A 50,740-nucleotide genomic window follows, 5' to 3' on the forward strand; every position below is an offset into this window, starting at 1 on the left:
TTTATTCCTCCAAGTTGTATATGTTATCTGAAACAATATCATCGTACAAAATATTAAAAATTTCTTTAGAACATAATGAATCTAATTTTACTATATTTGAATAATTATTCCCATAAGAATTTAAAGAGGTTCCCATTTGATAACCAATAATTGATTTAGCTGTTTTTGAAAATATAAAACGGTCATGAAAAGATTCTTTTGCTTTAATAAAATTTAAATTTTTTAAATTCAATCCCCTAAATGCATCCCTTGCATTTTCACTTAATTCTCTTTTAAACTTATTAAATGTAATACCATTTGTTTCACAAAAAACAATATTTTTAACATTATCAGTCTTACATAAAAGTGTAACAATATTTATTAAACCTGAAATGCCTCCATTATCATCGCTAATCGCATATGGGTCATATATCCAAATTTCTCCTGAAAGACTCATTAGTTCTTCAAATATTGATAATGCTTTTAAACGTTCATTTTTTCTTAAAAATTTACATAAATTTTTTTCTAATTTCTTATTCTTTTTAATACTTGATGATTCAATATTTAAATATGCTGAAATAGAATCTAGGGAGGCATTATCACTTATTACAAATGAATCTTCAATTCCTTTTGTAATATTAATTTTCTTTTTAGTGCCTAGTAACTCTTTTTGCATCGTGTTAGTTATAGTTCTAATATTCATGCCGATTGAACGAATAATATTATATTTAGCTTTATAAATTAAATGATTTTCAAAAAATATTTCAATTTCATAGTTATTCCAATCACCTTGTGAGTATATTTCATAACCATTAGTCACATCTTCAAAAATATAAGATTCCAAAATTATATCATTCAATTTAAATTTAACAATTGCAGTTCCTTTAACATCTTCTCCTTTTAGAGTCAAATAAGGAAATGTTTCAGAGTTATGACTTTCGCTAAATATTTTCACTGGAGAAAAAATGATCAAGTTTCCGCTCCCAGAAGCAGTTATTGGATAATTACAATATTCTTTAACAAAATTAAATAATATTTCAAATTCATCATCAGACACATTTAATTTATTATTTTCCACTATGGAATTATCTGTTTGATTAACAAATTCTTTATAAAATGTACTATAATTTCCATAGGGATTCTTCTCATGGTTGCAATCAAGGAAACCTTCAATTACAAAATCTGATTTAAAATCAGTAAAATCTTTATTTTCATCATTAAATTCTTTAAAAACAATTTTATTGCCTGAAATATTTATAAATTCTTCTAATATTCTATTTTCAATATGTTTTTCCATTTTTTCATGACACAATGTTAGAATTTTATCGTCATTCCAATAAACTTCTTGAATTATCAATTTTATCCCTCAAATATTTGTAAATAAATTTGAACACATATTAAAATTAAATTCACAATACTCACTCCAGTCATTATCCAAGTTAGGTTTTTCGTTGTTTTATTTTGATTAAAACTTTCTTTATTTAATCTAGATGATGATTCTTCAGATGTTTTAACAAAATTATATAATCTTGCGTTGCTGATTATTTGTGAAGTTTCTGCTGGTGAACACCAATTAGGTTTAGATTTTATGTCTAGTAGACCATACATTCCGTATTGTTTTTTTGTAATGTTTTCTTTAAACTTACACATTTTTCTAAGATTATTTAATTGTTTACAATAATCATATGCTGGACAAAATCTAATTTCCCAAATGTTGCCTTTAAAATTTTGTTTGTAAATTGCTTTTTTAACACACTCTTCACAGCAATAATATTGTTTATCATCATTAACATAGTGTGCATATTCATCAATTTCATTACCGCAAATACTACAGTTATCGTTAATTCTTTTCATATATATTCTCCATATTAGTAAGATTTATCATACAATTTTCATTTTGGCAATGTTTAATAAATTCATTGAAAGTGGGGTGATGTTTCAATGTTTCAGTATTTCCAATAACTATTAATTTTCTTTTTGCACGAGTTAAAGCAACATTTATTCGCTGGTCATTAATAAATCCCGTTTCATTATCAACATTGCTCCTAACAGGGGATAAAATTATTATTTCCTTTTCTTTTCCTTGAAACCCATCTACTGTATTTACTTCAACATCAATCATTTTTTTAATCAAATCAACTTGATCATTATAAAGGGATATAATTCCAACATTCTCTTTATCAATGGTTAATTTCAGATATTTGTCTGCAATTTCAGATGCAATTTTAGCTTCCAAGGCATTAAATGTCGAGGTACTGTTCTCATATTGTTTTTCTTTATTATTTTCCAATGATTTTGTATCTAAAAACACTAAAGGACTTTCTATGTCGCACTTCCCAAATCTTTCATCTATTTTTATATTTTTATAATTCTTGTCACATTTTAATCTATTGTTATAGAATTTCTTGTTTGGAAATTTCATCAAAGTTTCATTCATCCTATGTTGAATATTCAAGAATTGTTTTTGACTAGGAAAATTATTAATAAGTTTTTTAAATAAAGTCTCTTCTAATTCAACACATTTACTTTTAACTGTGGGTGGCAATTGCTTATGATCACCTGCTAAAATAAATTTATCAGCTTTTGATATGGGCAATAATACTTTAGGGATAGTTGTTTGTGATGCTTCATCAATAACTGCAACACCAAAGGAAACATTATTAAGAACATCTAATGTAGAGGATGAGTTAGTGGTTAGAACTATTTCGCTTTCAGATATGATTTCTGATTCAATTTCTTGTTTTAATAGATTATTTTTAGCATATAATTGATTAATTAGAAATTTGTCATAATTTGGCTTATTAGTTAATTTTTTTATTTTCTTGAGGTTTTTTGAAATCTCTTTATATTTTGGATGATTTTTAAATTTAAAGTTCAAAGTTGCTTTTCTAACCTTATAATTAATTTTATGCTCATTACCGATTCTTGTTATATTTAATTTTGTTGGCATTAATCTTTCAACAATATTATCAACAGCTGCATTACTATCAGCAGTTACTAATACTTTATGATTTTTGGCTTCTTGGCGAATTAATTCAACCAAGGTTGTAGTTTTTCCAGTTCCAAATGGTCCATGGATTAAAAAGAAATCTTCACTTTTTAAACTTCTAATCACGGCTCTTTTTTGTGATTTATTGAGATGTTTGTCATAAAAATTAATGTATTTTATTCTTTTTTTATTTGGAGGATTTAAATTATTTAATGCATATTGAAGAGCCATAAATACATTGGGGTTTTGTTTATATAAATTTAAATTTTCAATCATTTTCATATATTCACTATCCCTGACAAATAAATCAATTCTTGCTTTATCAGGTATTCCCCATTCTAAAATTTTTTCGTTATCAAATACAACTAAAATAGAGTTTGATCTTTTTTCATAAACTTTGCCCTTTAAAATTTTTTCAGGATGATTTTCGTCACTCACTAAAACGGTATCTAATTCATTTATGTCTGTGTTTATTCTTTCATCTTTTTTGAATTTTACAGTGATTGGGAATTTATGTATTCTACGTCCAGAAATATTTCTAATTGTATTTTCACCATTTGATTCATGATTTTGAAGTAACTCAATGAGTTTTTTCTGCATTTCTTTTTCTTCAAAATTTCTCTCATGCATAATAAGATTAATTAATTTATTTTTATATTCTTCTGGCAATGATATCACTTAAAAATTTGGTTAATAGTATATTATTTTAAATACTATTTAAACTATAAGAGAGAGCATTTGCAAAGTATTATTGTGGTGATACATTGACTCAAAATAAAATAGACATTGAAAACTATGAATTAATAATACCTTTTTCTTTAATTTCATACCCTCCGATTGTGGTTGATATAGAATTATGTGAATTTGACATTAACAATTTAAACCTTAAATTAACAAAAAATAACAACAAATATTATTTGAATGTATCAAATTTTGATGATAAGTCTGAAATATGTGATTTTATAGAGAATTTTGAATTTTTTATAAAATATTATACATTAGGAAGGGAATACTGTGCTATTGAGTATGATGAGAATGAAATATATCCTAAAGGAATTAGTATGGAATTAAAAGAGGTACAAATAAAAGAAACTTCTGATCGTTTTGAAAAAGAATTAGAGAAAACTTTAACCGGTAAATATGAATTAACTGAAGATTTAAAATTAGCATTGGATATATATTCAAAACACACACAATATAACAAAAAAAGCCAATATTTAGATTTAATTACTATATTGGAAATATTAAAGCCCACTTATCCAGTTTCAGATAAATCTTTAAAAGCTATTGGTGAAATTAAAAAGGATATGAAATCAATTCGAAAGAATTTTAAAAATGGGTCTGAAGAGTTTAAGGAATTTGATAGATATTTCCATGACTTAAAGTTTTGGGAGGATAAGTCTATTAATAGTTCATTACAAAAATTTGCAAATGGGCATCAAGAAGATTTTAAGGAATTTAAAGATATTGATGATAAACTTAAAAGGGCATATGCTATACGTAGCAATATTACTCATAATGGATTTATTGATGATGACTTTGAGAAATATTATAATTTTTTAAGGAAATTTGTTGGGAAATTATTAAAAATAATGATTGATGAATCTAGAAGAGATTAAATTTATTGTTTTATCATATCAAATGAGTAAATAACATTTAATATTGTAGAAGTGATTAATCCAATGTGGAAAAAGAAATACCATAAATTATATTTTCAGGATACCCGAGATATTAAATCACAAGCTGAAGCTTCAATTTTAAAAGAGGATAATTTTCCTAAACTTCTTTTTAAATACATGAAAGCAGAACATGCAATAAATTCTCTCGAAGATGATTTCATAAAAGTTTCAGACCCCTTCCATGTCAACGATCCATTTGAAGGGGAAATGCTTTTTGATTATGAAATGATATCTCAACAATATAAGGATGATTTGCTCATTCGACAGCGGGAGGATCCGAATTTGAACTTCTCTGATGAAGACAAAAACTTAATTGTCAACAGCGAAAATCCTCAAAATTCATTCATGGATATTGTTTATAATAATGATTCGGGCAGGGGTGAGGGCTTAACAATGGAGGAATTCAAATTAGAGTTTGTGGAGACTTTTGACGAGTTTGCCCAGTATAGTGTAAAAAATTATAATCATGAACTGAAAAAACAGATGCTTTTTGTTTGCTTATCCGAATCGAATAATATTATTCCAATGTGGGCACATTATGCAGGCAATCACACAGGAGTATGTATTGGATATGACCTTACGGATTTTGAGTTGGGTTCTGAAGAAACATGTCATCCTATTTTATATGTTCAGGGCTCTGATTTTACAGAGGAAATCAATAACATTGATAATGCTGAGCGAAACAAATTGAAAGTTTTGGAAGAGCCGTTTTTGAAAAAGTCACATGACTGGAGTTATGAGAAGGAATGGCGGATACTAATTGATAAAATGAAATTAAGGCAAGCATTAAAATTAGGATTTTCATCTGTTATGGATAGACGTGAGGATTTATGCTTTATTAAATTTCCAAAACCTGTCTGTGTATTTTTGGGGTTGAATATTTCGGCTGATTGTAAACAAGAAATTATAAAAATTTGTAAAGAACGTGGAATAACAATTTATAAAATGATTAAAGATTCAAGCAGGTATAATTTAAGTCATATGGAAATTTAAATTGTTTAATTCGAATACATTGCCTTACACAATTCCTTGAAGGTAATTAAATGATTCTATTAGATTTAAATTTCGGATTATTTAAGTGAAGTATTTATCTCATCCATTTGTTTAATCAACTCTACTTTCAAGCATTGTCATGCCTTTTCCACATCTAGATATAGCTTTTCATATAGTTGACCAGATCATCTTTAAACTCATTATCATCCAATGCAAATTCGATTGAGGTCTTAAGCCATTCGAGTCTGTTTCCAATGTCATAGGTTTTGCCTTCAAATGCGACTCCATAAATTGAATCCAGTTTTTGAAGGGCATCGGTAAGCTGAATTTCACCGCCAACTCCATGCTCTGTCTCATCAATCTTGTCAAAAATATCTGGTGTCAGCACATACCTGCCCATTATTGCAAGGTTGGATGGTGCCTTATCCATTGGTGGTTTTTCAACCAGTTCTTCGATTTTGTAGATGTCCTTTTCAGCTTCGATTCCTTTAATGATTCCATATCTTTCAACTTTTTCTGGTGGAACCTCTTCAAGAGAGATTGCAGATGCATTGTACTTATTGTAAACACCTATTAACTGTTTGGTACATGGGGTGGGACCTTTAGTGATCGAATCACCTAAAAGAACAGCGAAAGGTTCTCCTCAAATATGTCTTTGGCCGCATTTGATTGCATCGCCCAATCCGTTTTGCTCTTTTTGTCTGACACAACAGATGTCTGCCAAGTCAGTAATTTTTCTGATTTCCTTAAGGTCATGGTCTTTTCCTGCCTTTTGAAGGTTGTATTCAAGTTCATAGTACTTGTCGAAATGGTCTTCAATGGATCTTTTGTGTCTTCCTGTGACTATGATGATGTCATTGATTCCTGAAGCCACTGCCTCTTCGACAACATACTGGATGGTTGGCTTGTCATAGACCGGTAACATTTCCTTTGGTTGAGCTTTAGTTGCGGGAAGGAACATGGTTCCTAATCCTGCGGCGGGAATAATTGCTTTCATGTATTTATATTGTATTTGGCTATGGATAAATTATGTGGAAAATCTTGGTTTTGATTTTGTGTTATAAAGACACGGCGGATGATTTTTTAACATTTTATGGTGGTTCCCATTTGCTCACAAATTTAGTTTTTTTTAGACACAAGTTAGTTTAGGTTTATTCTTTTTTAGTAACAATATTTTTAGTCACAAGTTAATTTAGGGTTATACTTTTTTAGTAACAATTCTTTCATGAACATTGGTTTTGCAGAATATTTTGAATGAAAATATACGTTGGATGATTTTTGAATAAGTTTTTATTAAGAGATTATTAAGACTTATCCCTTTTTAGTAACAAGGTTTAGATAAGTTTTTATTAAGTTTTTATTTAGTTATTATTTACACTTATCCCTTTTTAGTAACAATGTTTTTTCAGAAATACGTATATTTCTGCTTAAAAAAGAATATGGAGACTAAACTCCACTATCGTATTACATAATCAATCTTGCTTAATGTATGGCTCATCCATGACGGAATTGTTAGTTAAAGATAATTTGAAGAATATTTTTGATAGTTAGTAAAATCAACCCACAACCGACTGATATAATCAGCAGTTACCTGAAATGGAGATTTCAATATCCTATCAGTTTCTTCTTTTAAAAACCAACACTGCCAGGGACAATAAAAGCAACACAAGAGGATTGCCTGTCTCATGACTTCCATTCACTTTGGCGAATCTAGTCTTTTTAAAGGATGCGTTTGTGTGATTTTGTGTAAGGTTCTCTTTGATGTTTGTCTGATTTGTAGTGTTTTGGGAAGTGCTGTCTGATCCATTTCCTGTTGAGTTTTGAGTCAGGTTGTTTTGAAGAGTTATGTTTCTGAAATATATCTTGTATGCGAAGTAATTCTGATACTCGTTGATGTTGGATATGAAGTTTCTGAAACTATAAACCATTTCAGTGGTGTCGTTGACTTTCAAAACACCATCATTGGGCACCTTGACAGTTGCAGATTTCTCGATGATTTTTTCATATAATGTCTGATTGAACTTACTGAACTGCTTGTTGTCGGTGAATTTCCAAATCATATGCTGGGTGGCAATGACGTCACGCTGTGACTCCTCATAGAAATATACAAAGAATGTTTTTATGTTATTGTCGACATCCTCGTCATGGACATAGAACTTATCGCCCTTTTCAGCTGAATGCTCACCCCATTCAATACAATATCCCTTGTACCCGTCGCTGAAGCTGATATTGGAATCTCCGCTTTCAAGAGCTTCAGTCATAGGCTCATCTGATAGGTACTGAGTAGGATTGTCCACAACAGTCGTGTTGTTCCCGGCCATGACCGGGAAAATTGTTATTACCAGTATGGCAAAAATGAGAATTAATTTCATTTTCATGGTGATATGTATTTTGGGTATTATATAACTTATTTTCCATTTGGAAAATTCTAAAACAGGGTTAGTGGGTTAAATTTAACTAATTATAGGGGATTTTATGTTTATTGATGAAAATGAGTGTTTTAGTTAATAAGGTTATAATTAGTGTGGAATAGAATTAAAACAATCTTACATAAAATCAATTTAAAAATCAAATAACGTTGTTTGTTTTGGCTCAATATATCTTATTACTTCAGTATCAATTAGATTATCACTTTCTTTTAGGTGTCCAAGCAATAATGGTGATTTCTCATCATGCAACTTAATAACATTCTTAGGAATATCAGGTTTTCGATTTGCGTAGCAATATTTACACTCACTTAAACAGGAATTATATGCTCCAATATCTCTTGAAGGAATACAATGACAGTTTTCTCTAATTCCACTAGCTTTAACATTTTTATAGACCACACCATGTGCCTGTTCCAATATTTCACGAGTTGTGCAACCTGCAGCATGTATACCATATTTTTCATAGCTTTCATTTGTTGCACAGGTTTGCGTATAAAGATTATACTTCTCGGATATCTCACCAATCCCTTTCAATAGCCTCACTTTATCATCATCAGTGAGTGGAATTATTTCAGGCATATTCTCTTCAACTTTTTTGTACATGTCCACAAAGCTGAATATGCATCTGTAAACCAAAGAGGCAATAGCTTCAGCCATATACTCAAAAGTTTCCAGATGTTTTTCAACTGTATATTTTTCAGTAAGCAGTATAGGGTCATATCTCCAGAGAATCTTATTCCTACCGACAATATCAGATAGTCTTTCCAACGTTTTAATAGATTGATTTATTGTTGGAACTTTAGGTTCTATATCCTTGCCGTATGCAGTAATCGTGTAGTTGCACAGAATATTGTATTTTTCATCAATACCTCCTATATGTTCCAGTATAGGTTGGTAGTTTTTGGAGCAAAACAGCAAGCACTCCACATCTTCAGGCCTTAAACTTAACTTATACACATTCTCTCTTGCAAAGGGATTTCTTGAATATGCATATCCTTCACTAAGCCTGTTCAGTAGCCATGGAGTGTAGTAGTTCACTATGTCTGTTCTTCCGCCAACATTTATTATCATTTTATCACTTACTATTTTTGGTGATTATCACATTTTTTATTTGTGTTTTGGCCAGACTTATGGAGTCAGTTCTTACAAATAAATTTTGTTCAAGACAACATGATTATTTCTGAATAGCAATAGCTATTCCTATTTATTGTCTGAATATCCGTTAAATTTTAGCTTTTTGAACGAAATTGCAAAACTTTAATTACAGAAGAAAATAATACTATTATCTGTAGTGAGAGAAAAGTAGTAGATAATTTCTATACTATTTGCATAACAATATTTACATCCGTGAAGACATGTGTTATATGCTCCAATATCCCTTCCAAATAAACAATTACATTCACGAATTGTGTATTTTCCTTTAGGGATTTTTAAATTATTTCCAATAGCTCTCTCAAGCACTTTTTGTGTCATACATCCGCTTGAGTCAAATCCGAATTTATCAAGAAGTGTTCCCTCAACACAGGTTTTCATCTGAATGTCATATTCAGCAGCTATTTTTGAAAATTCCTCACCAATAAAAAGCATTTCATCACGTGTAACTTCACGAACTTCAGGAAAATTTCTTAAAACCTTTTGATATAAGTCAATAAAGCTTATTGTGCAGTCTTTTGTATATCCTTCAAGTTCACTGGCCATCCTGGCAAACATTTCCACATGAAAATCCAAATCATATTTATCTGAAATAAAAATCGGATCATATCTCCAGGATACTTTACCCTCACCCAAATAACTGGACAATTCTTTAAATGATTTTATTACTTTTTTAAAACTTGGAACATTTACTTCAATATCTCTTCCATAAGGTGTTATTGTTACAAACCAGAACTGTGAGTATTTATCAAGCTGTTCAATATTGTCAAGTAATGGTTTTGGATTTTTTGTACAAAAGCAAAGACAGTCGATTATTTTAGAATCAAGTGAATATCTGTAAATATCATCATTATATGGGTTTTTAGTACAAACTGATCCTTCTTCAATTCTGTTTAAAAACCATTTACTAAAAAAAGCGGGAATATCGGTTCTTGAACCAGTATTAATTAACATAAAAAAGAAAAAAAAGTTAAGAGATTTTATAAATCTCTTCCGAAAATGTGTACTGCTGCAGTACCACCGGTACCTCCAATGTTGTGGGTCATACCGATTTCTGCACCGTCTACTTGACGTTTACCCGCTTCCCCTCTAAGTTGCCATACGACTTCAGCAGCTTGAGCAATACCGGTTGCACCTAATGGGTGTCCACGTGCTTTAAGACCACCAGAAGTGTTGATTGGGAAATCACCATCAATTTCTGTTTGTCCTTCTTCAATAGCAATTCCACCTTTACCTTTTTCAGCAAATCCTAAGTCTTCTACTGCTAAAAGTCCGTTGATTGAGAAACAATCGTGAACTTCAGTTAAGTCTATGTCTTTTTGAGTTACTCCTGCCATTTCGTAAGCTTTTCTAGATGCGACTTTGGTAGATTCGATTGTGGTTAAATCTTTTCTGTCGTGTAAAGTCATTGTTCCGGAAGCCTGTGCGGAAGCTTTAATGTAGACTGGAGTGTCAGTGTATTTTTTAGCATCTTCAGCTGGAACCATTACTACTGCTGCTGCTCCGTCAGAAACTGGAGAACAGTCAAATAAGGTTAATGGGTCAGCTACCATAGTTGCGTTTAATACTTTATCAACGTTAATTTCAAATGGGAATTGTGCATTTGGGTTTTTAGCTGCGTTTTTGTGGTTTACTACGGAAAATTGTGCTAATTGTTCACGAGTGGTTCCGTATTCGTACATGTGTCTTTTAGCAATCATTGCGTATAAGGATGGGAAAGTAGCTCCTTGTTGTGCTTCCCATTCTTTATCGGATGCTGTAGCAATAGCTGGGGTAGCGTCAACTACATCAGTCATTTTTTCTACACCTGCAGAAATTACAACATCATGATAACCGGATGCAACTGCCATAATACCTTGTCTAAGTGCTAAACCACCGGATGCACAAGCTGCTTCAACTCTGGTAGTTGGAATTGGGTTAAGACCAACGTGATCTGAAATAAGAGCTGCAATGTGTTCTTGTTCTACGAAAAGTCCGGAGGACATGTTTCCAACAAACATTGCTTCAATGTCTGCACCGTCAATATCAGCGTCAACTAAAGCTTTTACTCCTGCTTCAGCAATTAAATCTCTGAATGATGAATCCCATAATTCACCGAATTTTGTTTGTGAAACTCCAATAATAGCAACATCTCTCATATTTTAAGCCCCCTTACATTTTAATTTTACCTTTATATTTAGCATATACTGCATAATCAACATAGGTTTTATTGCTGATAATATCTTCAGTTTTTGGAGCTAAGTCTCTTCTTTGTTCAATTTCATCTTTAACAGTAAGTGTGAAACCGTCACTTCCTGCACCTGAACCGTATGAAACAACAAATATTTTGTCTCCAGGTTCAGCAACATCTAAAATGTTGGATAATGCTAATGGAACTGCTCCGGAGTATGTGTTTCCAATATTAGGAGTGAGTAATCCTTGTTGGATTTGCTCGGTTGTGAATCCTAATTGTTTACCTGCTCTTAAGTAGAATTTACCGTTAGGCTGGTGGAAACAAGCATAATCATAATCTTCAGGTTTTGAGTCAGTTTCTTCAAATAACATTTTTGCAGCACCTAATACATGCTTGAAGTAAGCTGGTTCTCCTGTGAAACGTCCACCGTGAGATGGGTAGTCTTCACCTTCTCTTCTGTAGAAGTCAGGAGTATCAGTGGTGTAACTGCAGGTATGTTCAATATCAGCTAAGGTATTTTTCTCACCGATAATGTAAGCAGCACCACCAGCAGATGCAGTGTATTCTAAAGCATCTCCAGGAGCACCTTGTGATGTATCAGCACCAATAGCTAAAGCGTATTCAACCATACCGGAGTCTACAAGACCCATGGACATTTGAATACCAGCAGTACCTGCTTTACATGCAAATTCTAAATCTGCAGCAGTTAATTTTGGTGTTGCGCAAACTGCTTCAGCAACAATGGAAGCAGTTGGTTTTACTGCATACGGATGGGATTCAGAACCCACGTAAACAGCACCAATATCTTTTGGATCAATTTGAGCTCTTGCAAGAGCATATCTAGCAGCGGTTACTGCAATGGTTGCAGTATCTTCATCAGGAGAAGGTACAGATTTTTCGTTAACGACTAATCCTCTTGATAAAGCAACAGGGTCATCTCCCCATACTTTAGCAATTTCTTCTACTTTAATTCTATATGAGGGAACATGTGCCCCATATCCTACTATTCCTACCATAAAATCACCTTAAAATAATAATATTAAAGAAATTAGTAAATTAATTTAATCATACATATTTTATCATTATTATTATATAAAATTAACTAAAAATGTAATAAATTTAAACAAAATAAGAATCTATAAAAAAAAGTAATTTTCATTAAAAGGTGCAGTTGCCGGGATTCGAACCCGGGTTGTAGGCTTGGAAGGCCCAAGTAATAACCAGACTATACCACAACTGCATAAAAAATGCGGCGTCCGGGATTTGAACCCGGGTCTCTAACGTGGCAGGCTAGAGTCTTAACCAGGCTGGACTAACACCGCATATGACAGTCAACACTATTACTTATGTTTTAATGGTATATATACTTTACTATTTTTTCCCAATAATTTGATTAATAATCATTTTATCTTCAGAATCAACTGTCCTGATTAATAAGATTACACTAAAGTACACTACAACTGAAACAACCATAGCAACCCATAAATTCAAATTAAGCACATATAATACTCCTGCAAGTACACATGAAGCAAATATAATCTTTAATATATCAAATACAAAGTGCTTATCCGGAAGCTGGCCGATTTTCTTAACCATATACATTTCCAAAATCAATATTAGAATTTCACTTAACACTGTTGCAAATGCTGCACCATGAACAGAATATTTAGGAATCAATATGAAATTTAAACAAACATTGAACACTGCAGCTATTGAATAGATTTTTGTAACTGAGTATTCCTTGTGCGAAGCATTTAGTATTAATGAACATGCACCATTTATAAAAAGGAAACATACGGTCCAGATTAATATCTGTAAAACTCCACCTGCTTCCATAAATTCTGATCCGTAAATTGCAATCAAGTCATAGCCGTAAAATGTGGTAAATACAGCTATTGGAAGAGTTACAAGTGTCAAATATTTCATTGACTTTATAAAACTCATGTTTAATAAATCTTTTTCTCCAACAAAGAGTTTACTCATAACAGGGAAAACTGCTGCAGTATATATTGAATAGAAAAGATTTAAAACATTAATTAGCTTGTATGCTGAGTTATACAAACCGGTAGCATAGGTTGATGAAAACTGAGTAATCATAACTACATCAATTGAATAGTAAATAATGTAGAATATACCGGTTAGTGCAAATGGAATACCTGCTTTTATCAATTTTTTGTAGAATTGGAAGTCAAATGTAAGCTTTGGCTTCATAATATGCTTTCTCATTGCATAGTATGCATAAAACATTCCAGCTAAATTAGCAAAGATATATGCAAAGGTAATTCCAAGTAATCCCCAGTCGGTAAGTACAACAAGTACAATAAATACAAAGGTCAATACATTAAAGACTATGTTTGTAATAGCCTGATATTTCATTTTCTCGTGAGCTTGGAAGGATGCAAAGAAGATATCGTCAATTGTTTTGATAAAGTACTCTAGAGCAAACAAAAGACAAATTCCAATTACATAACGCTTCCATCCGAGAAGTACAGTTGTAATAAAAATTAATGTAAAGTAGATAATAGCTAAAAATATTTTTAAAGACAGCGTATTGTTTACATATTTATCCTCATTTTCAAAATCAGTCGAGATGGATCTGACAATATAGGTACTGATACCAAATGTTGCAAATACACCGAATAATGTTGAAAGTGAAACTGCAGTACCAAAGATACCATAATCTGACGGCCCTAGATATCTTGCAGTTAAAATAGTCCAAACAAAAGCCAATACACTGGTTAATAGCTGAGAAACCATTAACCAACTCATATTAGCAAATACTGTCTTTACCTTATTAGCCATTTATATTACCCTTAATTTTTTCTTGCAGTTATACAAATCCAGTCGTTTTCTTCGTTAAAATGAGCTTTGAAGTCTTTAAATCCGGATTTTTTCAATGATTCTTCCAAAACGTCTTCAGAATATATTTTCATATCTAAAAGTTCTACCAAATCATCGTATTTTTCCATTTTGCCTTCATGATATACTGCTTCATTACAGAAAAATACTAATCCGTCTTTTTTAAGAACTCTGTTTACTTCTTTAAGGTCGTTTATAAAGTCAGGCCAGAAGTAAATGGTTTCAAAACCGGTTACAATATCAAATGTATCATCTTCAAATGGCATTTGTGAAACAGAACCCTGAATAACTTCAACAAGTCCTTCGTCAATAAATTCCTGATTTAATTTGGTGGATTTTTCAACACTTACTTCAGAATAATCAAGTCCTACGACTTTACCTTCAGCTGAAATTTGTTTTACAAATCTTTCAATGTTTTTTCCACCACCACAGCCGATATCAAGGATTTTGTCATTTTCTTTTATTTCAAAATGACTTACTCCCCACTGTGCCATGGATTCGTGGGATTTGTTCATTCTGTCAAGGATTTGGTGGCCTAATTCACCAACAGGTTTTCTTGCGTTTTTAATAAGTTCATTATCTTCCATATTATGTCCAGTGTTAACTTTATTATCTGTCATAATCTCACTTCATTCCTTTACGTGTTTTAATAGCTTGGCCTGTTTTTAATTCTTTGATTTCACAAGCACCAAGTAATGCTTTTCCGTATGCAAGTAACTTATCTTCTTCGTTTACAATCAATACTTCATCGTTTGATCTTATATCATCATCACAGTCAACGACGAATTTACAAAATACACTTTTTCCGTCAAGTGCAAATGGTTCTGAGTCTTTGTTTACTACAACTCTGTTTTTTAAACCAGGCATTGTAGCGTGAAGTCTTCTTGCACCTTCTTTTGATAATACCAAAAAGGAATCAGATGCTCTCATATTGACAATTAAGGTTTTACCATCATAGATGTGTCTGATTTTTCCGGTTTTTTTACTTTTTTCGATTTTGATATTACCAGTAAATAATGCTTCACCAGCACCGATACCAAACTGATAATCAGCAATTGCTTTTATCTTTTTAACATCATCTTTTGTGTATCTGATTTCTGCTTCTACGAGATTGTCATCTTCTTCGATTTCAAGGTCTTTTAATACTCTTGAGTGGATTAAGACCTGTTCGTAGTATCCTGAGAAATCATCAACAAATTCCTGTAAAAATTCAATTGCATCTACATCACGTATCTTTGGAGCTGCACTTTGACTTAATGGATAAACCTCGTCAACTTCAAGTGGTATTAAACCGAATGGAATGTCTAAAACCATGAAATCTGCATCGTCCAAATCAATTTCATGCTGGTCACCATAGCTGTAGAAATCTCCAAGTTTTCCTGAGATAAATTTGGAGTATGGTTTTCTTGATGGTGGAAGAATGACCAAATCTCTTTTTTTAGGCATTGCAATTAATTTTTGAACGTGCCTTAATACTTCAGGTCTTCCCAAGGATTCTGGTCCGGTGTAGAAAAATGCTGATTTTTTACTTCTTGGATCGTATTTTTCCAAGTCTTCAGCATACATTCCGAGCTGTCTTACTGCATCTAAAAGTGCAGGGTGAGCACGGCAGCGTTCTTCTACAAGTTCCATTAAACTTCCTTCGTAAATTGCCTGTCTGATACGTCTTAATTCTGCAAATGATACATGCAAGTTATGTTGAGCAATTAAATCTCTTCTTTGTTTTTTAGGCATTGCTCTTAAGTCGTCAGGAGTGTATTTGGTACATACTTCACATGAACATGGCATTTCATGTAAGTTTTCAAGTTTGTAGGTTCCTCTTGTTGTTAAGAATCTGTCATCTTCTGCATAAAGAATGTAAGCTGCTGAGTCGAATAAATCACAGCCCATTGCAACACATAAAGCAAAAATCATTGGATGGCCTGCACCCATTAAGTGGCGTGGTACGCTGTCGGATAATTCCTTCATTGAGTTCATTACAACATCAACAAGGTCTTTGTAGTGGTATGATTCCATTAAAGGAACAACTGCACCGATAGGATATAAATCAGCGCCAAGTTTTGAAAGTTCACGTGCACATTCCTGTCTTAAGTCTGTAAAAGTGGATCCTTGAACTACTGAATTTAAAAGCATTTCAATGTTGTTTTCTTTTTTAAATTCAACTGCTTCTTTTGCACGTTCAAGTGTAATTTCCAAATCACTTTCAGCCTTTTCTCTGTCTACAAACGGAGCGGTTGGAATATCAAGGCTTGTTCCTATATCGGTTTTGATTAATTCCTGGAATTCCAATACTTCCTTGTTTGTTATTTCAACATCCCCATAAACAGATAACTGGAATGAACCGGAATCAGTCATGATTGGACCATCGAAGTTAATGAGTTTATGTAATCCTTCATCGATTGCTTTTTGTTTTAGTTCTTCATCCTTGTAAATCAAATAAGCATTGGTAATAACGATATCTGCACCATATTTAGCAACATCTATTGCCTGTTTACGTGGGTGAATAACCGGCATTAATGCAGGAGTCTTTACATTACCATGTTTAGTTTTTAAAACTCCAACACGAGCCATATTATCTTTTGCTTTTATTTCAAACATTGTAAAACCTTTATTTTTAATTTTAATTAAATAAGAATAATTTTTAACTTTCTAAATCATGCTCCAAGAGCAATTAATTTATCTTATGTAAAATTTTTAATTAGAAATTATATAAATCTTGCTCATATATTATAAGCTACATTAATCTTATTAAAAAGAAATGCCAAAAATTAAGTTTAGATAAAAATGAGTTATGAAAATAATGCTAGAATAATTAATGATGATATTTTTGATTTGGTAAACGAATGTTTCCAACAGGAAAGAAGTAGTCAAAATAAAGAAAGTAGAGTTAATTTTTTTGATACTTACAACGATTTCTTTGTTTTAACAGACGATGGATCTTATTCTATTAATTCAAAAGAAATAAACAATAAAGTTGAAACATTACATACATCTACAGGTGCAATAAGTGAGTCATTTGAGAAATTTATAAAGCCAATGAAGTTTGACTACTCAAAAGACATTGCAATTTTGGATATTTGTGCAGGACTTGGATACAATTCCTCTGCTGCAATAGCTGATTTTATTAAAAACAGTACTGATTCAAATTTAAAAGTAGATATGGTTGAAATTTCAAAAGCAACCTTTGCATGTGGAATTTTAGTACCATCCCCAATACCAGAACACGACATTACCAAAAAAGCTATTGAAGATGAACTTGTTAAACAAAATTATGCATCATTAAGCCTTGAAGAATGTGAAATTCCCGAAAACATTGACATTAACGTGTTTATTGAAGATGCAAGACAAACTGTTCAAAATCTTGAAGATAACACCTACGATGCAATATTTTTAGATCCATTTAGTCAGAATATGGCACCGGAGCTATTTTCACTTGAATTTTTCAAGGAATTTAGAAGAATCATTAAAGACAATGGTATTATTGCAACTTACACTTCATCTGCACCGGTTAGAGCTGCTTTTATTGAAGCTGGCTTTTACATAGGTCTTGGACCAATATTTGGAAGAAAACAGGGTGGAACTCTTGCAAGTCCAAATCCTGAAATGCTTGACTATTCACTTCCTAAAAACGATGAGATTAGAATAGCTCTTTCTGATGTTGGAATTCCATTTAGAGACCCTGGTTTAAATAATTCTAGCGATTTTATCTTGGATAACAGAGCAACTGAAAGACAAGATGCACGTCACAACACCAAAATATCTTCTGCAGTTAAAACTCCTATATTTTTAGGAGATGCAATGGAGGATGATGAAAAACTAAAAAGACGTGTTGAGAGAAACCTTGCTAAAATGAATATTTCTTCAACAACCTCAAAAGAGGCATTTTACATTATTGAATGTGAAAATGAATATAGCGAAAACCAGGATAGTAAAAATAATTCTACTACAAGAATTTTAGATATGAAAAAAAGATTAAAAAAAGTTAAAGATGGAAATTAATCATCTATATAATTTCCACTTTTAAGTAAATAAGCCATGTCTTTAGTTGTACGAACAGGTTCACTGAGCATGGTTAAATCTCCACCAATACCACCATGATTGTGTCCAAATACAGACCAGTCAGAGTCACAGTTGGTACAGATAATTAAACCTTCACAGCTACCACCTTCACCATGAGCACTACTTGAAGGGGTTTCTGGGAACTGTCCATAATCAGTGTATTCGTCTTTAGCCCAGAATATACTCCAGTAAAGTTCGTGACTTCCACAGTATGAACAGGTTCTTACCAATTCAACTTTATAGAAGTAATATCCGTATTTTGAAGTTTCACCAGCTGCAGATGATCTTCCAATTACAAGAAGAGTTTTTCCATCTTCAGAAACACCGAATTTATCGTAAGCTTTTCCAGCAGACGGCTCCATTATGGTTATTTTTTTAGTTAATGTATAACCAGTGCTTAAATCCTTACAGACAACTTTATATTCACCCTGTGTAAGGTTAGCAACACTAACACTTGCAACACCGTTTGCATCGGTTTTAACAATGTGTTCTACACCATTAATTGTAATTTGCATTTCAGTATCAGCAGCGACTTTACCGTCCTGTTTTAAAAGAGTAGCTTTAAATGATTCCTTTCTACCTTCTTTGGTAGTTAAATCATCAGCCTTGATAGATGCTAATTTTACAACAACTTTAGTGCTTAAAGTATATCCAGTGTATGGATCAACTGATTTAAAGTAGTATGTTCCTTTGTTTAATTTGAAACTGACAGTTGCAACACCGTTTGCATCTGTTTTAGCAGTTTTCTTAACTCCATTAACATAAACATACATGTTAGCATTTTGAGCTAATTCTTCGCCTTTGTATAAAGTTACTTTAAACTTGGAGGTTACTCCACTAAACACAGACATTGATTTTGCTTCCAAAGTAGGTAATACTTCGAAAGTATTTGTTTTTTTCTCACCAGTATCAGTGTTGATAGACATCATAGAGTATTTCCCAGGTGGAGAAATAATCTTAATGGTAGCAACACCTTTTGAATTGGTTTTTACATAGAAGTATGTTCCTTTTGAGTAAAATTTAATGGTTTTGTATGCTAATACTTTACCGTTTTTACCGTAGAATTTTGCGGAAAATACTTTTGAACTTTTATAGTGTTTTACTATGTTACTTGCAGTAATTGAAGACTTAACAGTAACCTTATTTTTATGTTTGTATCCGTTAGGATGAACAGCCTGTATAACATAGGATCCAACACCTAAATTAATACTTAAAGTAGCTACACCCTGTGAATTTGTTTTTTTAGAATAAGTTTTGCCACAAATTATAAATTTGACATACTTATTAGCTAAAGGTTTACCGCTAGAGTCTATGAATTTAGCAGTGTATGTTCCCACATGCTTGTATGTTGTAGTAACATCACTTGCAGATACAAGAGGTTTTACAACAATTGAATTTACATCGGTCAAATTTCCGTATGAAACATAACCAACATAGTTTCCAGGATTTAATCCTATAAGCAATGAAGCCTGACCTAACTCATTAGTCACTTTAGTGTAGTTTTTACCTAAAATAGTGAAAATGAGTTTTTCATTAGCTACAGGAACACCATTGTTAGTCAAGGATGCTGTGAAATAAACTTTATCTTTATGATACATTTCCACACCCTCAGAACTTAAAACATAGTTGTCTTCTTGTTGAGTAATTTCATCATTTGTGGAATTTTGTAAAACCATCGATGGAGGTTCCACTTCCTCACTAGTTAATATCTCATCAGTAGAATTTGAATCTACAGCACAAACTGCAGAAACTGATAACATGAAAACTAGTGTTAATAAAATTACACTAATTTTTTTATTAAACATAATGTTCACTCCAATGAATATTTATCCTTATTTTCTTATAAAAACCTTTTGTTTTTCTAAAAAAGCACAAATAAGCCTAAATTTGAAAAATAAATAAATAAATAAGTTATAATAGTAATAAAAAGAATTAATTAAAACAAATAAGCAATAAAAGGCAAAATTAGACATAAATCAAAAACATCAAAATAAAAAATTGTAGATAAAATATTTAAAAGTTAAATGAAGTGTAAAGCAAATATTAGTTTATTTATATTCTTTAACTAATAAATAATTATATAAAAATCATTAGAACTAAAAATAAAGCTTAAAATTAAAGTTAATTGAAAAAATAAGAAAAATAAGGTTAAAAACCTTATTCAACAGTCACACATTTTGCTAAGTTTTTAGGCTTATCAGGATCGTGACCTTTTTCAAGAGTAATATAGTATGCAATCAATTGAAGTGGCACAACATAAACAAGAGGTGCAATAATTTCACTTACTTCAGGGTTAATTGCAATTACATTGCTTGCTTTGGATTTAAGTGCTTCATCATCACTTGCACCAATAGCTAAAACATTTGCTCCACGGGATTTAACTTCTTCTAAATTACTCATGGTTTTTCTGTATGAATCTCCAGGAGGTACAATAACAACAACCGGAATTTCATTGTCAATTAAAGCCAAAGGACCGTGTTTGAGTTCTCCAGCAGCATATCCTTCACCATGGATATAAGTAATTTCTTTAAGTTTTAGTGCTCCTTCAAGAGCAGTTGGGTAAGTGTAGCCTCTTCCAAGGTAGAAGAAGTCAGGAGCATAGTTGTATCTTTTTGAGATGTCTTTAATAAAGTCAACATCTTCAAGAACTTCATCAATGTAATCAGGAACTTTTTCTAGTTCTTTTAATAATTCTTCGTCTTTTGCAAGAAGTGCTGCAAACAAGTAAATTGATGTGAGCTGTGCAACATAGGTTTTTGTTGCTGCAACACCGATTTCAGGTCCTGCCTGAGTTTGGATTACATATTTTGCTCTTCTTGTAATTGATGAACCTGCTACATTAACAATACCTAATGTTTTTGAGGTTTCATTTGCAACATCCAACGCTTTAAGTGAATCAGCAGTCTCACCAGACTGTGAAATAAATACAACTAAAGTCTTATCATTAAGAGTATTTGCAGAGTATTTGAACTCAGAAGCTAAAATAACATCAGTTGGGATTCCTGCAAGTGATTCTATTAAGTATTTACCTGTAAGTGATGCGTGATAAGATGTTCCACATGCTACAAAGCAGATTCTTTGAATATCATCAATATCATCAATAATTTCCTGAATATGTTCTTTTTGAGTTAAAGTGTTTTTAACAGCAGTTGCCTGTTCGTTGATTTCTTTAATCATAAAGTGGTCATAGCCTTCTTTTTCAGCCATTTCAGGAGTCCAGTTGATTGTTTCTACTTCTTTGTTTACAACATTGTCAAATTCATCGTGAACAACAACACCAGTTCTATCTAAAACAACAATTTCTCCCATTTCAGGATAAATTATGTCACGAGCATATTTTAAAATAGCTGGAGAGTCAGATGCAAGGTAATATCCGTCTTCACCGATTCCAACAATTAATGGAGAATCTTTACGTGTTGCAACGATTTTATCTGGTTCATTGGTTGAAATTGCAGCAATTGCATAAGCACCATGGATTACTCCAATGGTTTTTCTAACTGCATGTTCTAAATCAAAGCCCTCTTTCATGTATTTTTCAATTAAGTGAGGAACAACTTCAGTATCAGTATCTGATTTGAATACGTGACCTTCACTTATTAATTGTTCTTTGATTTCCAAGTAATTTTCAATAATACCATTATGAACAATAGCCACATCCAATGCTTCATCAATATGTGGGTGTGAATTCAATTTGGAAGGATCTCCGTGTGTTGCCCATCTAACGTGAGCAATACCTAAACTTCCAGGCATATCAGATAAGTTTAATTTATTATCCACTTCTTCAATTTTTCCTTTGTCTTTTTTGATGTGGATTTTGTTTTCATCATAGGTAGCAAGTCCTATTGAATCGTATCCCCTATATTCCAATTTAGAAATACAGTCAAAAAGGATTGGTGCTACATCATCATCATTTTTTAGAATGCATCCAACAATTCCGCACATTTAATCACCTTGATAATTATAAATATCCTTATACATACTTACAACATCACCAATTATCAAAATAGCTGGAGTGTTGATTTTTTTATCTGAAATATCACCTAATGTGCCGAAAACCAAGTTTTGGTTAGGTAATGTTCCGCTTTCAATTGCACAAACCGGAGTGTCAGCTGAGCGATATTTCATTATTTGTGCTGTATTTTCTTTGATATTTCCAATTCCCATCAATATAATCAAAGTGTCAGCAGTATAGTCCCAGTGGACTTGACTTTCTGGTTTTGTAGGATCTTCATGACCTGTTACAACAGTAAAAGATGTTGCAACGCCTCTGTGAGTTACTGGTAGTCCAAGAGAAGTTGGTGCTCCAACAGCGGAAGTTACACCTGGAATAACCTCGAATTTGATATCATGTTCCATTAAAGCCAATATTTCTTCTCCTCCACGACCAAAGACAAAAGGATCTCCTCCTTTAAGTCTGACTACATTTTCATGACTTTGAGCTTGTTTTATAATTAACTCATTGATTTCATCCTGAGTTTTGTAATGCTCACCTGCTTTTTTACCTACATAGATTCTTTCAGCAGTTTCTGGAGCGTGAGCTAATATTTCTTCATTAGCTAAATAATCATATAAAACAACATCAGCTTTATTTAAAGCTTTGACCGCTTTAAGAGTTATTAAATCAGCATCCCCAGGTCCTGCACCAATTAAATAAACTACCATTATATCACTTTTTTATAAAAATCCTTTAAAGAAATTCAAACCATCATCAGAGCCAAATAAAGATTCACAAGCTCTTTCTGGGTGAGGCATCATAGCAACAACAAGTCCTGATTCATCACATACACTTGTAATAGCTTCCATGGACCCGTTAGGGTTTTTGCCTTCAAACTGTAAAACTATTTGGTCTTGGTCTTTTAATAAATCAATATCTTCTGTGTAAAATCTTCCTTCTGCGTGTGCAATAGGAAGGTCAATTATTTGATCTTTTTTAAATGCTTTTGTAAATGGTGTTCTGTTAGTTGAAACTTTTAATTTGGACCATTCACAGTTAAATTTAGGGTTTTCATTTGTAATGAAAATTCCAGGAATAAGGCCAATTTCACCTAAGATTTGAGCCCCATTACAAATTCCAAGAACAGGTTTTTCTTCTTTTACCAATTCTTTAATTCCATCAATTACAGGAGTAATGGAAGCCATTGCACCTGCTCTTAAGAAATCCCCATAAGAAAATCCACCAGGAATTACAATACCGTCAAAGTCAGTTAGTTTTTCTTCACTCCACCAGACGTATTCCGGTTCAAGACCTGCAAGAGTACATGCTTTTGCAACATCCCTGTCACAGTTAGTTCCTGGAAATCTAATTACTCCAATTTTCATTTTCTCACCTATTTACCGCAAGCCATGTTTTGTGGAATAACATTAATTTTATAATCGTGGATAACAGGATTACAAAGTAATCTTTCACACATGTCAACAACATTTTCCCTAATTACTTCTCTGTCTTCTCCTTCCATTTGGAATTTAATGATTTCATCGGTTTTTACGTTTTTAACTTCGTAACCAAGTAAATCAAGAGATCTTTCGATTGTAGTAGCTTCAGGGTTTAACATACCGCTTTTAAGTGAGATTTTAACTTCAATATCAAATAACATCTAAATCACCTTTTCATCTTCAGGCATAATTCTGTTATAAACTTCAATATATGCATCCATAACTTCGTCGTCTTTTCCTTTTCTGAATAATTCTTTATCTAACATCTCTAAGGTTTCACTGTCCCATAATCTGCATCCATCAGGAGAGATTTCGTCACCGAGTAAGATGTTTCCATCTTTATCTTTACCAAATTCGACTTTATAGTCAACAAGGATAATTCCAGCATCAGCAAAGAAAGCAGTTAAGATTTCATTGATTTTTAATGCTTTTTCGGTTAAGATATCGATTTCTTCTTGGGTAGCGATTCCTAATGCTTTGATAATTGAATCATTTAACATAGGATCATGGTAATCATCATTTTTGAAATCCATTTGAACAAGTGGCGGATCTAATTTAGTACCATCCTCAATTGGATATCTGCGTACCAAACTACCGGTTGCAATGTTTCTTACAATAACTTCAATTGGAATCATTTCAAGTTTTTTTGCAACCATGACATTAGGTTCTGGAAGATCAATGAATTGGGTGTCAATACCGTTTTCTTCTAATACTTTAAAGATTTTAGAAGAAATAACCGCATTGTATGCTCCTTTATTGTTCATTACTTCTTTTCTAGCACCGTCACCAGCAGTCATATCATCACTAAACTCAATGATTACTTTATCGTCATCATCAGTGTTGTAAACACTTTTTACTTTACCACTATTAATTAACTCTTTTTTGTTCATGATATCAACAGAATAATAAAATTATTATAATATAGTTTTTAGTTTTAATATTATATAAAAATAGTTAAAAAAATAAGAAAAATGGAATTTTTTTAAGAAAAAATTAATCTTAAAAAAATATTTAATTTTTGAATTTACTCCATACTAGGGAGCTTAGATTGATCTGAACTAAATGAAGAACCAATTAATTTACCAGTCTCTACATCGTACTGGCGGAAATTACCATCACTATATGTAACTTCACGATAATATCCTCCACCTTGTTGTCCATTGTATTTAATTTCTTCACTTACAATATAAGGTTCAGAAGAATCATCAGAACTATCAGATACATTATTAGCTGAAATATCAACAGTTACATTATCAGTATTATTATCTGCGACATCAACTTGAACATTATTTGAATTATCGTCATTATTCATAGAACTATACATAACAGTACCTCCAACAATTATTATTGCGATAATTACCCCAATTAAGATAATAACATAGTTTTTCATAATTTTCACCTCAATTAAAGTTCATTAGATATAATTATGCATAAGCATTAAAATACTTTTCTATTTTGGAAAAATAACTGATTTCAAGACGAATTCAAATAAGCGTTATTTTAGGCATTCTAAAATTTTCCAAAATCTATTTCGTTTAATACATGACAGACTCTTTCCTCTTCGGGAGGCAATGACATGTAATCACCAAATATGCTGCCCAATGTAGAATCCTGATTGTTTGGAATTTTTACTTCAATACCTTCAAACATAGCTTTTTTTACAGGTTTAAAGTCACTAATTTTAAAATAGCACTGCTCATTCATAGTTAAATCAGTACAGTAATCATAATCTTTGTTTTCATATTTAGTATAGACTTTCAATAGCCTATTTTTGAAAAACTTTGGTTTCAAACCAATAGCATTGAAAATAACGTGAAATACATTGATTAATTTTTGAACTATGGAAGTTTCCTCAAGTTTAATTGCAGATATTGCATAAAACTTAGCTAAAAGAAGACATCTTTTCATGTAAATTTGTCTTTTAAACTTATTGTTTGGGATTTTATCAAGAATAAATAAATCCAAATGAATTCCCATGTCAAATGAAACCTGATCATCCCAGAATTCTGCCCAGTAAGTTCCGTTTAGAGACATTCTACCAAACTGGAAGAAATATTCTTCATTGTACCTGGAATCAAAAATTGTGTATTTTTCACTTTTTTTATCTTCCATAACCTTAAGGAATTTCTCATAATCATCTCTAAACATTGCTATGTCAATATCATCATCCCATGGGATGAAACCTTCGTGTCTTACAGCTCCGATTTCAGATCCGTAAAATAAATAGTAATCAATATTATGCTCATCACAAATACTAATAAAATCCTTTAAAATCAACATTTCAACATCTTTGATGTGCTGAAGAGTATCGTCGTTTGTCATGTTATCTCCATTAGTATTTATTAATAGTATTTACATCATTATTTTCAAAGTCTTCCATCACTTTACAAATAGCTTTTGAAACATCAAAGTTGATATAAGTATTGTTTTTACCAAGTTCAATTGATTTTACAAATGCAACAAGCATGTATCTGATTCCTTCACCGTCCAACTGGTAGAAGTATTTTTTTGTATCTTCAAGGTTTTCATATCTAAGCTCGAAGTAGTCAGTTTTCCACCATGGTGCAGGAACGTAAGCATAACCTTTAGAACCGGAAATAACTAATTCCCCTTCTGATTTTACACTGTTTGCAACTTTTATTGATGCAACAGCATTATCATATTGTAAATCTATTTTTGTAAACAAGTCAAAATTGGAATTATCATCAAGCATCAATGAATTGATGGTTTTATTATTATAATCAACACCTAAGACTTGGAATATCGGTAAAAGTGCTGTAGGACCCCATGAAGTAATACTGTTCCAGGAATTTTCATCATATTCTCTTAAACTGGTACATGTTGCATCAATAGAGTAGACATCTCCGATTTTTCCACCTTTAAGTAATAAAAGAAGTCTGTTGTAAGCTGTTGAGTAAGCAGTTTTAATAGAATCCATTAATATTAAATCATTATCAATAGCTAGTTTTTCAAGTTCTGCGCATTCTTCTTCGCTAAGTGCAAATGGAGATTCACATAAAACATGTTTGCCCTGATTAAGAGCCTGTTTTATTTGGGAGTAATGCTTTGAAGGATGTGAGATTATATATACTGCATCAACCATTCCCAATAAATCATCATAGCTTTTAGCTATTGTTAAGCTATCTTTTTTGTATGTATCAATTTCATCATCGTTTGTTATGTATAATGAATTAACTTCAATACCATTAACAAGTTTTGATTCATCATAAAACTTTTTTAAGATATTTCCTTCACCAACAAGACCTAAATTGATGCTGCGTCTTTTAGATCTTATTTCAGAACTTGAAACACCTTTTGTTCTGTCAAGATAAATTACTTCACAGTATTCATTTAAATAATCAAAATGACCAACCCAGTCAGAACCTACAGTAAAAATGTCAACATCATATCTTTTAATGTCATCAATCTTTTGACCTTCGTATTCTTCGATGATGATTTCATCAGCAAGGCCGGTTGCTCTAACTGACTCTATTCTTTCCATTAATGACTGTTTAACATTGATTTTTCCTCTTGTTTTGTCAAAATCATCAGCAGTAACACCTACAATTAAGTAGTCGCCCAATTCTTTTGCTCTTTCAAGTAATCTTTGATGTCCGTAATGGAATAAATCATATGTACCGTAGGTAATAACTTTAATCATTTTAAGATTCCTCTTTTTTCCAAATCATGTAATGCATCAATAAGTACATCATTATCTTTTAGAGTTAAATTTCCGATATGGCCAACTCTAAACATTTTTTCTCCAATTTCTCCACCGTTTGGATTAACCCAAATACCATAGTCGTTTTTAAGTGCATCTACAACATCATCTGCTTTTGAATCAACACAAAATACTCCAGTAACTGAATTTCCTAAATCATTGCAATGAATTTCCAAAGGTAAATCTTCAATTCTTTTTCTAAAGTCACTAGCTAGTGTTGAAATTCTTTCGATTTCTGATTCAACACCACCTTGGCTTTTGATTTCTTTTAATCTTTGGTTGATTTGTAATAATATTGTTACTGCAGGAGTAAATGGAGTTTGGCCTCTCTCACCATTTTTTAAAATGTCTTTTAAGTCAAAATACATGCAGCTGCAGGTGTTGTTTTCAACTCTCTCAAGTGCATTTTCACCTAAAACAATTACAGAAATTCCCGGAGGACAAGCTAAAGCTTTTTGAGAACCTGTTATTACTACATCAATGTTTTTTTCTACCATATTCAATGGATTTGCTAAAAATGAACTTATTGCATCAACTACAAGAAATATGTCATTTTCACTACAAAAATCACTGATTAAATCCAAGTCATAATAAACACAGGAGCTTGTCTCACAGATATTTACTAAAAATCCAGTGTATTTAGAACCGTCATATGAATCCAATAATTCTTTGGTGATATTTTCACCAAAATCAAGTTTTATTTCATCAAATGGAATATTATGGAGTTTGCATAATTCAACAAAACGCTGACCAAATCCTCCACCATTTACGATTAAAACTTTATCTTCATCATTAAATACGTTCATGACAGTTGTTTCCATAGCAGCAGTACCTGATCCGGTTATAAAAGCAACTCTTGAATCTTCACTTGCATAAACAAATTCTTTCATTAATTCTTCGTTTTCAAGCATTACTTTTGAAAATTCGTCATTTCTAAAATAAGGAGTTTGTTCACCCCCGATTTCAAGAACTGCTTTGCTACTCATTACCGGCCCAACAGTGAAATTTAACATTAAATCTACATCCTTATAATAATATAATAAAAAAAATTTATTAATTAATCTTTATATAAACTTAATAAAAAGAAATATTTAAAAATTTCTAATAATTAAGTAATTACTAAATTAAAGGACAAATAATATGTTTAAATCCAATAGATATGACGATGAAACATTAAAACACCTGCAAGAAGTTCAAATTGAAATCTTCAAATATTTCACCAAAGTATGCGAAGAAAATGATATAACTTATTTTATGTATGCTGGAAGTCTTCTTGGAACCATAAGACATGAAGGTTTCATCCCATGGGACGATGATATTGACGTAATCATGTTTAGAGAGGACTTTGAGAAGTTAAATGCAGTTTTTGAAAAAGAAATTGATGATAAATACAACTTTTTTAATGTTTTAAACGAAAAGACATATCACTACACATGGGGCAGATTAACACTTAAAGATACATTATTTAAAGAATGGTGGGCAGATCAGGTAGATTACACACCAAATATCTTTTTGGACATTTTTATTTTGGATAATATTCCTGATAACAAGTACAAATGGTTTATTCAAAAATGGAAAAGCTTTGCACTTAACCAGATGACTATTTATTCTCTTATCAAATATAGAAACGAATCCAGATTAAAAGAAATAATCCAGCAGATGGCTTATTATTTCTTAAAAATACTTCCTGTTTCTTCTACTACTATTAAAAGAAAATGTGTTGAGTCATTTTCAAAATATAAAGATGAAAAGTGTGAAAGAGTTTGTGATTTTCCGTCTGAATTTTTAATGCCTGTTTCAAACAGAAGCGATTGGGTGCCTGCTAAAAAAGCTAAATTTGAAGGTCTTGAAGTCAGTATTCCAAATAACTATGATAAGATATTGACTATGGATTTTAATGATTATATGCAGCTTCCACCTGAAGAATCCAGATTTAATCCTGCTCCTGAAGAAATTGACTTTGGAGAATACTAAATAGCTGATAATATGAAAACAAAAAAAGAAAGAATATTTTATTATGATTTTTTAAGAGCATTTGCTATTATTGCAGTTATCATATGTCACGTTGATCACTTTTTTGGTCCACTTGTAGGTACAACACAAATTGTAGCACAAATGACCTTCCATGATATTGGAAGAATAGGTGTTCCTATATTTTTAATGATAAGTGGTGCTCTTATTTTAAACAGACCATATCCAGATTTAACAGAATTTTTAAAAAAGAGATTTACAAGAATTATTTATCCGTTTATATTCTGGATTATCCTAATTTTAGCTCAATTACAATATTACAGATATAATGAGGCATTTTTATGGAATACATTTATTGGAGAACCTTCAATTACATGGTATTTCTGGGTTTTAATCGGAATTTATTTATTCTTACCTGTTCTTAACTCATTTGTCAAAGAATATGGTGAAAGCGGTTTAAAATACTTTTTAAGCATCTGGTTTATCTTGATGATTTTAAAAACATTTAATGCATATCCTTTATGGACCAACTTTGATTTAAGCTATTTTGCAGGTTATGTAGGATATCCTGTTTTAGGTTATTATTTAGCAAATAAAGAGTTTAAAATAAGTGATTCCAAAGTATGTCTACTTGGATTAATAACATTGATTGCATCATTAAGCGTATTTGTTTATTTAAACTACTTCAATAGCCCATACATCAGTATGATTTATCAAAATGTTCCAATTATATTTATGGGAACCGGATTATTCTTGTTTGTTAAATATCTTGATAAATTAAACAAATTTAACTCAATTAAGGATAATTTCATTGGAAAAGCAATTATCTCTCTAAGTGTGTGCAGTTACGGAATGTACTTCTCACATGTATTAGTGGTTAAATTCCTCTCATACTACAATCCACATTCCCATTTAATGTTTCCGGTGATGTTTGTTTTAATAATATTTCTTTCATGGCTATTACCATATGTTTTAAGCAAAATACCTTATGTAAAAACATTTAGTGGACTTTAAAATCCACTAATTACTTATTTTTTAAAAATAGCTTCAGCCATTATAATATCAAAAGGACGAGTTATTTTGAAGTTTCCCTGATTACCTGGGAATAATTTAATATCAGCATTTCTTAAATGGAATAAAACCATTGCTTCATCTAATTTAGCTATTTCCTCGTCAGATAAATCTTCATAGATTTCAAGGAATTTGTCAATGTTAAATGACTGTGGTGTTTGAGCATGACATAAATATTTTCTTAATGGAACATCAGTTAGTTTTCCATCTTCTTTTGATTCGAATATTACATCTGTAGCTGGTATTACAGCACTTGCAGCACCAACTTCAATTGCATATTTTATACTATCTTCAATTAGCTTTTCTGATACAAATATCCTTGATGCATCGTGAGTTACCAAAATAGAGTCATCTTCGCAGTTTTGATCTTTCATATAATAAATTGAGTTTAAAATAGTGTCGTTTCTTGTTTTTCCACCTTCAATAACAACAATTCTATCATTTTGCGGGAAATATTCCTCAATTAAGTTTTTTGTTTTGTCAATACACTCTTTTGGAGAAGATACAATAATTTTATCAAGTTCATCAACATTTAAGAATGTTTCAACTGAGTGAACTAAAATCGGTTTGTTGTTAATATTAACAAATTGTTTTGGCTTTCCCTGTTTTAATCTGGAACCTACGCCTCCAGCAAGCATTGCTGCACAAATCATTAAACTACCTCACTATAATTTATCCCAAAATTTATTAAATGCTTCTTTTGGATTTATTCTATCAATAATTACATCATAAGCAAAATCAACTGTTGCACAATCAATATTGTGCTTTTTACACAAGTCTTTCATTATTACAATTGTGTTTTTTCCTTCAAAAAGAATTCCTGATGCTTCCTCATCAATTACTATTTTTTGACCGTACAACACACCTAATGTATGGTTTCTACTTACAGTAAGTGTTGAAGCAGTAATAATGTCTCCAAATCCGCAGTAGTCATCTACTGTTTTTCTGCTACCGCCAAATTTTTCAATTATGTCTTTTGTTTCATTATAGGTTTTTGTAAATACTGAAAAGCGTGCGTTATCGTTTATTTTCATTCCTTCACAGATTCCCTGAGATATTGCAATTACATTTTTTATAATACCACAATACTCAACACCAATAACGTCAGTGCTTGCAGAAACCTTAAATTTAGGAGTTGAAAGTGCTTTTTTAACTTTATCAAGGTATTGTTCATCTTCACATGCAATTGAAGCTGATGAAAATGTTCTTTCAACCATTTCTGCTGCAATATTTGGTCCGGATAAAACACATGCAGGTCTTCCAATTTCTTCTTTTATAACTTCACTCATTCTTTTTTGAGATTGTTTTTCAAGACCTTTTGCTGTATTTACCAAAACACAGTCAGGAGAAATAATATCTTTTAAAGAGCGTGTGACTTCACGCATTTTAGAAGAAGGAATAGTTAAAAAGATGACTTCAGCATCTTTCAAGTCATTTAAATCATTTGTTGCAAAGATATTGTCTTCAAGGCGAATATTTGGGAAATATTCTCTGTTAAAATGAGTTTCATTTATTGAATCGACAACTTCTTTGCGTCTTGCATACAATAAAACTTTTTTAGTATTATCGCAGACTGTCTGGGAAATTGCACTTCCCATAGCGCCTGCACCAACAACACCTATATTTGAAAACATGATTTAATATTTAAATTATTTAATATAAAAAATTAATACTTACCGAAATCAAGAACATCCGGTGCAGCATTATATCTTTTTTCTACAGGTGGAATTTCCATATAATCTCCGTATATTTGAGTTAAAAGTTTATCATAGTTTTTAGGAATTCTAACTTCAAAATCTTCAAATTTAGCTTTAAGTGCAGGTTCAAAATCATCTCTATCATATGCCATGTATCCTGCAAGGTTAAAGCAGTCAACAACCCTGTTTGTTTTCTTATTATTAAAAAAGGTCATTACTTTGGTCAATACCTTTTTCCAGAAGCTTTTGTTGATTGGAATAATATTTAAGAAGTGATATGCTGCGTGGTGCATTTTAGTTCTAAATTTAGTGTACATATCCATTTTAATACAGGAATTAATAACAAACTGGTAAAAGAATACGTATGCAAAATGGTGTAATTTACCTATAAAATCACTATCTGGAATATTGTCAAGTACAAATAAGTCAATGTTGATTCCAAGGTCATATTCCACATAATCAGTGTACCAGCGGCTGAAAGTAGTGTCTTTAAGAGAGATTTTTGCAAAAGATCCAAAACAGTCATCAATATAATTCATTTGGATAAGGTCATATTTGTCTGACAATTCTTCTTTTAAAATATCAAGGGATTTGTCAAAGTCTTCTCTAAATAAGATAATATCAATGTCATCATCCCAAGGAATGAAACCTTCATGTCTTATGGTTCCGATAAGAGAACCACCATACATATAGTATTTTAAATCATGTTTATCCAATACTTTTACAACATCTTTGAGAATCATTAGTTCTACTTCTTGGAGATGTTTAATCTCGTCATCACTATACTTTCTAAATTCACCTGCGACCATATAATGTAATCTATTAAAAATATTATTTAACTATATAGATTGAAAAAATAGCTTTTCTTTTTTTAATATTAAAAATTAACAAATAATATAAACCAATTAAAACAAAATATATAACATTATAAATTAATGAAGGTAATTTAAAATGTCAAAACCCGTTGTTGCAATAACAAGACCTAAAGACAGAGCAAAAAAGGCTTGTGAAATTGTAGAAAAATTAGGTGGAGAAGCTTTTTTAGCACCTACACTTGATTTAAAACCTGTTAACAGTGATTCATTAAAAGAATTGGTTAAAAGAAAAGATGAACTTGACTGGATTGTTTTTACCTCTCCAACCACTATTGATTCTTTTAATAAGTTTTATCCTGATTTTTTAGGTAGTTTAACTTGTAAATTAGCTGTTATTGGAAATAAAACCGGAAAACTTGCTGAAGAAAATGGTTTAAAAGTTGATTTGATTCCTGAAGATTTTACAGCAGAAGGCTTAATCGAGGAATTTAGAAAACGCAATATTACAAACCAGTTTATTGGAATTCCAAGAACACTTTCTGCAAGACCTGTTCTTCCAGAAGAACTAGAAAAAATGGGAAATACTGTGCTTTTAGCAGAAGCTTACAAATCACTTTTCCCGATGGACGAAGACAGTATAAAAGAATTGATTTTAAAAATTGAAAATAAACAAATCGATGCAATTACATTTACAAGTCCTCTAACTGTTGAGAATTTCTTTGAAATAACAGATGACAAGGAAAAAATAGCTAAACTGTTATCTGAAAACTTGCTTACCGTTTGTATTGGTCCTATTACTGCTAAGGTTTTGAAAAAGTATAATGTTACCTACATTCACCCTGATACTTATACTGTTCCTGATATGATGGAATTATTGTTTGAAAAATGGAGGGAAATACATGGATGATAAAATAAGTATTATTTTACCTATTTTCAATGTTGGTGACCACTTAAAAGGTGGAATTGACTCACTTATCAACCAAACTATTGGAAATGAAAATTTAGAAATCATTATGGTTAATGATTGTTCAACTGACGGATCTGATAAGATTATTGATGAATATGCTGAAAAATACGACTGCTGTATTGCAATTCATCATGAAAAAAACAGTGGTGCAGCATACACTCCACGTAATACTGGTATTGATGCATGTACTGGTGATTATATAATGTTTTTAGACCCTGACGACAGATACACTCCAGATGCATGTGAAACATTATACCATGCTGCTAAGAAAAATGATGCGGATGTTGCATTTGGTCGTTTTAGAAGAATATTTGAGTATGGTGGAAAAGTTCAAAAATCCTACTCTCCATATATTGACAGTTTGGAAAAACATTATCCTGATGAAGAATTAGAAACTGCAAACTTCTTGGATGTTCCTGATTTTGTTTGGGATCATTTTGTTGAAAAATTCCTTTACGGAAAAACTTTAGAAGTTACATATCCAAGAGATTCCCCTCTAGATACAATTAAAGTTGACAATATTGAACAGGAACCGGATTTATTAAAAATGGCTCCTGCAGTATGGAGTAAAATCTATAAAAGAGAATTGATTATGGATAATGATTTACGTTTCCAACCTTTCGTTTCCGGAGACGACATGGCATTTTCACTTGAAGCTCTCTTAAAAGCTAAAGGAATTGTATTTTTAAACAATTTCCTGTGCTATGACTACTACATAAGAGATTTACCTGATGATAAATCTATTACCAACACTGTTAACGTCAGATTGCTTAATGAACTTATGGAATCATACATTTACTGCAGACAATGTACTGAAGGATTTTCCAAAGAAATCCAAACTGTTTCTGTAAATCCACACTTGCTTCACTGGACCAATTCCTGGAAACACTCTCCATTTACCAAAGACGAAAACAAATTATTGTTAAGCAAAGTAAACAAACTTAAAAGCATCCATAAAAGTGATTTGAAAACTAAAATGTTGTTAAGTTCCATTTCAACAGCAATCGAATCAAAAATTCAAATTCAAAAGGAGTAAAACAATGTCTGATTATAAATATGTAATTGTAGGTGCTGGACTTTCCGGTTTAACAATAGCTGAAAGAATAGCTAATGAATTAGATGAAAAGGTATTAATCATTGAAAAACGTAACCACATCGGAGGTAATGTCTATGATTTCTACCAGGACGACATTTTAATCCAAAAGTACGGACCTCACATTTACCATACCAATGAAAAAAAGGTTCACGATTACTTATCCCAGTTTACCGAATGGAGCGAATACGTACACAGAGTATTAAGCTTTGTTGACGGTAAACTCGTACCAATGCCAATTTGTATTGATACTTTAAATAAATTATATAATCTTGATTTAGATGAAGATTCCATGAAAGAATGGATTGACGAACACAAAGAGGATATTGATGAGATTAAATCCTCTGAAGATGTTGTTTTAAAAAATGCTGGTCGTGACATCTACAACAAGTTATTTAAGAATTATACTGAAAAACAGTGGGGAACTTCAGCAGCTAACTTAAGCCCTAGTGTTATTTCAAGAATTCCATTTAGATTCAACCATGATGACAGATACTTTGGTGATACCTATCAGGGAATGCCAAAGGAAGGATTTACCAAAATGTGTGAAAACATGGTAAAATCTGACAATATTGATATTAAACTCAATACTGATTATAAAGATTGTATTGGTGATATTGATTATGAAAAATTAATTTACACCGGACCAATCGACTACTTCTACAATTACAAGTACGGAGAATTATTATACCGTTGTTTAAACTTCGTTTATGAAATTTTAGACGAAGATTCATATCAGGAAGTTGGTGTTGTTAACTATCCAAATGACCCTTACTTTACAAGAATAACCGAGTTTAAAAAGTTAACACAACAAAAAGTCGACGGTAAAACTGCAATTATGAGAGAATACCCTGGATTTAACGGAGAAAAATGTTATCCATATCCGACCAAAGAATACTTGGATAAATTCGAATTATATGAAGCAGAAATGGAAAAAGAAGAACATGTGATTTTCGCAGGAAGACTTGCAAGATACAAATACTACAATATGGATTTAGTAGTTAAAGACGCATTGGAAATCTTTGAAAATGAAATCAAATAGGTGTTAATATGATTACAATCTGGCCACAATACTTAAACAGAAATTTAACCACAGGAGAAGGTCGTAAAATCTCACAGGAAGACTCAGTAAAAGACCCTACAATAAATGAAATTGAAAGAGCGCTTAAAAGACTTAACCTTACCTTTGAAATTGAAAAAGATAAGGCATATCCTGGAAAATGGTATGAAAAATCAGGGAGAGCTCTTGTTGAATGGGATAAAACCAAACTTGAATTAATAAGAGAAATTAGTTTAAAAATCAAAGACATTAGAAACTGATTATTATGCAAATACCACAATTAATGCACGAACAATACCTTGAAGCAAAAGATATGATTGAAAAGGCAAAAGACATTAAAGTCTATACTCATATTGACTGCGATGGTATTTGTTCCGGTGCAATTTTATCAACCATACTAGACAGACAAAACAAAGAACACGAAATTGAATTTGTTAATTTAGATGTCGTTGATGACATTGAACTTAATCATGAACTTACAATCTTTTCCGATTTAGGCTCCGGTCAGCGCGTTGACACAAAAGCCGTGAAAGGTCAAAAAATTCTTATTTTAGACCACCACCCGCCACTTAGAAGTCTTAATTACAAAGATGATAAAGATTACATGTATTTGGAAATCAATCCACTCCATCACGGCATTGACGGATCATACTATGTGTGCGGTGGGGGATTGTGCTATTTTCTTGCAAAGGAATTTGGATATAATGATTTAAGCTGGATTGGTTTATTATCTGCTATTGGAGATATGCAAAATACAAGATCAGGGTATTTTGAAGGTTTAAATGAAATAATCCAGCAGGATGCAATTGACGGTGGATATTTGGAGCTTAAAAAAGGAGATCTTAACATTTACGGAAGAAACACAAGACCACTATTTGTTGCTCTATCATACTTTAGTGATGTTAATCTTCCGATTACAAACAATACCAATGAAACTATGGCTATTTTAGAAGAGTTAGGTATTGATGAAAAGCATAACAGGAAAACATTAAGTGAACTAACAGATGCTGAAAAAGGAAAGCTTTTCCAACGTCTTATGTCAATGCTTACCAAAGTAGTTCCTGCAAGATATATTGAACATTTACCAAAATTAATCATTGGAGATTCCTACACTTTCCTAAAAGAGGACGACCACAGCTTTCTTAGAGATGGAAGTGAGTTTTCAACTGCTATGAATGCATGTGGAAGAAACCATCAGGAAAAAGTCGCACTTGAAGTATTAAAAGGAGACCGTATGCTTGCATTAGATGAACTTGAAAGTGTAAGTAAAATGCACAGAACAAACCTTGCAAAAGCAATAAGCAGTGTTGCAGAAAGTGATGAGAAAAACATTATTGAACTTGAAAACTTACAGTACTTTGACGGAACCGGAATTGCACCTGAAATTGTTGGAACAATCACTGGAATGATTTTAGGTTATTGTAACTGGAAAAAACCAATTATAGGATTTGCAAGAACTGAAGAAGGCCTTAAAGTGTCTCTTAGATGTTCCAGATTACTTTCATATGATGGAATTCACTTTGGAAACATTATCCGTGAAGTTGCTTCTTTGGTTGGTGGAACAGGTGGAGGTCACTCCATGGCATGTGGTGCATATATTCCAATTGAAAAGCAGGACGAATTTATTGAATTATTCAATAATAAATTAAATGGAAAATTGACAAATTAACATTTTTGTTTCAAAATATTAATCTTATATATTATAAACTACAATATATCAATTAATCAATTATGATTGAGGAATGAATTATGATGAAAACATTTAAAAAAAGAGGCGCATTAACTCATTTTCAGATTTTAAGTGAAATCTCAAAACAAGACCCTCACCTCAAACAAAAAGATTTGGCTAATAAATTAGGAATTACAATACAGGCTGTTTCAGAAAATATCAAAACCTTAATCGAATTGGGATATATCAGTTCCAAAGATGGAAGATCCCCATATAAAATAACTCAAAAAGGTATTGAAAAAGTAAAAAAAGACGCAATCAGTCTTAGAAAATACTCTGATTCTGTTCTTGAAACCATGAACCATTATAAAACCATCTGGCCAGCTATTGCTAAAGAAGACTTGAAAAAAGATGACTTAGTTGGTCTTTTTATGGAAAATGGTGTATTGTATGCTCATAAAAAAGAAGAAAATGCAACTGGTATTGTTTTAGAAGATACTTCTGCAAACTTAGATGTTGCATTAGCTAACCTTACCGGAATCATTGACGTAAGTGTTGGTGAAGTAACAATCATTAATGTTCCAACAATCAAAGACGGCGGTTCTAGAGCTTGCGATTTAGACTTAATTAAAAAAGTTTATGAAAAAGGAACAAACAGTGGTGAAAAATTCAATAAGATTGCATCAGCAGGTACTGTTTCACGTGCAATCATCAACAAATTAGATTTACCACTTGATATTGAATATGCTGCTCCAAATGCAACTGCTAATGCTGCTCGTAAAGGATTAAATGTCCTTGCAATTTGTGTTGGAGATATGAGCAAATCATTTACTCGCGAACTTGAAAGCGAAAAAATAAAATATAATATTATTGATGGGAAAAAATAATTAATTTTCCCTTACCATCTTTAACAAACCTGCAGCTAACTGCTGTGAGGTTATTTTTTTATTTGTGTTATTTTTAATTGCATTTACATAACACTCATCAACACCATCACGTTCAATGACATTGATTACCTTATCTAAAATCATCTTGTTTTTAATGTTTTCAACTTCTTTGTAGGAAGGAATCTCTTTTTGTGTGATTTTAGTGTTGTTTGCTTTTCTAATAGCTGCAAATCTTCTTGTTTCATCTCTGCATACTAAAGTAAATGCATATCCGACTTTACCTGCTCTTGCAGTTCTTCCTATTCTGTGAATATAGTTTTCAGGATTTTGTGGAACATCATAGTTGATAATTACATCCAAGTTGTCAACGTCCAATCCACGTGCAGCAACATCTGTTGCAACGAGAATGTCTATTTTTCCGTTTCTAAACTTATTCATTACTTTATCTCTCATTTTTTGAGTCATATCCCCGTGAAGACTGTCAACAGAATATCCTCTTTTTCTTAAGTGTTTTGCAACATAATCCACACCTTTTTTAGTGTTACAGAATATTAAAGCAAGTTCCACATCATAAACATCAAGAAGACGAGTCATATCATCAAATTTGTACTTGATATTACATTTAAATGAATATTGAGTAATTTTTGGAGTGTTTTTCTTGTTTGCTTTAACTTTGATGAATTTAGGATCTTTTTGATATTTTTTAGCTATTTTTTTAATCTCATCAGGCATTGTAGCTGAGAATAATAAAGTCTGTCTGTTTTTAGGAGTGTTTTTAAGGATAAACTCCATATCCTCTCTAAAACCCATATTTAGCATTTCATCTGCTTCATCCAAAACAACACTTTCAATACCAATTAAATCAAGGTTTCCTCTGTTGATATGATCAATTACACGCCCAGGAGTTCCAACAACAATATGAACACCTTTTTTAAGTACTCTTGTCTGTTTTCCTATTGGCTGGCCACCATAAACAGATAAAATTTTAAGTTTTTTAATATGTGAAGCTACTTTTGAAATTTCATCTGCAACCTGCATACATAATTCTCTTGTAGGGCATAAAACAATAGCTTGAGGTGATTTGTCTTCAATAAAAATCTTTTCAATAATTGGAATTGCAAATGCAACGGTTTTTCCAGAACCTGTTTGTGCCTGGCCCATCACATCGCGTCCTTTTAGAGATATAGGAATTGATTGTTCTTGAATGGGAGTTGCTTTTGTAAATCCCATCTTGTTTAATCCTTTTTTAACATTATCAGAAATATTTAGTTCATTAAAATTCATTACATTAATATTTAACCCGATAACTATTTAATAATTTAGATTAATGTAGATTGAACGGATTTTTGAGGAAAGTGATAAAGAAACTTATAGATTTCATCAAAATTATTTAAAATTCCATGCTCCTTTGTCCTGTATCGGAAAATATTCATCAGTTTTTGATTATCCGAACTGTTAATGGAATATTTGTTTCCAAATTCACGGATGTATTTATTCTTAAGACCTGGAAAATGCTCATCCAATTTTTCATAAAAGTATTCTCTGTCCCCATCTCTAAGAGTTACTCCCATATTATAGCACAAAATTCCTTTAACGTTTGCATCAATGCAGTAATCAATAATAGAATTGATATTTTTAGCAGTATCGTTGATATATGGTAAAATCGGACAAAGCCATACAATAGTTGGTATATTTTCCTCGTTTAGCTTTTTTAAGACTTCCACTCTTCTTGATGTAGGAGCTACATTTGGTTCTAGGATTTTACAAAGCTCATCATCTGCTGTTGTAAGTGTCATCTGAACAACAACTCTTGTTTTTTCATTGATTTTTTTAAGTAAATCAAGATCTCTTAAAATCAAATCTGACTTTGTAATGCATGTAAAACCAAATCCGTATCTGTAAATAAGTTCTAAGGATTTTCTTACATATTGAAGATGTTTTTCAAGTGGAATATATGGATCAGTCATAGCTCCTGTTCCAATCATTGCCTTTGGACGTTTAAGAAGTTCTTTTTTAAGAAGTTCAAGTGCATTTTGCTTAACTTCAATATCTTCAAAATCATGGTCCATATTATAGACATCGCTTCTTGAATCACAGTAAATGCAGCCGTGGGTGCATCCTCTATAAAGATTCATTCCATTTTTCGGTGACAGTATAGTTTTTGTATTTACGTAGTGCATAGTTTAATTTTTTATTTTGATAAGTTAAATAATTATACTCACAAAAACAGATAGTAAATTATGCTACAAAAAGACATTACACAATATTCAATTGGATATGAAATTAAAACACACCCTTCAATAAAAGGCATGCAAATTATTGAAGATAAAAACAATTTCCCGATTAGTTGGTTAAATAAGCAAGGTTATTGTGAATACCAGCTATATCTCGAACACATAAAACATATAGAAACACAAAGAACAAGACAAATGACAAAGGGAAGTGAAATTCACCAGCAGCTTGAAGATGAGTTTAAAAAAGATTCAACTCCAATAAGTTTTGATGATGCTTTTGAAATGTCTAAAAAAGAAGCATTAATATCCAGAGAATGTTTTGTAGTATCAGCAAAGTTTGGAATTAGAGGATTTATTGATGAGATATGGATGATGCCTGATGAAATTGTAATTATTGACGATAAACCCGGAAAAATACCATATGAATCTACAATGAACCAGGTAAGAGCATACTGTCTTGCATATAAAGATATGACTGGAGATAAAAGAAAAATCAAATCAGCACTACGCCAGAGGGCAACAGACAATATCTTCTGGAGCGAAGAATTTACAAAAGACGTTGAAAATCAGATTTTATTTACAATAAACAGAATTCACGGATTGTTTGAAGGAACAAAACCATTCGTACCTACTAAAAACCCGAATAAATGTCATTCCTGCAGATTCAAACACGACTGTGAACATGCAAAATAGATTACCATGAATAAAAAAGCAACCTTATTAATTATTTTTACATTAACAATAGCTCTTACATTGGCAAATGTTCTAATTAGTGAAGGTAATGGTGAAAAAAGCTTTCCAAAAACAATGTCGATTGGTAATAAAACAGTTACCTATGAAAAAGAGGGAAAATGCCTTGATGTAATTGATGGAAATACAATACAGGTTTATGGTGTTGGCAAAGTACAGCTAACACAAATTGGAAGCCCTACAAATGAGGCAAAGCAATTTGTTGAAGAAAAATGTCTTGGAAAAACAGTTTATTTAAATATTGATGACAAACAGCCAAAAGACGAATACAAAAGGACATTAGCTATTGTATATACAAATACAACAGACATTAATAAAGAGTTAATTGAAAATAACTTAGCAGAAATTTCCTATTTTACACCAAGTGAATTTAAAAAAGGAGAAATTTAATTTTCACCACCCCCATTTTGTGAGTGTGGAAAATAAAATTAGAATGATTGAAACAATCCTAAACATAATTAGTATAATCATAGAATTACTCAATCTCATAAACAAGTAGTTTGGATTTTCCAAACGTATAACTAATTTTAATCATTAACATATAAAAATTTTAGGATAAAATAATCATACAAAAAAAATTTCTAGATTAAACATTCACAAAACCACCAATATAACACAAATTGTCGATTACAATCGACAAAACTACTAATTTAATATAAATTGTAGAATACAATCGACAAAATAAATATAATCTGAAAAACACAGAATACAAAAGAAATCTTAAAAAAAATACCTAAAGATGTCTTAGCATGCAAAAATACTAAAAACAACAAATTTTTAGAAAAAAAGAGAAATTTAATAAAAAAAATTAATAAATGAGCTTAATTACGCTCACTAATAACAACGGTTTTTGAGATATTGCATAAGAACCTATCTTGTTTTAATAACTTACCAATAGCCCAGTCAAAAACGATAGGAATCCAGTAGATTTTACTTAAATTACGTACAATAGCCTGAGACCAGGATATTCTAGCTCCGTTTTTAGATCTAACTTGTAAGTACATTACTGCTTTACCAACAGTAGCACCTTTGAATTTTTCACATAATATAAAGTAAATTAATGTTAAAACTGGAACAACATATACTAAATACTGGAATACTGGACTGTTAACATCTAACATTAATGCTAAGAAATAAGATACAATCCACATTACTGCAGATAATACAAAAAAGTCAGCAATGTATGCAATTATTCTTTTTGAAAAAGTACTAGTCATATTTAATCACCTAACATACTCTAGGAACCGGATCAGCAATTGGTGCTTCAAGAATTCTTTCTCCACCGATAGGAGTGTTTACAACAACATAATCTCCTTCGACTACTTCACCGATTATTGCAGCATTTTCACCATATTTTTCACTTCTGATAGCTTCAAGGATTTCTTCAGCTTTATCGGCTTTTACACCCATAACAACTTTACCTTCGTTAGCTACTTCAAATGGATCAATACCTAACATTTCAGATACTGCGTGAACTTCTTCTCTAATTGGAATTGCTTCCTGTTCAAGAACTACTCCAACACCAGCTTTTGAAGCCATTTCATTAATTGCATTTGCAAATCCTCCACGGGTTGGGTCTTTCATTGCAGTAACTCCACCAATATCCAAAGCTTTTTTAATTATATTCCACATTGGAGCAACATCAGATTTCAAATCAGTTTCAAATCCAAAACCTTCTCTAAAAGACATTAAACTCATTCCATGGTCACCTAAACTACCGGTGACAATAATCTTGTCTCCTACTTCTAAAGTTGAATCACGAATAACTTCACCTTTTTTAGCTATTCCAATACCTGTTGTAACCATTACAATACCATCGATTTTGCCCTGAGGCATTACTTTGGTATCTCCAGTAATTACAGCAACATCAACTTCTTCACAGGTTTCGTTTAATGATTTAATAATTCTATCCAAATCTTCTATCGGGAATCCTTCCTGCATGATTATTGCATTTGAAATTGCAAGTGGACGTGCACCCATTACTGAAACATCATTTATTGTTCCTGCAGCAGAAATTCTACCAATATCTCCACCAGGGAAGAATAATGGATCAATAGTGTGTCCGTCAGTAGTTAAAACAATCTCATAATCATCGCCAAGAGGTATTGATGCACCATCATCCAATGCATCTAAACTAATACCACCGTTTACGCTTTTTTTAGTGATATTATCCAAAATTGTGCTAGCAATTAAATTTGCCATTACTTCTCCGCCAGCACCATGATTCATACTAATTTTATCGTCTGACATTTTATCTCCTAATTAATAAATAATTAATGAAATATTATTTGTAAAAACAAGTATATTAATATTAAGTTATAAAAAAATTGAAAAAAAAGAGAAATTTAAAGAAAAATCTTTAAATTAAAATTCCGTTAATAACACCGTCTTGACCAGGTCTAGATGTTACTTTAGCATTACCTTCAGCGGTTTCTACGATTGCACCTTTGGTAATGATGTTCCTTCTTACGTAGTTAGGGTTAGCAGAGTTTTCTACTACGTTGAGGATGTCTAAAACTTTGGTTTTACCATCAGCGTCAGTAACGTTGATTTTGTTACCAGTAGCTAATCTGAGTTTTTCGTTTCCACCACGGGTTCTGATTTTTCTTAATCTTTTTTCATCTAATCTGGTTTCTGCTGGGTCTCTTCCTAATTCGGATTTTCTTTTTCCACGGTTTGCAACGTTTCTTGCACCGGAAGGACTTCTAGTTGATTTTCCTTGAGAAATTGCCATTATTTCACCTAAATAAATATAATTATATAAATAATAATCGCTGTCAGTAAGTCTCTTTTCCAATTAAATTATCGGCAAGATAAATGATAATCCAATTTTGAGAGCAAAAAAGAGCCTTATTGAATAATGATAATAAAATATTACTTTATCATTATATATAAATGTTTTATTTTTAAGGCTAAAAATAGAAAAATTACTATTTATTTTTTAAAATAAATTCTTCAACCAGTTTATCGAAGTCTTCTTCAGAAAGTTCCTCATCTCCACTGGCATCAAGGATTTTTTGAATTTCATCAGATGAAACATCATCACCTAAAAGAGATATTAACAATTCTTTTAAGTCATCATCATCGATATATGGCTCTGTACTAGATTTTATATTGCCATCGTTATCCAAAACATAATAAGGAATGTCATAATCCATAAATTCCACCTATCTTACATATTCATAGTATACGATTCCGTATGGATCATCATCAAAATACCATTCATTTGGTAATGTGATTTCATCATCGTCATCGTCATCGCTTTCAAAATCCACATCAAATCCGTCAGCACCTTCAACCTGAACAACAATGTTTACTTCATCACCTAACTGTTCAAGGTCAATACCTAATTCTTCTAAATCTATTACTAATTCATCTTCATTAGCATCTTCAGGAATAACAATTACAATTTCATCAGGACTGACATTAATTTTTGGATCTTCCACGATATCAACTCCTATTAATAATATACATATTATATTATGTTATCCTATTTAAAATTTTAATAAAAGATAGTAACCCTAATAGTTACTATCAATTTCAAAGTTTAAAATTGGAATTTCAAATATGTTTCTGCATCTAAAAGAGCATATTCGTTTATCTTCAATAAACATTGAAAAATAAATACACATTGTGTTGCATTTGATGTTTATTTTAACATTTGAGTTTTCCAAAGTCTTTTTTGGTACGTTAAACACACTTGATGCATTATTTACATATATTGAGTTTGGATGGTTGTTTTTGTTTATTGCAAGAAATATTCCATCTGAAATATCAAAGTCACTACAAAAACCGTTTTCACCATCAATTTTACCAACAAATGTATCATTTATCTCATCATAGCTTGAAATCAATCTTTTTTTCATCATATCAAACCTCACTCATACTATATCAGATAAAACATATAAAAAACGTCAAAGAGCATTTGAAAACTAAATTAAAAACCAAATAAAAGCAATTTAATTATATTAAGTCCAAATAATTGATTTTAGTTATTAGAAAAGTATTATTAATAAGCTAAATCAAAATTTAGAATAGGTGTCAAAATTGGTTAGTGAGACAAAAGAACAATTAGAACTTGAAGCTGAAATCAAACAGCAAGCCCAAGTATTTCTAAAATACCTTAATTCCACACTTCCTGAAAGTATGGAGCTCGAATATGAAGGATTTTACAGAAGAGGCTTTTTTGTAAGTAAAAAAAGATATGCTGTAATTGAAGATGGTGAAATTATAGCAAAAGGATTGGAATTGGTTAGAAGAGACTGGGCACCTATTGTTAAAAAAACTCAGGAAGCTGTTTTAATGGCAATCCTAAAAGAAGGGGATTCCGATAAAGCAATCAGCGAAGTTAAAAAAGTTCTAAAAAAAATTAAAAAAGGAGATGTGGATAAAAAGGAAATGATTATTCACACACAAATCACCAAACCACTTGACCAGTACAAACAGGTTGGACCACATGTTATTGCTGCAAGAAAAATAGAAGAACACGGCATTAAAGTGACACGTGGGACAATTGTACAGTATATAATTACAAAAGGAAAAGGATCTATTAGTCAGCGTGCTGTTCCTTACGAATATAGTGAAGGATATGCATATGACAAGGATTATTATATTAATAATCAACTAATACCAGCTATTGAAAGAATTATGTATTCATTTGGATATACAAAACAGGACCTTGAAGATATGGCAAAAGGTGAAGTCCAGCAAAGTCTTGATGCATTTTTCTAAAAATATACTCTTTTTTTAATTATTCTTTCTTATTTTTTAATTTTATCCATTAAATTTATTGTTTTTTGTTCTAAGTTAAATAAAATCAATGTTTTTAGATTAGATAACTTTTTATAATTTATTATATTATATAATAAGCATTCTAACATAGAATTGTTAATTGATATAAATAATTACCTTAAAACATTATTTCATATTATTTAACCCTTTTATAAGATAATTCAAGGTAAATTTTACTCAATATTTTATTTTCATAATGTTTTAACCTTATTTTTAAAAAATAAACTCATTTAAAGTGATTTAGTGAATAAAAAGGTTTATATAAGGATTTCACTATAAATATATTTCAAGTAAGACTTTAGTCTTGCTATTTATTAAAACAAGATTATTATGGAGGTAAAATTATTTTGAAAAAACAATTATCATTTGCTTTTTTAATTGCATTAACAGTAATTTTGGCTGTTGGTGTAGCATCAGCAAGTGATGTAAATGTTACAGATTCAAACCATATGAATTCAATAGATGATTCCATAAGTGTTGATAATTATGCACTTTCTGCAACTAATGAAGTGGTTGTTGATTCTGTAGACTCAAATAATTTATCTAACCCAGATAAAGAATTCTCAGCAGACACTGTCTTGACAAATGACAGACCAATTGAACAAAGTGTCTCTTCTGAGAATTTAACTAAGTATTACAAAGGAAGCGAAAGCCATAAAGCTACATTTTATGATAACGAAGGAAATCCATTAGCTAATACTCAAATTAGCTTTACAATAAAATGCAGCTCATTTACAAAAACATACAATAAGTTAACTGACGCAAATGGTGTTGCTTCTATAGGTATTGGCCTTAATCCGGGAACTTATCAAATTATTTCAAGCAACCCGATTACAGGATATGATTTAACCACTACATGTGCAGTTTTATCAACAATTGACGCTACTGACATTACCAAAGTTGCAGCAGATGCTAGAAAATTCTATGCTACTTTCTTAAAAGCTGACGGTAGTGCATTAGCCAATACAGACGTAAAATTCAAAGTAAACGGAAAAACATACACTGCTAAAACCAATGCAAATGGTGTAGCTGGTCTTAGCGTAAGTTTCTTAAAAGCTGGAAATTACAAAATTATTTCATACAATATTGACGGATTAACTAAAACCAACAATATTAAAGTAATTTCTTCAACAACATCCCAGCTCATTACAAATAATTACACTTTCAGTGATACTGAAAAGAAAATTATTAAAGTAACCTTACTTAATGGGTTAGGATATGCACCAAATGCAGGAAAAACTATTAAATTAACAATTAATGGTGTAACATACTCTGCTAAAACTGACAGTAACGGAGTAGCATCATTTACATTACCAGACACACTTGCTGCAGGAAAATACACTGCAAAATACACTTTTGCTGGAAACAGTTACTATTCCCCATCAAGTGCTACAGATACTGTAATTATCAAAGAAGGTAATTCTGAATTAACAGTTACAAGCCCCACTAAATTCGTTAAAGGTGCAGGAGAATCTTTAAAAGTTACTTTAACTTCTGAAGGCGTTCCTTTAGCAGGTAAAAATGTTATATTCAAACTTGGTACAAAAGAATACACCAGAGTTACTGACAGCAACGGAGTAGCATCCTTACCAATCGGATTAAACATTGGGAAATACACATTCTACTTCCAATTCGCAGGTGAAGGAGATATATCCCCTTGTTCTGCATCAGTACAAATTGAAGTTGTAGCGGTACCTATGAGGGATTCAGAAATCACTGTTACAAGTCCAACTACATTCAAAAAAGGTGCAGGAGAATCTTTAAAAGTTACTTTAACTTCTGAAGGCGTTCCTTTAGCAGGTAAAAATGTTATATTCAAACTTGGTACAAAAGAATATGTTAGAGTTACTGACAGCAACGGAGTAGCATCCTTACCAATCGGATTAAACATTGGAAAATATACTTTCTACTTTAGCTTTGCAGGAGAAGGAAACATTGCACCTTGTTCTACATCAGTACAAATTGAAGTTATAGATAAAGCTTCTTCAGTATCTATTGAAGAAATTTTAACTGCAGCAGAAGAATTAAAAGCATTAATTGATGCAAAACAACCAATTCCAGATACTATCAAAGTTGGCGGATTTAGTTACTCTAATGCTCAATTCTTATACATGATGAGTGAAGCTGTAAGAAATATTAATGCTGGAAAAACTTCACAGGATGTTATCCCAATAGCTGTTAAAGCTCCTGAAAATCCAAGAAGTGATTACAGACAAGGTGTTCTCAGTACTACCGATTATGTGGATATTGCAAACAGACTCAGCAATTTCATGGTTAACTATAAACAAGCTCCAAACTATGCTAGTACAAAAATAGGAGATATGGGACATAATGCATTAGTTGAATTATTCGCATCTATCTTATCTGATTACAAAGCAACCGGAGAATTACCTAACCCGATTATTGTTGGAAAGAACATCACATCCCAGTTAACTGTATCAAGTGGAACTACTTTCATTAAAGAAGGAGGTCAACCATTTAAAGTTACTTTAACTGGTGAAGGACTTCCATTAGCTGGAAAAGAAGTAATATTCAAAATCGGTTCTTCAACATACAATAAAATAACCGACAGTAACGGTGTTGCAACCTTAGCAATCGAATTAAAATATGTTGGAGAATACAATGTAACCTTTGAATACGCAGGAGAAATCGGTATTTACCCATGTTCCGGATCAGTTATTATTAAAGTTGTTGATACTCCATCAACTGCTGTATCTATCTCAGATATTTTAACTGCAGCAGAAAAATTAAAAGAAATCATTGATGCACAACAACAAATTCCTAAAACAATTACTGTTGGAGACAAAACATTTACAAACGCACAGTTCTTGTACTTAATGACTGAAGCTGTAAAATATATCTATGCTGGTGAAACTACAAAAGATATTGAGCCTATAACTGTTAAAGCTCCTTCAAACCCAAGTAGTTCATACAACTATGGTACTATTGAAACTGAAGAATACATTGATATTGCAAACAGACTCAGCAATTATATGGTTAACAACAAACAGGCTCCAAACTATGTTAAATCTGATTTAGGAAACCTCGAACACGGTATTTCATTGGAGTTATTTGCATGTATTTTATCTGATTACAAAGCTAAAGGTGTTTTACCATCTACAATAATCATGGACGATGAAATCTATCCGGCTTCTGATACTCCGGCTAGTGAATTATCCATTAAAAACATTATTTTAGGTGCTAACAAGATAAAAGCATACTATGCAACTTACCACAAGTTACCAAATACTGTTACTGTAGCTGGATCTACATTTAAATTAGTTGATTTCATTTACTTAATGACTCATGCAATCGGTCAAATCGAAAGCGGTAACTTCAGTGACATTAGTGTCATTACCAATATTACCGAACCTGCAAATAAGACTGCAGGAGATTACTTCGATTCAGTATCATTATCTAAAACAAACTACTTGAAATTAGCAGCTAATATTGAAAAATGTATTTTAGACTACAACAAAGCTCCAGGATATGCTTCATCCACAATCGGTAAAATCTGTTACCTTGAATATGTTGATGCACTTGCACGTATCTTAGCATATTACGGAAACAATAACGCTTTACCGTCTGCAGTAGTTATTGATTATCCTGACCCTACTGTTGTACCTAGCCCAGCAGGTAAAGGTTTAAATCAGAAAAACACTGAAACTGACTTGACCAAATATCTCATACCAACTATGAACTGTCAAGTTGACAATGCAAAAATCAAAACTATTGTAGCTAAAGTTACTGCAGGTTTAACTTCTGTAAAAGACCAGGCAACAGCAATCTACAACTATGTAAGAGATTATATTGATTATGCATTTTATTATAATACTAAACATGGTGCTGTTGGTACTTTAGAAGTAGGATCTGGAAACTGTGTTGATCAGGCACACTTGTTAGTTGCAATGCTTAGAACAGCAGATATCCCTGCAAGATACGTTCACGGAACATGTACCTTCTCAAGTGGTTCTACTTACGGTCACGTATGGGTTCAAGTATTAGTTGGAGATATCTGGTATGTTATCGACCCAACAAGTTCAAGAAATTCATTTGGAAAAATTGCAAATTGGAATACAAACACATTTACTTTACACACAATCACAAATGAGATTACATTCTAATTTCATTTTTTCTTTTTTTCTTTTTTTGAGGATGTGACACGAAGTCACAATTTTTTCTAATTTTAATTGTTTTATTTTTCTTTAATTTTATATACTATGAAGTACAATCGTTTATTATAGATATTAATATTTATGGTTGTTTTAT

General features: G+C 31.6%; 47 protein-coding genes, 2 tRNA genes and 1 pseudogene. 15 read left to right on the forward strand and 35 right to left on the reverse strand.

Going from position 1 to position 50,740, the window contains the following annotated elements:
- Position 1: 1 nt before the first annotated feature.
- From PUD86_01245 to PUD86_01255, 3 genes are read right to left on the reverse strand one after another with little or no spacing between them, the layout of a single operon-like run.
- On the reverse strand, positions 2-1,336 hold the full coding sequence (locus PUD86_01245; protein MDD6775912.1) for a hypothetical protein: 1,335 nt from the start codon (positions 1,334-1,336) through the stop codon (positions 2-4).
- Between the two features lie 2 nt (positions 1,337-1,338).
- Positions 1,339-1,833, reverse strand: a complete 495-nt coding sequence (locus PUD86_01250) for a hypothetical protein (protein ID MDD6775913.1) — start codon at positions 1,831-1,833, stop codon at positions 1,339-1,341.
- Positions 1,820-3,637, reverse strand: a complete 1,818-nt coding sequence (locus PUD86_01255; GenBank protein MDD6775914.1) for an AAA domain-containing protein — start codon at positions 3,635-3,637, stop codon at positions 1,820-1,822. The genes PUD86_01250 and PUD86_01255 overlap by 14 nt, the downstream gene beginning before the upstream one ends.
- A 95-nt stretch (positions 3,638-3,732) precedes the next feature.
- On the opposite strand from PUD86_01255, the gene PUD86_01260 reads away from it, so the two are divergent.
- Together PUD86_01260 and PUD86_01265 are read left to right on the forward strand one after the other, a co-directional pair.
- Positions 3,733-4,587 carry a HEPN domain-containing protein gene (locus PUD86_01260; protein ID MDD6775915.1) on the forward strand — a complete coding sequence of 285 codons (855 nt, stop codon included), beginning with the start codon at positions 3,733-3,735 and terminating at the stop codon, positions 4,585-4,587.
- A gap of 63 nt (positions 4,588-4,650) precedes the next feature.
- Positions 4,651-5,640 (forward strand): DUF2971 domain-containing protein, encoded by a 990-nt coding sequence (locus PUD86_01265; protein MDD6775916.1) that lies wholly within the window; start codon positions 4,651-4,653, stop codon positions 5,638-5,640.
- Between the two features lie 154 nt (positions 5,641-5,794).
- Here PUD86_01265 and galU read toward each other — a convergent pair.
- The 11 genes and pseudogenes from galU to tgtA all read right to left on the reverse strand — a co-directional run bounded on the left by galU (position 5,795) and on the right by tgtA (position 16,851).
- A pseudogene (galU, locus tag PUD86_01270) lies at positions 5,795-6,637 on the reverse strand (UTP--glucose-1-phosphate uridylyltransferase GalU).
- Positions 6,638-7,256: 619 nt separating this feature from the next.
- Positions 7,257-8,018 carry a hypothetical protein gene (locus PUD86_01275; GenBank protein ID MDD6775917.1) on the reverse strand — a complete coding sequence of 254 codons (762 nt, stop codon included), beginning with the start codon at positions 8,016-8,018 and terminating at the stop codon, positions 7,257-7,259.
- A 183-nt stretch (positions 8,019-8,201) separates the two neighbouring features.
- Positions 8,202-9,140, reverse strand: coding sequence for a DUF1848 domain-containing protein (locus PUD86_01280; GenBank protein ID MDD6775918.1), 939 nt, complete (start codon positions 9,138-9,140; stop codon positions 8,202-8,204).
- Between the two features lie 186 nt (positions 9,141-9,326).
- Positions 9,327-10,175 (reverse strand): DUF1848 domain-containing protein, encoded by an 849-nt coding sequence (locus tag PUD86_01285; protein MDD6775919.1) that lies wholly within the window; start codon positions 10,173-10,175, stop codon positions 9,327-9,329.
- A gap of 26 nt (positions 10,176-10,201) precedes the next feature.
- A complete protein-coding gene (locus PUD86_01290) occupies positions 10,202-11,359 on the reverse strand; it encodes a thiolase domain-containing protein (protein MDD6775920.1) in 1,158 nt (385 codons plus the stop codon).
- Positions 11,360-11,372: 13 nt separating this feature from the next.
- Complete coding sequence (locus tag PUD86_01295) at positions 11,373-12,410, reverse strand: hydroxymethylglutaryl-CoA synthase (protein MDD6775921.1); 1,038 nt, start codon at positions 12,408-12,410, stop codon at positions 11,373-11,375.
- 150 nt (positions 12,411-12,560) lie between these two features.
- Positions 12,561-12,634: transfer RNA gene (locus tag PUD86_01300), tRNA-Gly, on the reverse strand.
- 8 nt (positions 12,635-12,642) lie between these two features.
- A tRNA-Gly gene (locus tag PUD86_01305) sits at positions 12,643-12,716 on the reverse strand.
- A gap of 49 nt (positions 12,717-12,765) precedes the next feature.
- The gene (locus tag PUD86_01310) at positions 12,766-14,196 is read right to left on the reverse strand and encodes a flippase (GenBank protein MDD6775922.1); all 1,431 of its coding nucleotides are present in this window, start codon (positions 14,194-14,196) and stop codon (positions 12,766-12,768) included.
- Between the two features lie 11 nt (positions 14,197-14,207).
- On the reverse strand, positions 14,208-14,873 hold the full coding sequence (locus PUD86_01315; GenBank protein ID MDD6775923.1) for a class I SAM-dependent methyltransferase: 666 nt from the start codon (positions 14,871-14,873) through the stop codon (positions 14,208-14,210).
- A gap of 4 nt (positions 14,874-14,877) precedes the next feature.
- Positions 14,878-16,851: a tRNA guanosine(15) transglycosylase TgtA gene (gene tgtA, locus PUD86_01320; protein MDD6775924.1), complete on the reverse strand. Its 1,974-nt coding sequence runs from the start codon at positions 16,849-16,851 to the stop codon at positions 14,878-14,880.
- Positions 16,852-17,037: 186 nt separating this feature from the next.
- Between tgtA and PUD86_01325 the strand changes: the two genes are divergently transcribed.
- Positions 17,038-18,252 (forward strand): MnmC family methyltransferase, encoded by a 1,215-nt coding sequence (locus PUD86_01325; protein MDD6775925.1) that lies wholly within the window; start codon positions 17,038-17,040, stop codon positions 18,250-18,252.
- Here the strand turns inward: PUD86_01325 and PUD86_01330 are convergent.
- The 10 genes from PUD86_01330 to PUD86_01375 all read right to left on the reverse strand — a co-directional run bounded on the left by PUD86_01330 (position 18,249) and on the right by PUD86_01375 (position 28,479).
- A complete protein-coding gene (locus tag PUD86_01330) occupies positions 18,249-20,117 on the reverse strand; it encodes a SpaA isopeptide-forming pilin-related protein (protein MDD6775926.1) in 1,869 nt (622 codons plus the stop codon). The genes PUD86_01325 and PUD86_01330 overlap by 4 nt on opposite strands.
- 352 nt (positions 20,118-20,469) lie before the next feature.
- Entirely contained in the window at positions 20,470-22,254 is a 1,785-nt protein-coding gene (gene glmS, locus PUD86_01335; GenBank protein MDD6775927.1) for a glutamine--fructose-6-phosphate transaminase (isomerizing), read from the reverse strand.
- Positions 22,255-22,974, reverse strand: coding sequence for a uroporphyrinogen-III C-methyltransferase (gene cobA, locus PUD86_01340; GenBank protein MDD6775928.1), 720 nt, complete (start codon positions 22,972-22,974; stop codon positions 22,255-22,257).
- A 12-nt stretch (positions 22,975-22,986) separates the two neighbouring features.
- Positions 22,987-23,631 carry a phosphoribosylformylglycinamidine synthase subunit PurQ gene (gene purQ / locus PUD86_01345; protein MDD6775929.1) on the reverse strand — a complete coding sequence of 215 codons (645 nt, stop codon included), beginning with the start codon at positions 23,629-23,631 and terminating at the stop codon, positions 22,987-22,989.
- A gap of 8 nt (positions 23,632-23,639) precedes the next feature.
- Complete coding sequence (purS, locus tag PUD86_01350; GenBank protein MDD6775930.1) at positions 23,640-23,906, reverse strand: phosphoribosylformylglycinamidine synthase subunit PurS; 267 nt, start codon at positions 23,904-23,906, stop codon at positions 23,640-23,642.
- The gene (locus PUD86_01355) at positions 23,907-24,635 is read right to left on the reverse strand and encodes a phosphoribosylaminoimidazolesuccinocarboxamide synthase (protein ID MDD6775931.1); all 729 of its coding nucleotides are present in this window, start codon (positions 24,633-24,635) and stop codon (positions 23,907-23,909) included.
- A gap of 134 nt (positions 24,636-24,769) precedes the next feature.
- Positions 24,770-25,135 carry a flagellar protein, FliL gene (locus tag PUD86_01360; protein ID MDD6775932.1) on the reverse strand — a complete coding sequence of 122 codons (366 nt, stop codon included), beginning with the start codon at positions 25,133-25,135 and terminating at the stop codon, positions 24,770-24,772.
- 119 nt (positions 25,136-25,254) lie between these two features.
- Positions 25,255-26,067 (reverse strand): LicD family protein, encoded by an 813-nt coding sequence (locus PUD86_01365; GenBank protein MDD6775933.1) that lies wholly within the window; start codon positions 26,065-26,067, stop codon positions 25,255-25,257.
- Positions 26,068-26,077: 10 nt separating this feature from the next.
- Positions 26,078-27,406 (reverse strand): adenylyltransferase/cytidyltransferase family protein, encoded by a 1,329-nt coding sequence (locus PUD86_01370; GenBank protein ID MDD6775934.1) that lies wholly within the window; start codon positions 27,404-27,406, stop codon positions 26,078-26,080.
- Positions 27,403-28,479 carry an aminotransferase class V-fold PLP-dependent enzyme gene (locus PUD86_01375; GenBank protein MDD6775935.1) on the reverse strand — a complete coding sequence of 359 codons (1,077 nt, stop codon included), beginning with the start codon at positions 28,477-28,479 and terminating at the stop codon, positions 27,403-27,405. The genes PUD86_01370 and PUD86_01375 overlap by 4 nt, the downstream gene beginning before the upstream one ends.
- Before the next feature lie 127 nt (positions 28,480-28,606).
- Between PUD86_01375 and PUD86_01380 the strand changes: the two genes are divergently transcribed.
- Both PUD86_01380 and PUD86_01385 read left to right on the forward strand, forming a co-directional pair.
- Positions 28,607-29,440 carry a LicD family protein gene (locus tag PUD86_01380; protein ID MDD6775936.1) on the forward strand — a complete coding sequence of 278 codons (834 nt, stop codon included), beginning with the start codon at positions 28,607-28,609 and terminating at the stop codon, positions 29,438-29,440.
- Between the two features lie 12 nt (positions 29,441-29,452).
- Positions 29,453-30,451, forward strand: coding sequence for an acyltransferase (locus PUD86_01385; GenBank protein ID MDD6775937.1), 999 nt, complete (start codon positions 29,453-29,455; stop codon positions 30,449-30,451).
- A gap of 14 nt (positions 30,452-30,465) precedes the next feature.
- Here the strand turns inward: PUD86_01385 and PUD86_01390 are convergent, their stop codons facing one another.
- From PUD86_01390 to PUD86_01400, 3 genes are read right to left on the reverse strand one after another with little or no spacing between them, the layout of a single operon-like run.
- Entirely contained in the window at positions 30,466-31,161 is a 696-nt protein-coding gene (locus tag PUD86_01390; protein ID MDD6775938.1) for a 2-C-methyl-D-erythritol 4-phosphate cytidylyltransferase, read from the reverse strand.
- A 12-nt stretch (positions 31,162-31,173) separates the two neighbouring features.
- Positions 31,174-32,142 (reverse strand): NAD(P)H-dependent glycerol-3-phosphate dehydrogenase, encoded by a 969-nt coding sequence (locus tag PUD86_01395; protein ID MDD6775939.1) that lies wholly within the window; start codon positions 32,140-32,142, stop codon positions 31,174-31,176.
- 32 nt (positions 32,143-32,174) lie between these two features.
- Entirely contained in the window at positions 32,175-33,014 is an 840-nt protein-coding gene (locus tag PUD86_01400) for a LicD family protein (protein MDD6775940.1), read from the reverse strand.
- Between the two features lie 142 nt (positions 33,015-33,156).
- On the opposite strand from PUD86_01400, the gene PUD86_01405 reads away from it, so the two are divergent.
- The 6 genes from PUD86_01405 (at position 33,157) to PUD86_01430 (ending at position 38,696) form a co-directional block, all read left to right on the forward strand.
- Positions 33,157-33,927, forward strand: a complete 771-nt coding sequence (locus PUD86_01405) for a uroporphyrinogen-III synthase (protein MDD6775941.1) — start codon at positions 33,157-33,159, stop codon at positions 33,925-33,927.
- Positions 33,920-35,023, forward strand: coding sequence for a glycosyltransferase (locus tag PUD86_01410; GenBank protein ID MDD6775942.1), 1,104 nt, complete (start codon positions 33,920-33,922; stop codon positions 35,021-35,023). The genes PUD86_01405 and PUD86_01410 overlap by 8 nt, the downstream gene beginning before the upstream one ends.
- Positions 35,024-35,027: 4 nt before the next feature.
- A complete protein-coding gene (gene glf, locus PUD86_01415; GenBank protein MDD6775943.1) occupies positions 35,028-36,122 on the forward strand; it encodes a UDP-galactopyranose mutase in 1,095 nt (364 codons plus the stop codon).
- 8 nt (positions 36,123-36,130) lie between these two features.
- Positions 36,131-36,400, forward strand: a complete 270-nt coding sequence (locus PUD86_01420; protein ID MDD6775944.1) for a signal recognition particle subunit SRP19/SEC65 family protein — start codon at positions 36,131-36,133, stop codon at positions 36,398-36,400.
- Between the two features lie 2 nt (positions 36,401-36,402).
- On the forward strand, positions 36,403-37,809 hold the full coding sequence (gene recJ, locus PUD86_01425; GenBank protein ID MDD6775945.1) for a single-stranded-DNA-specific exonuclease RecJ: 1,407 nt from the start codon (positions 36,403-36,405) through the stop codon (positions 37,807-37,809).
- An 83-nt stretch (positions 37,810-37,892) separates the two neighbouring features.
- The gene (locus PUD86_01430; protein MDD6775946.1) at positions 37,893-38,696 is read left to right on the forward strand and encodes a winged helix-turn-helix transcriptional regulator; all 804 of its coding nucleotides are present in this window, start codon (positions 37,893-37,895) and stop codon (positions 38,694-38,696) included.
- Here the strand turns inward: PUD86_01430 and PUD86_01435 are convergent, their stop codons facing one another.
- Positions 38,697-39,980: a DEAD/DEAH box helicase gene (locus PUD86_01435; protein MDD6775947.1), complete on the reverse strand. Its 1,284-nt coding sequence runs from the start codon at positions 39,978-39,980 to the stop codon at positions 38,697-38,699. It lies immediately after the preceding gene.
- Positions 39,981-40,015: 35 nt separating this feature from the next.
- On the reverse strand, positions 40,016-40,831 hold the full coding sequence (locus PUD86_01440) for a radical SAM protein (protein ID MDD6775948.1): 816 nt from the start codon (positions 40,829-40,831) through the stop codon (positions 40,016-40,018).
- Positions 40,832-40,936: 105 nt separating this feature from the next.
- On the opposite strand from PUD86_01440, the gene PUD86_01445 reads away from it, so the two are divergent.
- Positions 40,937-41,623: a Dna2/Cas4 domain-containing protein gene (locus tag PUD86_01445; GenBank protein ID MDD6775949.1), complete on the forward strand. Its 687-nt coding sequence runs from the start codon at positions 40,937-40,939 to the stop codon at positions 41,621-41,623.
- Positions 41,624-41,629: 6 nt separating this feature from the next.
- On the forward strand, positions 41,630-42,070 hold the full coding sequence (locus PUD86_01450; GenBank protein MDD6775950.1) for a thermonuclease family protein: 441 nt from the start codon (positions 41,630-41,632) through the stop codon (positions 42,068-42,070).
- A gap of 431 nt (positions 42,071-42,501) precedes the next feature.
- On the opposite strand, the gene PUD86_01455 is transcribed toward PUD86_01450, so the two are convergent.
- The 6 genes from PUD86_01455 to PUD86_01480 all read right to left on the reverse strand — a co-directional run bounded on the left by PUD86_01455 (position 42,502) and on the right by PUD86_01480 (position 45,549).
- Positions 42,502-42,897 (reverse strand): RDD family protein, encoded by a 396-nt coding sequence (locus tag PUD86_01455; protein ID MDD6775951.1) that lies wholly within the window; start codon positions 42,895-42,897, stop codon positions 42,502-42,504.
- Between the two features lie 10 nt (positions 42,898-42,907).
- Positions 42,908-43,930, reverse strand: a complete 1,023-nt coding sequence (gene hypE / locus PUD86_01460; GenBank protein ID MDD6775952.1) for a hydrogenase expression/formation protein HypE — start codon at positions 43,928-43,930, stop codon at positions 42,908-42,910.
- 109 nt (positions 43,931-44,039) lie between these two features.
- Complete coding sequence (locus PUD86_01465) at positions 44,040-44,414, reverse strand: 30S ribosomal protein S8e (GenBank protein ID MDD6775953.1); 375 nt, start codon at positions 44,412-44,414, stop codon at positions 44,040-44,042.
- A 196-nt stretch (positions 44,415-44,610) separates the two neighbouring features.
- Complete coding sequence (locus tag PUD86_01470) at positions 44,611-44,838, reverse strand: hypothetical protein (GenBank protein MDD6775954.1); 228 nt, start codon at positions 44,836-44,838, stop codon at positions 44,611-44,613.
- A gap of 9 nt (positions 44,839-44,847) precedes the next feature.
- A complete protein-coding gene (locus tag PUD86_01475; protein ID MDD6775955.1) occupies positions 44,848-45,126 on the reverse strand; it encodes a hypothetical protein in 279 nt (92 codons plus the stop codon).
- 75 nt (positions 45,127-45,201) lie between these two features.
- Complete coding sequence (locus PUD86_01480) at positions 45,202-45,549, reverse strand: hypothetical protein (protein MDD6775956.1); 348 nt, start codon at positions 45,547-45,549, stop codon at positions 45,202-45,204.
- A 178-nt stretch (positions 45,550-45,727) separates the two neighbouring features.
- Here PUD86_01480 and PUD86_01485 point away from each other — a divergent pair, with 178 nt between their 5' ends.
- Both PUD86_01485 and PUD86_01490 read left to right on the forward strand, forming a co-directional pair.
- Complete coding sequence (locus PUD86_01485) at positions 45,728-46,411, forward strand: DNA polymerase domain-containing protein (GenBank protein ID MDD6775957.1); 684 nt, start codon at positions 45,728-45,730, stop codon at positions 46,409-46,411.
- A 407-nt stretch (positions 46,412-46,818) separates the two neighbouring features.
- Positions 46,819-50,595: a transglutaminase domain-containing protein gene (locus PUD86_01490; GenBank protein ID MDD6775958.1), complete on the forward strand. Its 3,777-nt coding sequence runs from the start codon at positions 46,819-46,821 to the stop codon at positions 50,593-50,595.
- Positions 50,596-50,740 lie beyond the last annotated feature (145 nt).

This window comes from Methanobacteriaceae archaeon, assembly GCA_029219465.1.
Classification (GTDB): Archaea; Methanobacteriota; Methanobacteria; order Methanobacteriales; family Methanobacteriaceae; genus Methanocatella.

Excerpts from the sequence above, each read along its gene's own strand:
- PUD86_01355 (MDD6775931.1), bottom strand. The coding sequence starts at position 24,635 with ATGAACAAAAAAGAGTTAATTAATAGTGGTAAAGTAAAAAGTGTTTAC.
- PUD86_01375 (MDD6775935.1), bottom strand. The coding sequence starts at position 28,479 with ATGTTAAATTTCACTGTTGGGCCGGTAATGAGTAGCAAAGCAGTTCTT.
- tgtA (MDD6775924.1), bottom strand. The coding sequence starts at position 16,851 with ATGTTTGAAATAAAAGCAAAAGATAATATGGCTCGTGTTGGAGTTTTA.
- PUD86_01385 (MDD6775937.1), top strand. The coding sequence starts at position 29,453 with ATGAAAACAAAAAAAGAAAGAATATTTTATTATGATTTTTTAAGAGCA.
- PUD86_01390 (MDD6775938.1), bottom strand. The coding sequence starts at position 31,161 with ATGATTTGTGCAGCAATGCTTGCTGGAGGCGTAGGTTCCAGATTAAAA.
- PUD86_01365 (MDD6775933.1), bottom strand. The coding sequence starts at position 26,067 with ATGACAAACGACGATACTCTTCAGCACATCAAAGATGTTGAAATGTTG.
- PUD86_01380 (MDD6775936.1), top strand. The coding sequence starts at position 28,607 with ATGTTTAAATCCAATAGATATGACGATGAAACATTAAAACACCTGCAA.
- PUD86_01465 (MDD6775953.1), bottom strand. The coding sequence starts at position 44,414 with ATGGCAATTTCTCAAGGAAAATCAACTAGAAGTCCTTCCGGTGCAAGA.
- PUD86_01445 (MDD6775949.1), top strand. The coding sequence starts at position 40,937 with ATGCTACAAAAAGACATTACACAATATTCAATTGGATATGAAATTAAA.
- PUD86_01470 (MDD6775954.1), bottom strand. The coding sequence starts at position 44,838 with ATGGATTATGACATTCCTTATTATGTTTTGGATAACGATGGCAATATA.
- PUD86_01405 (MDD6775941.1), top strand. The coding sequence starts at position 33,157 with ATGTCAAAACCCGTTGTTGCAATAACAAGACCTAAAGACAGAGCAAAA.
- PUD86_01420 (MDD6775944.1), top strand. The coding sequence starts at position 36,131 with ATGATTACAATCTGGCCACAATACTTAAACAGAAATTTAACCACAGGA.
- PUD86_01265 (MDD6775916.1), top strand. The coding sequence starts at position 4,651 with ATGTGGAAAAAGAAATACCATAAATTATATTTTCAGGATACCCGAGAT.
- PUD86_01285 (MDD6775919.1), bottom strand. The coding sequence starts at position 10,175 with ATGTTAATTAATACTGGTTCAAGAACCGATATTCCCGCTTTTTTTAGT.
- PUD86_01370 (MDD6775934.1), bottom strand. The coding sequence starts at position 27,406 with ATGATTAAAGTTATTACCTACGGTACATATGATTTATTCCATTACGGA.
- cobA (MDD6775928.1), bottom strand. The coding sequence starts at position 22,974 with ATGGTAGTTTATTTAATTGGTGCAGGACCTGGGGATGCTGATTTAATA.
- PUD86_01400 (MDD6775940.1), bottom strand. The coding sequence starts at position 33,014 with ATGGTCGCAGGTGAATTTAGAAAGTATAGTGATGACGAGATTAAACAT.
- PUD86_01310 (MDD6775922.1), bottom strand. The coding sequence starts at position 14,196 with ATGGCTAATAAGGTAAAGACAGTATTTGCTAATATGAGTTGGTTAATG.
- PUD86_01455 (MDD6775951.1), bottom strand. The coding sequence starts at position 42,897 with ATGACTAGTACTTTTTCAAAAAGAATAATTGCATACATTGCTGACTTT.
- hypE (MDD6775952.1), bottom strand. The coding sequence starts at position 43,930 with ATGTCAGACGATAAAATTAGTATGAATCATGGTGCTGGCGGAGAAGTA.
- PUD86_01450 (MDD6775950.1), top strand. The coding sequence starts at position 41,630 with ATGAATAAAAAAGCAACCTTATTAATTATTTTTACATTAACAATAGCT.
- PUD86_01435 (MDD6775947.1), bottom strand. The coding sequence starts at position 39,980 with ATGAATTTTAATGAACTAAATATTTCTGATAATGTTAAAAAAGGATTA.
- PUD86_01290 (MDD6775920.1), bottom strand. The coding sequence starts at position 11,359 with ATGAGAGATGTTGCTATTATTGGAGTTTCACAAACAAAATTCGGTGAA.
- PUD86_01325 (MDD6775925.1), top strand. The coding sequence starts at position 17,038 with ATGAGTTATGAAAATAATGCTAGAATAATTAATGATGATATTTTTGAT.
- purQ (MDD6775929.1), bottom strand. The coding sequence starts at position 23,631 with ATGAAAATTGGAGTAATTAGATTTCCAGGAACTAACTGTGACAGGGAT.
- PUD86_01280 (MDD6775918.1), bottom strand. The coding sequence starts at position 9,140 with ATGATAATAAATGTTGGCGGAAGAACAGACATAGTGAACTACTACACT.
- PUD86_01430 (MDD6775946.1), top strand. The coding sequence starts at position 37,893 with ATGAAAACATTTAAAAAAAGAGGCGCATTAACTCATTTTCAGATTTTA.
- PUD86_01295 (MDD6775921.1), bottom strand. The coding sequence starts at position 12,410 with ATGGTAGGAATAGTAGGATATGGGGCACATGTTCCCTCATATAGAATT.
- PUD86_01250 (MDD6775913.1), bottom strand. The coding sequence starts at position 1,833 with ATGAAAAGAATTAACGATAACTGTAGTATTTGCGGTAATGAAATTGAT.
- glmS (MDD6775927.1), bottom strand. The coding sequence starts at position 22,254 with ATGTGCGGAATTGTTGGATGCATTCTAAAAAATGATGATGATGTAGCA.
- PUD86_01480 (MDD6775956.1), bottom strand. The coding sequence starts at position 45,549 with ATGATGAAAAAAAGATTGATTTCAAGCTATGATGAGATAAATGATACA.
- PUD86_01275 (MDD6775917.1), bottom strand. The coding sequence starts at position 8,018 with ATGAAAATGAAATTAATTCTCATTTTTGCCATACTGGTAATAACAATT.
- purS (MDD6775930.1), bottom strand. The coding sequence starts at position 23,906 with ATGTTATTTGATATTGAAGTTAAAATCTCACTTAAAAGCGGTATGTTA.
- PUD86_01410 (MDD6775942.1), top strand. The coding sequence starts at position 33,920 with ATGGATGATAAAATAAGTATTATTTTACCTATTTTCAATGTTGGTGAC.
- PUD86_01440 (MDD6775948.1), bottom strand. The coding sequence starts at position 40,831 with ATGAATCTTTATAGAGGATGCACCCACGGCTGCATTTACTGTGATTCA.
- PUD86_01395 (MDD6775939.1), bottom strand. The coding sequence starts at position 32,142 with ATGTTTTCAAATATAGGTGTTGTTGGTGCAGGCGCTATGGGAAGTGCA.
- PUD86_01315 (MDD6775923.1), bottom strand. The coding sequence starts at position 14,873 with ATGACAGATAATAAAGTTAACACTGGACATAATATGGAAGATAATGAA.
- glf (MDD6775943.1), top strand. The coding sequence starts at position 35,028 with ATGTCTGATTATAAATATGTAATTGTAGGTGCTGGACTTTCCGGTTTA.
- PUD86_01360 (MDD6775932.1), bottom strand. The coding sequence starts at position 25,135 with ATGAAAAACTATGTTATTATCTTAATTGGGGTAATTATCGCAATAATA.
- PUD86_01330 (MDD6775926.1), bottom strand. The coding sequence starts at position 20,117 with ATGTTTAATAAAAAAATTAGTGTAATTTTATTAACACTAGTTTTCATG.